The following is a 57,671-nucleotide window of genomic DNA, read 5'->3' on the forward strand; positions in this document are numbered from 1 at the left end:
GATGCGATGAAAGAGATTCGGGCGCATATCATTGCCACCCAGGCGAAAGGGTACACGCTCGATGAAATCGTCCAGGAAGCCGGGCGCAACGGGCTCGATGTCAGCATTGGCGCTGTCAAGTATGCGCTGTATCGTCCAGAACCTTCCGGTGCGGCCTCCAGATCGGCCAATCCGCAAGGGAAGAACGAGGCGGGGCCGTTGTCCCGTCAGAAGCGGACTGTAAAACGAAAAGACACGCGCGCGGGTGACCGGCATGACGATGCACGACAACAAAGGGGAAGGGAAGTAAGCGAGCCGGGATCAATGGAGATTCAGGACAGGTTCTCGTTCGAGATCCGGCCTGATATCGAAAACCTTTAGGAGGTCGGTCATGGATAGAACTCATCCCATTTATCTGGTCGGTGGCAGTAAGGGCGGTGTTGGGAAAAGCATGGTAACGCTCGCGCTGGCTCATTACCTGCAGCGGCAGGACATTCACGCTGTTCTGGTCGAAACCGATACGTCGAATCCCGACGTCATGAAAGCGCTTAGAGACGAGATCACATGCGCGGCTTATGACCTTGATGATGCGGACGGCTGGATTGGATTCGTCAACTTCTGCGATATGCATCGGGGTGCGGCAGTGATTGTCAATACCGCGGCACGTAATCAGACGGGCGTGACACGATATGGCAGCACACTCGCACGGACACTGGATGAACTGGGGCGACAGCTTGTCGTGCTATGGGTGATCAACCGGCAGCGCGACAGCCTGGAGTTGCTGCATATTTTCGGGCAGACGTTTCCGGATACCGTGACGCATGTCGTTCGCAACGGCTACTTCGGTGCACCCGACAAATTCGCTTTGTATCAGGAGTCTCAGCTTCGCAAAACGATCGAGACGAAGGGCCGCTCACTCGATTTTCCTGATCTGGCGGATCGCGTTGCGGACGAACTACGCAGTCAACGTGTCTCGATCCGCAGGGCGACAGAAACCATGCACATTGGACAGCGGGCGGAGTTGTTTCGCTGGCGGGAGTTGTGCGACGCCATGTTCTCAAAAGTCATCAGCAGCGAGAGGACGCCCCATGACCAATAGGCGGTCGAAATCGGTCGATCCGATCATTCACCTGTTTCGCGAGGTGTCCGGCGACGTCCCGGACGGAGCCAGTCTCGCCCGCATGCACCGGGTCTCGAATGCATTGAACCTGCATGACAATGACGCGCTATGGTCGATCATTGCGGTGCTCGAATACTACGCGCGCCTGTATGAGGCCATGCCGGAGCGAATCCGGTGGGCGAGCGAGGGTAGCCTCGAAGCCGCGCGTCGCGAGGTCGGCGGCGCGGCCGATGCACTGATGCAGCAGCATCGGGACGCGCTTGAGCGATGCAAGGCGACGATCCAGTTGGCGGAAAACCTGATGCGGGAGCATGAGGAACGGTGTACCGGGCAGCACTGGCAGCCCTCAATGAGACTGCGATGATGGCGTTGACCGAGCGTATGGCAAATCAGGTCGCGCGAACAGCGGGTAACCGGCTGATCGGTGCGGCGGCGCTTTCGACGCGGGAGCAGCGCCAGCGGCTGGAAAGCACAATCCACACGTTCGTTCGGGCGGTTGAAGCAGCGACGGAGCGAGTAGAGGCGATGGCTACAAGGGTGGAAAGGCGTTTCGCGCGCTCGATGTATCGCCTGCTGCTGGTGGGCGGTGCCGTCCTCTGCCTTCTGCTCGCCGCAGGCGGTCTGGTTGGCCGGCGGACGGGATGCCAACCGTCGGCCACGGACTGTCGCGCAGTTCAGTTCCGGTCGGCAGACGGCAGGCCCTGAATGGACTGTGCCGTCTGCCTTGCCTGGTTACCGGACGAGGGCTGGAGCTTACGCTGCCCGCGAGTCAGGTTGCGCGGGGTCAATGCATGTAATCAGTCGGGAAAGGCCACGGCGGCTGATTACTGTCGGTGGCGGGAGGTACTTGCGCGTCCCGCGGCGCTGCTGGTGTACTCGCCGCCGCTCTCCGCATCAGGACCATTGCTGGCGTCTTCGCCGTCCCGTGTATCACCGGTGTTGCCTACAGCATCCGGGTCGCCTTCGTCCTCGTCCTCGTGGACAGCCCAGGAGGGCGTGGCCGGGACTTCGCGATCGGTGAGTATTTCCAGCCATGCAGACCTCGCAAGTCGCAGTTCGGCTGCCGCTGCGGCGTCGACCTTCTTCATCTTACTGAGGTCGGAGGCAACCTTGGGCGACAGGGCAGTGGTCACCACTTCGGCGATGCGCGCTTTGCTGACATGATCGAAATACGAAGCGCGCGTGGGCGTCCAGTATCGCGTCATATCGAGTTGCAGCGCGGTGCTGATGGCGTACCGGCACAGGATAGTCGGCGGTGATATGGCCGTTCGCGTACAGCAGGTCGAGCGCCGCATGACGGCGCTGACCCGCGCGTACGCCGTGTCTGCGCGCCTTGCCACGTGACCCCTTCATTTCGTGTACAACAAGGTTCTGTAACAGGCCCTTCGCGTGGATGTTGTCCGCGAGCGCTGGAATGACCGACAGGGGTTTGGTCCGGGCGTTATGGGGTGAGGGACACAGACTCGAATAGGGCACGGTCGCGACCGGTTGCTCGTTACCGAAATTCGTTTCGAGCAAGGATACGGCAGTGGCTTCCGCTGTTGCTCCATCGGAAGGCGTTGTACTGGTTTGTGCGATGACTTCGGATTTGCATGATCGACTCCAGAATGATTGACAGAGATCGTCCGGGTCACGGTGTTACGGATCACGTCAGGACTGGACCCGGTTAGGTATCCAGATCGCCAATCTGCTGGGAGGGCGGCGATGCACGGTCGCCCCTCCGGTCCTTACGCCTTCATCTGGCGCATTGCATCGGCAAGCATCCAGAGCGCGCGGTTCAGCTTCACGTTCTGATCGATGCCGACGACTGGGCGCGTGGACATGGCCCGACCAGTGCGCGAGCGGCCGTGCAGACCTCCCTTGGTCATGTTTTCCTGAACGCGGTTGAAGACGGTCCAGAGGTCATCACGGTGATCTTCGAAGCGGCGCACGTTGAGCAACTGGCTCCCGGTGATCGGAGCCGGTGTGTTGGCGTCAGTCGGGTCGTAGCGCAGGGCGAGGGCGGAGCGGGCAAACGCGTGCTGTTCGTCACGGGTGAGTTTGGCGGCGCGCATGCCGTCCTTCTGCTCGCGGATCAGGTCGAAGCCGTCGAGCACGTCGAATGCACCATTGATGACGTTCTGCACGATGTCGCCCTTGTGCGGCACGCGCACCTCACCCACTGTGTCGCCCGCGACCATGCCGTTTTGACAGACGAACCTGAACGCGCCAGCGAGCATCTGATAGCTGCTGGTGCCATCGTGCGAGTTGAGGAGGATGATCTCGTTGGCTTCCTCGCCAGTAATTTCGTCGGCGTGGCGCATGCGGATCATGTGTTTCGTGAATTCGCGTTTGTCCTGATCGCGCACACGTGTCTGGCACACCATGAAGGGCTGGAAGCCTTCGTTGCGCAGGCCCTTCAGTACATCGATGGTCGGAATGTAGGTGTAGCGTTCCGAGCGGCTTTGATGCTTGCCTTCGGCGAAGATGGACGGCGCGATGCGACGGATCTGGTCATCGGAGAGCGGCGAGTCGGAACGAAGCATCGGGGAGCCGTAGCGGAAAGAGGAAGCGAGTTGCATGGCAATCTCCACATCAAGAAGTTGATCGGTGTTGCGCTGACCGGGCTCCAAGATTCCGCCCCGTCGTAGGGGTTGGTTTCATCCTGGTCGAAGCTGGAGGTTGGCTTTGCTGCCGCCAGTCTCCTGAGTTCGCGCCCGTGCGACTCAAGGAGCCGGCGCCGGGCGGCCGTCAAGGAAAGAAGTGAGGGGTGGGTGCGGGACGGAGCGAAGCGCAGGACACGGCCCCGAACGCCTTGACGGCCGTCTGGTGTCGGCTACGGTCGCGGATTAGGGCGGGAACGGTGGAGACTGGTGGCGGCGAAACTGCGCAGTTGAGCGGGATGAAACGCCGCGCGGCGAGCGCGAATGTGGAGGCCGCGTGCGGCCTTCACCTGACTAGTCTTTGAGGGGTAGGGCTCTTTCGGGGATTGACGCTCTGCAGAGTCGAGACGCCCGATGAGGCTTAACGGATGCGCGAAAGCCGATCCAACGGCGCAGGGATATGCCTGGGAGACTCCTTGCAATCCGAATCGTGATAGACAGCGCTCATCGTGGTCGTCAGTCCGGATCCTGCTCGCGGGAGAAAGGGATACTTCGGAAGCAAGGAAAGGGAACGCCGGAACCTGCGCCGAGCGGATCGATCGGCGCAGGAGCGCAGATGTTTCATTGGTTCCCGAGCTTTTGGCGGCGTTGTGCGACCGTCTCAAAGTCGGGGCGGATTCAACCGGTGGATGCAATAGTTTGCTGGAATCGTTCGACGAGCTTTCGGACGGCTTTCGTGAATGCGTACGGTCGGCCAATTGCCGCCGTTCACCCTCGCTGTGATAGCGGCATCTAGCCGACCGCTTTGCCCCCGAAAGCGGCCAATGCTTGTAGAAAGCTGACTTCGCACTTCGGCTTTGCGAGGAGAGGTCTAGGGTTGACCGCTCAAACAGTTGCGAAGTAGCCTGGTCACGCCCCCGTGAAGGCTTGGGATGTAGATTCCTCCGTATCATTACCGTCCAGACGGAACTGCTCGATGATCCGTTGGTTGTGGTCGTCAAGGTAGGCTTGCAACTCACGGCGCCCTATCAGCCGCACTGATGCAGCGTTGGCGAGTTCGGTGGCTGATCGTGTGAAATATGAGTTTGTGACGACCATGGCGTCATCGCAACCATAAAAGCTCTTCGCAGAGATGGCTTCCTGGACCGCCGAGTTACCAACGTTTCCTGAATAATTTTTCGCCTGAATCACCATCTTTTTGCCGAACTTGCTTACGAACAGGTCTGCGCCTTGGTCACCGCTTAATTTGGTTGCCTCGACATCGTAGCCCGCTGTCTGGAAGATCTGGGCGAGAAATTTCTCAAATTCGTATCCATTCATGGCGTCCACGTGGTACATCGTGACGAACTGATTGGGATCGAAGAACTCCAGTTTCGTTGCCAGCCTCTCGACAAGGATGTCGAAGTTGATCTGTTCGCAGACGTCAAGCCAGGTTTTCACGGTCTGCCAGGGCAAGAGCGGCGTGCCGAATGCCGAGGACGCCTGATCCGCGTACTGTATCTCCGGGTGCCGGATGTTGTTATCCCAGAGGAAATAGAACAACAGGCTGAGATCATCGCGATAGCTCACCCCTGCTTCCGCTATCCAAGACCGGAGAATCTCACGCAGTGAACCCTTGATGTGTCTCGATATCTCGGTGGAGAAACCAAGGTATGCCGAGTTGAACCCGGTCGTCAGCAAAAGTTTGTCCAACAGATGCGGGAGCTCTTCCAGTTCGGTAAAGCCCTTGCGGATCAGAACTTCGCGAAAAAGTTCCCGGTTAGAATATGTTCCATTTTCTCGTGCGCTAGGCGTCTCGGCGTCACTGGGCTCGACGCCCACGTTTCGAACTGTGTGAAAGAAGTTGGCAAAGTAAGGCTTTTTGAGCTCGGAATATTTTCTGAGCACCGCGCGAAGAAGGTCGTTAAGCTGCGCCTGCTCCTTTTTCTTGCCGAGCAGATCTTTCAGAAACCCCTTCGTCTGATACTGGAATTCCGGGTAGAAGGAAGGGTCAAGCGGGACCTGGAGCGCCGCAGGCGCGGGCTGGCCCGATGCTTGGACCGGAGCATTCGTACACCATGGACACTTAGTTTCGAATGATTTGCGTCTGCACGAAGTACATTGGTAGATCACGAATTCTCTCCAGACTGTAAATCTGTTGTTTGGTAGCCATCATCTTGCCAATTAAATCTACACTGCAAACCCTGCAATGTTAGAAAGACGTCTTGCATTAATTGCGTTGCGACCACCTAAGCCCGCATTCGATCCACGCCGAAGCATAACCGCCCGCCCACTTCGCTTCAATCGCAAAGCCGATTTGAAAATCGACAACACACACGGGCTGCTTCGGGGTCGGACGTCGCCGGCCGCGTCGGGCGACGTCCGGCCATTAAGAGTCGCTCAGTCACTTTGAAACCTGCAGTTCGAATGGCGGCTCTCCTCCCGAGACACGAGGTAACAACGAGGGATTGTTCCTTATATCCACAGGACCGGCTGTAGGTGCCGCGCGCGCCGTACGCGTGATGCAGGCATATGGCATCACGACGCGCTAGGTAGAGAAGGAACGACGCCCGTATCTCGGCTAATCCGATAAAATCGACATGCGCCGGAGACTAGGCCTTAAGCGATTCTGTAGAGTGATCCGAGGACGACTCGAAATGGAAAAGGGACCGTTAGATAAAGCGAAGGGACCGGGCGCGGGGCCGATGCCGGAGATGGAGCGGCTCGGACTGGATCCTTCGATAATGCAGTCCGTCAAAGGAATTGATGCAATGCAGACCGCGAGCTGGGCCCAGCAACTTAAAGTGATCGACGCCCTTAGACGGTGTTAGGAACTTCTAAGTACTGGGATTGCATGGACAAGCATAAGCATGGCGAAGACGACAAAATGCAGACCTGCGAGTGTTTCGGGCAAGCGTTCGTAGTCACGTGCGAGGCGTCGAAAGCGGTTGAGCCGTCCGAAGCTGCGCTCGACTACCCATCGACGTGGCAACAGCACGAAACCCTTTTTCGCTTCATCGAGCTTGACCACCTGGAGATCAATTCCCTGAGCGCGCGCGGCCTGCGCAGGAGCTTCGCCCGTGTAACCCTGATCGGCAAAGGCCACTTTCACGGTTTCTCCCGTTGCCTGCTGCACCTGGCGCGCCAGTTCTGCCACCTGTGCGCGCTCCTGCTCGTTGGCCGGCGTCACGTGTACGGCGAGCAACTGACCCAGCGTGTCGACCGCCATATGCACCTTGCTGCCACGCTTGCGCTTGTAGCCGTCATAGCCTGCGCCTGGACCGCTGTCACATGTCGATTGCATCGTACGGCCGTCAAGGATCACCGCGCTGGGCTGCCCCTGCCGCCCCTGCGCGACATGGATGATCGAACGAAGATCACTCACCATGCACTCGAAACAGCCGGCCGCCAGTCATCGTTGCGTCTGCTGGTACACGAGTTCCCGCGGCGGAAAGTTGGTCGGCAGCATTCGCCACGCAGCCCAGCGCGAGCCATCCAGTGCAACGCATTGAACATCTCGCGCAACTCGTATTTACGCTGTGGTGCACTCTCATCCATCAACGTCAGATACGCTGCTACGAAGCTCCATTCTTCGTCTGACACGTCTGTCGGGTAGGCTTTACGTTTCTCTCTTGTCATCCCTCCAGGGTGATATGACTTCTCGTGTCAATATGATCGGTTCTGTGTTTTCGATGTTTGAATTTCCTGAGGGCGACGTAGCAGTAAGTCTCGACGGTGGATCAAGCTGATATCCGCGGATTGGCTACCGCATTACAGATGTCCGCCCAATGAGCCTTCCGCTACCTACCACCGCAATTCGGATGAGATCCGTTGCCTACCCTGGTCGCGGGTTACTCGTGTGCCGGGCTACGCTGCCTTCAGGAAACTCCTGCACGTGTCGTTACGGTGGATGCAGACGCAGGGCATTGCTGTACATCACGGCATCTGTGTCTCGCGCGGTATGGCCAGCGACAAGGAGAGCCGGCAGATGTCCCAGATGAATCCGCTGAGTTCACGGGCAACTGCGACTACGGCGATATTCTTCTGCTTGCCGCGCGCGACGAGTTTGCGATAGCGTCGGCACAAGCGCACCTGTGCGTCCCAGGCTCGATCTACAATCGGTTTAGGCAGACCTTCGTGACGACGCTGAATATCGGGGCTCACACGCGCAGGGTGGCGATAGCTCCAGGCAGCTTCAACTAGCAGCTTTCTTGCATAACTGTTGCCGCTTTTAGTGATGCTGCCCTGACGACGCTTGCCGCCCGATGAGTGCTCGGACGGCGTCACCCCGAGCCACGCCATCAACTGGCGTGGGTGCACGAAGCGTGAGAGATCGCCCAGCTCGGCGAGCATGCCCACTGCCGTGGTGAACTGGACACCGCGCATTGCCTGCAGGCCCAGGACGGCGGGATAGAAGCGCCAGTTGACGACTGCCTCACGCAGCGCGGACTCCAGCCGGTCACATTGGGCGAGCCGGTCTTCGATCGCGCGACGTAGCTCTTCAAACGCAAACTGCTGCCACGCACTGTCGAAGCTGTATGCGCTCAGCCAGCGTCGGTGCGCCGGCCCCCAGTCGGCAGAGCCGGTGTAGCGCACGCCGTGCGACAGCAGAAAGGCTTTTACCCGTTGCCGTGCACGCTTGAGGTCGTCCTTGGCAATCACCCATGCGCGGGCCAGATCCCGGAATGCTTCATCGTCGATGCTGGGGACGTATACGGCCGACAGGTCGCCGGCACGCAGCGATCGGACGAGCTTGACGGCATCACGTCTGTCAGTCTTGATGTGCTCACCTGGCTTGCGGGGAATCAGCGAGGGCGCGCAGACCATGCACTGGAATTCTTTCTGGACAAGCTGCCGGTAAAGCCCATATCCGCACGGACCGGCTTCGTAGACGATGCTGACGCATCGCGCTTTAGATTGCAGTCTCTTGCACAACCGTTCCACGTCGGCCTGCGTAGTACCGATCTTGCCGAGCAGTTCAACCTCGCCCGAACCAATGGCATAGGCGACCGTGATCGAATCCTTATGAACATCAAGACCCACGTAAAGAGTGCTATCGTGCTCCATGCTGGCCTCCGCGTCGGAAATCGCCGGGTGCGGCACGTCCGCACCGTGCGGCTCTGACAGCAATGCTAACCCGCGTTTGATTCCGTTGCGGCAGGCCAGCCTCTGTCCCGCAGGAAGTCATACTGCCTACCAGGTTTTGGCCGGAAGTTCCTAACACCGTCTAAGCTCGAACCCTCGATGACATCTTCCTTCAAGGCGATGGAGGCGCTGAAAGCCGACACCGGCTTACTACAGCAGATCAAGTCGCTCCAGGCTTCCTTCGACAACGGGTTGGGACAGCAGATCAGAGCGCTCCAGGCTTCCTTCGACAACGGATTGGGACAGCAGATCAGAGCGCTCCAAGCTTCCTTCGACAACGGATTGGGACAGCAAATCAGGACGCTTCAGGCTTCCTTCGATACCGGGCGGGAACAGCAGATCAGAGCGATTCAGGACACTTTGGTCACTGGATGGGCTAAGCACCATAAGGCGATTGAGGCTGCTCTCAATCCTGCTTGGGCGCGGCAGCTTAGCGCAATCGACGCGTTCAGATTGGAACCTTCGTTCGTGGCTTCGGCGAAGGCGTTCGAATCCGCTTATGCCGATATGCACGTGAACAAGTGGCTGCAAGATTTGCAGACTGACAAGTTCACCGACTTACTGAGGACATGGAAGGCCGCCAATCCCATCACGGAACTCAGTGAAGTGGTCGAGGCGATGAGGTCGAATGGGCTCGTCGAATCGGCGACCCGTCTGATTGCGACGAATCCCCCGGCACCCGTATCGATGACAGCTGGGGACATCGCTGATGTGCAAGCAATCGTTGACAGGGCCATCGATCGCGCCGCACAGCAGGCAGAAGCCAGGATGGCGCCGTTCGTGAAGACGATTGTTGACGAAATCCAGTCGATGAAGGACTCACGCCTTAAGGCCTTTGTGGTGCTCTTTATCGTCCCAGTTCTAATCAGCGCGATTTACATGATCCTGAATCCCGTCGCCGATTTCTATATAAAACGGGCGCTTGAGGAACACTCCCGCACCGCCTCGCCGCGCGAGGTCAAACAGAACGTCCGCAAGAAAGCCGTGATCTATGCCGCAGATCGGGAACAACTTCAGTCGTTCCGGTTCGTCTTGAAAGAAGAACTGGAAGTACACACCCACCCGTCGAGCAAGTCTCCGGCTGTCGGGAATCTCGCGCTCGGGCAGGTGGTTATGCTGCTCGAGAGGCAGAAAGCGTGGTCTTCCGTCGCGTGGACTGCCGATGACGAGTCACCCGCAGTCCACGGGTGGGTGTACTCGCGCTATGTGAGCAAGATCGTCTAGAGTTATGCGCAAGTCGCGTCGCTGATAGCAGCAACCACTGCATCGCGCTCGTCGCTCTCGCGCAGGTTTTCCCTTTTGAGCGCATTCAACCCGGCGCGGAGCACGACGGTCGGGAAACCATGCCAAGTAGAGTCCGAAGTTCCCGAAAAGGCTGTTCATGCGCCTCGACAACTTCGGGACATACGGCGGGCAGTTGTATCCCCAAGAACAGTCATTGGTGTTGCGCCAATCTGAAGGCCTGTTCGGGGTCGCTTGCCGCCGATCGTCATCGGGCGGATTAGGAAAACGTTCCGGCAATTCCAGAGTACAAGCCCAAGCCTACCGTAATGGCGATCACCGTTCCGGCCAACATCCCGTAACTTCCCCTTAGTCGATACGGCTCGGGCAGGCGCCGGGCGAGCAGGTACAGGAAGCCGAGCACGATCGGCAACAGCAGCGCGTTCATCACCTGCACGCCGACGCCCAGCGAGACCAGGTTCGCGCCGGAGCCCGCGATGAACGCGGCGATGATCAACACCGTGGTATAGGTCGCGTAAAACCACGGCGCTTCGCGCGGCGTATGCTCAAGCGCATGCCGGTAGCCCAGTATCTCGCCAAGCGCGCGAGCCGCAGTCAGCGTCACTACGATGGCGGCCACGAGCGCCGCGCCAACCATTCCCATGCCGAACAGTAGCTTGCCGGTCTGCGCGCCAAGGAACGGGGTAAGGGCATCACCGATTTGCTGCACTGTGTCTAGCGGTTTATGCAGGCCGGAACGCGCCAAGGTCGCTGCTGTGACCACCAGCACGGCCGCCATAATCAACTGGGTCAATACTGCGCCGACCGCTGTATCCCAGCGAGCGGCGCGCAGGTCTTCGAGATCGAGCTCTTTCTCCACCACGGCCGATTGCTGATAGAACACCATCCACGGCATGATCACAGCCCCAATGTTGGCTGACAGCAGGAACAGGTAGTCGTGGTTGCCGAGCGGCATGCTGGCAAGCTCGGCGTGTATGCTCGCAGCATCCGGATGGGCGCGCCAGGCCACCAGCACGAACACCAATTCGAAGGCGCCAAGCAGAATCGCGATCCGTTCCACCGACAGGTACGACCCTGTGTACGCCATCCAGGATAGCCCGACGACCGTTAGCGTCAACGTAAGCCACGATGGAATGCCATACATCAGGCCAACTCCGGCCAACCCGCTCATCTCCGATAACAAGGCACCCAGGCAGGCCAGCATCAAGGTGCCTACCGACAGCCATGCCCAACGGGGGCCAAAATGCTGCTTGATCAAATCGCCGTGCCCCTTGCCCGTGACCATGCCGAGGCGAACGGTCAACTCCTGAACGATGAACAAGACCGGAATCAATAGCAGTTGCAGCAGCAATAACCGGTATCCCCATTGGGCGCCACTTTGCGCCGCGGTAATGACGCTACCCGCGTCCGTGTCGGCCAGCATCACGACCAATCCCGGTCCGGCGATGGCGAAAACTCGGATCCACCAGCGCGATTGCGAGGCGAGTGTGGGTGAACTCATCGATTTATTGAGAATGCGATTCATTACTAGAAACGAGATGATCGCGTGCAATAGACGTGGTGTGAATGCGACCGTAAGCCGCAGGGCCGGGGTGCCAAAAGTTGGTTTCTTCCGTGCCGTCGGCCACGGGGCGAAAGCTGTCGCTTGGTTCATGAGGCGTCCACCGGCCGAAGTGAGCCGCGTGCCGCCGATCGCCGTCAGGCAGAGGTCGGCCACAAACTGCCGGTCACATGCGCCGCCGGAAGACCGCTCAGGCGTCGGCTCTGCTTCGCAACCGGCCATCTGATTGTCGCAAGGCGAGCGCTCGTTCAGCGGCCAGAAGGGACATCAATCTGGCCGGCCAAAGACGCCCTGTTCCACCGAGCGGAGGCATCTCCCCTGTTAATCCCTGTCAGCTTGCCGGATTTCGTGCCATGACGACCCATGCCGCGCCGTTGATCATCACCGACCCCTCGCCGGGGAGGCTCGCGAAGGCGGCACGAACTGCGGCGGAGGCACGGGCGCGGATGTCGTCGGGCTGACCAGCGAGCGCACGCGACAGCGGGCCGACCTCAAGCGTCATCCTCACTGCGTCGTCGATCGCCGCGTCCCGCGTTTCGCCCTCGCCGAATGGGACGGCCGCGTCGAAGGGCGAGATAACGATTTCGGTGAAACCGGCCGCCGTCAGGATGCGCGCCACGTGCTCCCGGTCGCCGAACGAAAACGGGCCGGGCGCTTCGGGATCGGGGAGCGCGCTCGGCGGGACGATGTCCTTGAGCGCGCCCACCGGCAGTCGCATCCAATCGTTCTCGGCCGCACCGCGCCAGCAGACGAAAGCGACCCGGCCGCCCGGCCGGAGCGCGCGTCGCATATGGGCGAACGCCGCTGTCGGATCGGGGAAAAACATCACGCCGAAACGCGAGAACAGAATGTCGAACGCGCCTTCGGGCAGCTCTGCGCTGCTGGCGTCGGCCACCTGAAACAGGGCCGGCGTATCGTGGCGCGCAAGCGCGCGCGCTCGATCGATCAGCGGTTCGGATATGTCCACGCCCAGCACTTGGCCCCCGGCGCCGACGCGAGCGGCCAGAGCCAGACTTGACGCACCCGCGCCGCAGCCGATGTCCAGCACGCGCTCACCCGTCGCGGGCGCGGCGGCTTCGATCGCGGCCTGGCCGAACACCGCCACCAGAGCGTCGAGCCGGGCCTGGTTGGCGACCCAGCGCTCCCCGCTTTGACCATTCCAGTCACCCACCTGATCAGCACTTTGCTTTGCCATGTCATCTCCTTGACTCGACGATCCGCCTTTCGCCGCGTCGATTTACGCCAACCTTTTCGAAGGCGACGACGCAACAAGGATCTGTGCTCTCAAACCACCATCGACTGCTGGGCGAAGATACCCGCCATCGCGCCCTGCGATGAAGCCTGGGTGACGGAGGGCAAGAAGGGTGTGGCGAGGTCGCCAGCGGCGTAGATGCCGGGCATGCTGGTTTGGCGGCGCTCGTCGACTTTGAGGACGATGCCGGTGGGCGTATCGACCGTGGCGAGGCCCAGTGATTCATGCAGGCGTGCGGACGGCTTGTTGCGCGGATGGGCGAACAGGACGTCGACCGCGACATTGCGGCGGGTATCGAGATTGACGGTGTTGATATGGCCCTTGTGATGGGCGATCTCGACGATCCGGCCATCGACGACAGGTATGTTGCGACGCGCCAGATCGACTTGGATATCGGGCGCAATGTCATGACCATCGGCGAAGACAGTCAGCTTGTCCGTCCAATCGCGGAACAGCCTGGCAGACTGGTGCGACTGCGGGCTGGACCAGACGAGGCCCCAATGCTGGCCGGCGACTTCAAAGCCGTCGCAATAGGGGCAGGGCACGATGGACGTGCCCCAGCTTTCGGCAAAGCCCGGAACATCAGGCATCTGGTCGGCGACGCCATAGCTCAGGATCAGGCGGTGCGCCCTCAGGCTTTCGTTATCGTCAGTGACGACGCAGAAATCGTCGATGGCGCCAGACACGCTCTCGGCCCGGGCATTGACCAGCCTGATCGTTGGATAGCGCGTCAACTGCTGCCGCGCCTCGACCAGGATGTCCAGCGGTGGCTTGTGATCGTGGCCGAGCAAGCCATGCGAGTGGCCTGCAAAGCGGTTGCGCGGCCGGCCGGTATCGAGAACCGTGACCTTGCGGCGGGCACGGCCGAGCTGCAGGGCGGCGGCGAGGCCGGCAAAGCTGCCGCCGATGATGATGACGTCATCCATGGTGATGGGCTCCGTGTTGTGATTGGAGGGGTGGGCTGGGCGTGGTGTGCAATATCGTCCAGCGATACGCGCTTGAGACGGTCAGCGAGTAGGGCTTCGGCATTGGGGAGAAAGTTGCTGATGGCTGTATTGATCGGCCCCACAATCCCGCATTCGATATCGCCAGGCGCCCCGGGGAAACCCGGTTTGGGCAACTGGTTGAAACCTATCCTTGGCTTGCACATTTAAGATACTGCGTGGTATCGTAGTGCAAGAATTTGAATACTGTCAAGTACTGGAATTGTTGTGACCGAAAACAGCCAGAGCCGGCGCGGCCGGCCCGCCAACGAGGCGCTTCGCCAAACGATCGTCGACGCCGCCTGCGAACTCTTTGTGGAATTGGGTTTTCAAGCGACGACCATGGACAAGGTCGCGCAGCGGGCGAAGATATCCAAGCTCAGCATCTATCGGCACTTCGAGAACAAGGAGGCGCTGTTCAGCGCGGCCATGGTGGCCCGCTGCGATCAGTTTGCACCGCAGGCCCTTTCTGAAGGCGTCGACGGTTCGGCCGAAGATCAGCTCATGGCGGTGGGATCATCCCTGCTTCGCACGCTGTTGAACCCGGACGTCCGCAGTGTCGAAGCCATGGTTTTGGCCGACAAGACGAATCAAAAGTCGTTGAGCAAGCTCCATTACGAAGCCGGGCCCGCCCATGTCATCGCCCAGATCGAGGCCGTGTTGCGTCAGTTGCACGCGAAAGCGATTCTGAACGTACCCCATGCTCTCCGATCCGCCGCGCTTGTTTGCCGCGCTTTTCAAAGGATCCGATCTCCTGCTTGTCGCACGCTTCGATGAGGCGAGAGCACAGGACGACAACGAAATCGAATCCTATTGCCGGTCGGCCGTCGCCATGTTCATCGCCGCGCACGGTGGCATCTAAAGGTGCACTATCGCGGCTTGATGAAGAACACGCAGAGTTGCACACGCTGTTCGCTCTAAGCAATCTTTGGATGACGCGCGAACGACTGATGCGCGAGGCCGCTGCATGAGCGCAAAAGCCGCCCGCGCGGGCAGGCAATCGGCGCCTTCCTTATGCCGAACGTAGCGCTGCATTCGAGCCAGGTGCCGCACCGCTTCCACCGCATCGGCCCTATGTGGATGGCTCAGTGCGGCAAAACGAGTTCTGAACACCATCCCTAACCTTGCGGGCGCTTCCTTTCGATCTGGTGAACGACAAGCTGATTGCTTATAGAGAAATCAAACTTAAGTTCGAGAGCAATCGAGGGTCGAGCAAGACGTCATCCTTGCACGGCGTAAGCCGCCTCACCAACTCACGGGTCTAAGCGTCCGCAGAGGCCGATGACTTGCCCCCCAGGCGACGGCACGGAATGACCGTTCCACTCCGATACCTACCCTTAGAACCGAGACTGCTCGACCGGCTGCAACGGGTCGAGAAGACTCACTCGTTAGTAACGGGAGCTGACATTCGCCGGCACCCGTTTGCGAATGTCAGCAAGGCGACGGGCAGCCGCCGCACGCCGTCCGATCAGCGATCGTCGGCTTTGGCCGAACTCCAGTCTCCCTGTGCGAGTAGACGAATGGCCGTTGTACCTTGAAAGCCGACGTGGAGCGCGCCGGGACGACGGCCCGCCATGGAGGCGAACTCCGACTCAGCCCGACGCGTGCTAGCGTGTCCTGATCGGCTCTGAGAATCGCGCGGGCTCCCCGATGCGGGGTTTCGCGATACGCACAATTGCCCTTGACATGAGTTTGATCGCGCCTGCTGAAGATTGAGACGACTTGCCAGTCGTGGTTGCGCAGCATCTTCCGGTCGAGCGGCCGCTCCGCTCGCCGGGGTTGCAGCACGGTTTGCATCGTTTCCGGTCGGTAACATGGCCGCAGTTGGGATCATGGCTTCTTCAAGCTTTGCCAGGATCGCGCTGGAAAGTGCCTGACGGTATCGAAGACGGTATTCCTGAAGAAGTCGGCATTCGGATGCCCTGTGTTCGCGATGTTTGAACGAAAGTGCGCGTGGATTCTCTGTTGCGGTCTGTCCAGAGCTGAAAACTGCCGACTGGATTTTTCGGTATGGCTGACGGTATCGTCACTCCCGACCGGCCGGAGAAGCCGTATACACAAGGGTCCCCGTCACCGATTGACGATCGAGTGGGTATTGGAGTGGGACCGAACGCGCTTACGCAGTGATTGCTTGTGCGGTCCTGCAGCGGCGAGTCCCCCTTTCTTTCCTCTGTTGCCGAAACGCGACATTAATTTGCCAAAGATTTACGGTTTGATCCGGCGTAGGGTTTGGCGTAGGTCGGTCGCCGGAGGCCCGCCCGCCAAGGCCTCTTCAATACTTCGACGAAAACGAGTAAACCGGCTCGATAAGCGGGTCGGTGGCGGCTTGCGGCGCGGTGCTTGCCACCACGGGGGCACCTTCAGCGCCGCTTGACCCGCCCGCGGCTCATGACTGAGAAGCTAGAACACGCCGAAATCGTCATTGCTGTCGGGAATCGCGGCGAGCAGGTTCGCAAGCGCGCGCCAGCCCATGAAGCTCGATAGCGTTATCGCTACGCGCAGCCAGCGCTCGGCGCGTGAGCTCGGCTGCGTTGGCGGTGTTGACGCTACATCGATGCGCGACGCAACGGGCAGGTCTGCATGCTGTCTCTCCAGTGTCGAACGCCTTCGACGCTGTTCGTGCCGCGCCACGCCGTCCGTTTGCCGGACATCCACGCGGATCACCGCGCCGTCGCGGCCGCACCGGCCACGCGCGATAGCAGCGCCCCCAATACCTGTCGCAACGTCGTGGCGCCGAAGTGTCGCTCGCTGATATTCGCCTCGACGTCGATGCGTCCAGCGTTGTGCGCGTCGTACAGATCGACGATCAGTTGGGCGTGCCGCTCGCCGAGCCCGGCGCCGCGCAGCGCGGCACTCCATTCGTCGCGCGGCACCCGGTCGGCGATAACCGGCCGCCCGGACAGTTCCGCCAAGGTACGCGCGACATCGAGCGCGCTTACCCGCTCTTTCCCTTCGATACTGACCACCCGTGGCGTCGCGCGCGAAGGCCCTTCGTCGAGCAGCAACTGCGCGGCAAGCTCGCCGACGTCCTGCGCCGCGACGGTCGGAAACAGCTTGTCGAGCGGATGATGCAGACTCGGCAGCGCGCCCCGGCCGAGCGCGACCGGCAGCACGCGTGCCCAATTCTGCATGTGCTCGGCGGCGCGCAGCAAGATCAGCGACGACGCGACGGTGCGCAACTGCGTTTCGAGGTAGTGGAACAGCGTCGTGATGCCGGTGCGATCCGCGTGCTCGGCGCCATAGTCGGATAGCGCGAGGAGCCGCGGTGGCGCGCTGATGCGCAATGCCGCGACGCCCGCGTCGATGATGCGCCGCATGGCGGCCGCGGGATCGTCGTGCGCTCGCGGCACCGGACAGAGCCATTGCACTGCCTGCGCGCCGTCGATCGCGCGCGCGACCAGCTGTGGGTCGTTCAGGTCGGCGATCGCGATCTCGCAGCCGATTGCCGCGAGCGCTTCGGCTTGCGTTGCGTCGCGCACCACCGCGCGTACCTGGTGGCCCGCGCGACGCAAGGCGGTTGCGCTCGCGTGTCCCACCTGACCGGTCGCTCCGAAAATGACGAACACGTTGTGCTCCTTTTGAGGATCGCTATGACGTGATGGTAGCGACGCGGTACTCGCGAGGCGCTCAGATCTGGATGACTTTGCGCAGATATGGATGATTTTTTACGCCGATGCCGCGCAGGTCGCGCGAATCGCGTTGGCTGTTCGCGAGCTACGAGATTCCGTCACGCCGGCGAACCTGCCAAAAACGCCGCACAATGCAGGCATCTCGCCGTCATTCAGCACACTCAGGAGACCAGCGATGAACGCCGTCACCCCGATTCCCGCGCCTGCGCCGCACAGCGGCTCGCGCATCGCCGTGCGCACGAGCAGGGCGCTTGGCTGGCAAGGCTTCGGTGCGGAGCTGGTCAACGTGTCGGCCGGTTTGCATCGGATGCCCGCGTTTCGCCATCATCGCGTGGGCGTGCACGTTGGTGCGCCGGTGACCGCGCGCTGTGTGTGCGATGCGCGCCGCCACACGCGGATTCAGGCGCACGGCGACGCCGACGTGATCCCCGCGGGGCTCGAAGGTCAGTGGAACGATGACGCCGCCTGCACGATTTTCAGCGTCTGGTTTGCCGAGGACTTCGCGCGACGGACCGTCGAGCAGCTCGCGTTGAACTCGGCCGACGCGCAGCTGCGTCCGCGCTTCCAGATACGCGATCCGCGCTTTCAGCATCTCGCCTGGGCGCTGCTCGCGGAGCTCGAAGCGGACGATGCGTCCGATCCGCTCTACGCCGAAAGTCTGTGTACGGCGATGCTGGTGCGTCTGATCGGCGTCGAACCTATGCCGGGCAACCGGCGGCGTACGCTCGCGCCGCGCACGGCCGCACGGGTGATCGAGTTTATCGACGCGCATCTCGATCAGCGTCTGACGCTCGACGAGCTCGCCGTGCAGGCGCAACTGAGCGTGCCGCATTTCAAGGCGCTGTTTCGCGACACGCTCGGTGTGCCCGTGCATCAGTACGTGGTACAGCGCAGGGTCGAGCGCGCGCGAACGCTGCTGCTGCAAGGACGCCTCAGCGCAAGCCAGATCGCGCTCGAAACGGGCTTTGCGCATCAGAGCCATATGGCGCACTGGATGTCGCGTTTGCTCGGTGCAACGCCGCGTGAGCTGCGCGGCGCCGCGCGCGATGACGCGGCCATGTCGGGGCAGGAGAAGACACGACGTTGATGCGCGAACCGCGCGGCGCGGAACGCATCCGCTTCAACCGGGCGCGGCCCCCGTCAACTGCGCATAGACATCATGCGCGAGCTGCAGCAGCTCCTTGCGATCGATCCCACCCGACACCGCATAGCCAAAATCGCCGTCGACCCAATAGAACACGTTGACGGGCCCCGCCTGATACAGCTTGAACGCGGTCGTATTCGCGTTCTCGCGACGATGCGAGATGCACAGCGTGACGCGCTCGCCGTTCGGTCCGCGATACATGAACTGGGCCGTCGGACCGTCGTCGCCGGGCAGCAGGCGGCCGCCCGACAGCATGAATCCGCTCCTGGACAGCATCGGCGGATGGACCTCGGTGCCGAGCCGGTTCGCGAGCCATTGCACGAAGTCCTGCTCGTGAGCGGCGCTCATGTCGCTCGGCCGATCGATCGCCGGCATGTAGACGACGTGCGCGAGCGCCGCCTGGCGCGCGAAGCTCTCGGCGCTGTCCGCGCTGACCGGACGATTTCCGGCTTGCGTTTCGGTCCCTTGGTCGGTTCGATCGATCGCAACCGGCGGAATCAGATCGTTCCTGTGCATGCCGATGCCCACGCCGAGCACGAGCGCCGCGGCCATGCCCGCGAACTGCGCGGCAAAACGCGGCCAGTTCGCGGCCGCTCGCGCGCGGCGCGGCGCACCGGTCTGCAGGCGCTTCGGCACGGGCTCGCTGAGCACGCGGTCGTAGCGCTCGTGAAGCAGACCATTGAGCGAAAAGTAATCGCTAACGCGCGCGGCCAGCTCCGGATTCTGTTCGAGCGCGCGCTCCACCTCGTCACGCCGCTCCCCGGACAGCGTGCCGTCCACGTACGCGTGCAAGTCTTCTTCGCCGATCGGTATTTGCGGCTCGCTCATCGCACCACCTGTAATTTCGCGCCGGGCTGGGCGCCCGCCATCAAGGCCCGCAGCCGTTCGCGTCCGCGCGAGAGCCGCGACATCACCGTGCCGATCGGAACGTTCAGCGCGAGCGCGACATCGGCATAGCTCATCTCCTCGAGACCGACCAGCAGCACCACCTCGCGCTGTTCGACCGGCAGCCGCTGCAACGCGTAGTCGAGGTCGCGCATTTCGAGCGAACGCGTCTGGCCCGACGGCACCGCGAGCTCGCTTTCGGCGATGCTGTCGTCGTCGACCGCGACGTGGACCGCGCGCGCCGATGCCTTGCGCGCCTGATTCGCGAACACGTTGTGCATGATCGTGAACAGCCACGCGCGCAGATCGGTGCCCGGCTGGAACAATCGGGTGCGGCCGAGCGCGCGCTCGAGCGTGTCCTGCACGAGGTCGTCGGCGAGCTCCCGATTGTTGATCAGCGCTCGCGCATAGCGCCGCAGACGCGGTACGTGCTCGATCAGCTCGTCACGGACATCCATGGTTGATCCCGGTCAAGGGGCGTAGGGGTGGCATCGGCTTTACTCGCGTCAGTATCGATACGCGCCGGGCTGCTCGCGCAGGCTTCCGTCGCACGATGCGTTCGAACTGCAAACACCTGTCAGCGCATTTTATTCCGCGAGGGCCGCGCGCACCGGCGTCAGCGGGCGCTCATCACGTCGGCGGCGCGCATCAGGCCGTGGGTGCGCGCAGTGCCCGCGACGACGAAACGCTGCCGATGCGCGGTCCACGTCAACAGCCGCAGCTCGCCGATGCGGCGCGCAGCCCACTGCGGCTCTTCCCGCGCAAACGGCGCCGCGGCCGACAGCACGACCACCGGTTGCTGATCGCCGTTCAGATAGACGAGTTCGTCCGCGCGCTGCAATGGCCCGAGCCGCAGCACGCGTTGCTCGACGAGGCGCAGGCCGATCGCGCCGAGATCCGGCGCGACCGGATCGACGCGCGTCGGCGATGCCGAGGAAAAGGGCCGTGCGGTGGCTTCGGCGAGCGCCGTCACGGCGGCATTATCGAGCGCTCGTGCCGACACCTGAGTCGCCATGAGCCAGCCGCTGATGGCGCTCAGCATCAGCGCGAGCGCGACGAGCGCGACAAGCGTTCGGCGTGCGCGACCACCCGGTTGCGGACGCATGTGCAGCGGGCGCGATCCGCCGAGGTGCCCAGGCGCGGGCTCCTCGGCGGTCTGAAACGTGGCCTGGATCTGTGCGTTCAAGCGGTCGTAAAAGGCGACACGCCGTGCTTCCGCCGGATGCTTGCCGAGATAGTCGCGCAGCGACGCGGCGCGCTCGGGCGTCAGCGTGCCGTCCGCATAGGCCTGGATGTCGTCTTCGGAGGGCGGAGCGCCGGAGGGGCGGTGAGTCGAGGAGGTCATGATGATGCGCGGTCTTGATTGCTGCTATCGGACGGCTAACACGGCGGCGGGGACATTTATTCCCCGCGCCGGCGATGTTTTTTTCACGCCGCGAATACAGGAATAAACGCTGCCCATCCGTGGTTCTCCCTGGTGCGAACCCGCACAACTCTCCAAGGAGTCGATCATGAAAAAGCTTTCGTTCGTTGCTATGTCGTTCGTCGTTCTCGCCGCTTCGTCGAGCGCGTTTGCGCAGGGCAAGACACGTGCTCAGGTGTACCAGGAACTGATCGAGGCGCAGCAGAACGGTCTCGACTACATCACGGACGCGTCGTATCCCGATGTCAGTCCCGTGTTTGCACGTCAGGTCGAGCAGCGCAAGCAGGCGCTCGCCGCGCAAGCGGCGCTCGCCGCGAGCCACGTCGCGAACTCGGGAGCGCCGGCCGTTGGCGCCCATTGAAGCAGCATCGGCCACTGGCGCGCGAATGGGTTTGAATGTGCGCGCCGGGGCCGGATGGAATAGACCGTAGCGAGGCGTGTTCGCCCGTACGTTGGTCGATTCGTCGATCGAATCATCGATCCATCCGGCAAGGAGTTTCCGTGACACCACCGTTCGTACCCAAACCCAAGCCCGCCGGCACCGACCCGAGGCCGATCTGCGTGCCATGCCGGCTCGCCGCGATCGGCGCGGTCGTGCTCGCGCTCGCGGGCGGCTTCGCCTACACCGCGGGGTGGCTCACGCCCGCGCGTCTGACCGCCCCGCGCATCATCGATACGTTCGAGGCGGTCGCGGGCCCGCATCCCGGCTATCGACGCAATCACGCCAAGGGCCTGTGCGTCGACGGCTATTTCGACAGCAACGGCAATGGCGCGGCGCTGTCGCACGCGGCAGTGTTCGCGCTGGGCCGCACGCCGGTGTCGGGTCGCTTCGCGGTGCCCGGCGGCAATCCGTCCGCGCCCGATACGAGCTCGCCGGTGCGCAGTCTCGCGCTGCAGTTCCGGCTTCACGATGGTGAACAATGGCGTACCGGCATGAACTCGACGCCGGTGTTCGCGGTGCATACGCCAGCGCAGTTCTATCAGCAATTGCTGGCCACGAAGCCCGACCCTGCGACCGGCAAACCGGACCCCGCGAAGCTGAAGGCGTTCTACGCGGCCAATCCCGAGACGCAGCCGTTCCAGCGCTGGGTCAAGTCGCACGCGCCGTCGTCGAGCCTCGCGAACGCCGCGTACTACGGCATCGACGCGTTTCTGTTTACCGATGCGCACGGCACGACGCGCGCCGTGCGCTGGGCCGTCGTGCCCGACACGCCTTACGCGCCCATCACCGCGGCGCAGCAGGCCGAAAAGGACTTCCTCGCCGCCGATCTCGACGAGCGTCTGCAACACGGACCGTTGCGCTGGCATCTGCTGTTGACCGTCGCGCAACCGGGCGACCCGATCGGCGACGCGACGCTGCAGTGGCCCGACGACCGTCGGCGCGTCGACGCGGGGACGCTTGTGATCGAACGCACGACGTCGCAGGAAGACGGCGCCTGCCGCGACATCAACTTCGATCCGACGCTCGTGCCCGCCGGCATCGCGCCATCGGACGATCCGCTGCTCGCCGCGCGCTCGGCGGCCTACGCACAGTCGTTCCAACGCCGCACGCGCGAGGAGGCGCTGCATCCCGAGATCCATCGAACCCAGCCAAACGGAGAGCATTCATGACGCGCACCAGCACTCACTTCAGTCCGCTCGCGCGGCTGCTGCACTGGACGATGGCGCCGCTGATCGTCGCGATGCTGTTTATCGGCGTGGGCATGGTGGCGACGGTATCGCGTGCCCATGATGCGTTGGTCGCGCTGCATCGGCCGCTCGGCATCGCGTTGCTGCTGCTCGTGCTGGTGCGGCTCGCGGTGCGCGTGATGCGCGGCAGTCCGCCATTGCCCGCGCGCATGTCGAAGCCGCAACGAATCGCGGCGCATGCGTCGCACGTCGTGCTGTACGGGCTGATGCTCGCGATGCCGCTGATCGGCTGGGCGATGCTATCGGCGGCCGGCTATCCGGTCACGCTGTTCGGTCCGCTGCATCTGCCGCCGATCGCACCGCATGACGTCGCGCTGTTCGCGCTGCTGCGCGCGCTGCATACGTGGCTCGCGTTGGCGTTGTTCGCGACGGTGCTGCTGCATCTGGCTGCGGCGTTGTTGCATGGGCTGATCCTGCGCGACCGGGTGTGGGGCAGCATGGCCCGCGGCGGACGCTAATATGGGTCGAGCCGCGGCTTGACCGGGCTGCTCCCGAACTGTCCAGATCGCCCGCCCCGGCGATTTTCGTCCAACGCGTAAAATGGCCGGTTATCACTGGCAAATCGCAGCTGGACAGAATCGGCCGGGCGTCGCGCGGCGCCCCGTCATGGTCCATGCGCGCTTGCCTTCGCCGGTTTGAACAGGAATGCACGCGGATGTCATCAGTTTTCTTCGATCGGGAAAGGATTGCGGAATGGCTCGGTGAGCGCACCGTCGCCAAGGCGCGCTCGGTGGGCGCGGTCAGCAACGTCAAATGGCAGGGAGACACGCTGTCGGGCGACGTGCAGGGCTCGCAGCCGCAGCCGTACCTGACGCGGGTTCGCTTTCGTACCGATGGCGGGTCGCCGTCGGCCGAAGGCAAATGCACGTGCCCGGTCGGCCGCAATTGCAAGCACGTCGCGGCGCTGCTGCTCGCGGAACTCGACTACCACGACGAGATGGATCACATCACGCAGGTCGAGGACGACAGTGACCCGGCGACGTCGGAGGCGTTCATCGCGCGGCGGATTACGGTGCCGGGCGCGCCGCCGGCGCCATCACCGTCTCCATCTTCATCTTCATCTCAAGGTGTGCGACCCGAACTGGTCAGCTGGCTCGAGCGTTTTCGCGCGCGCGCCCGCGCGGCCGACGCCGCCGCCGAAAAAGAAGCCGCCCGGAAGGTCGACGCCACGCGCAAGGAAACGCTCGTCTATCGGCTCAACTGGTCGCGTTTTCATATGCGCCACGAAGTCGTGCTGCATCGCGCGCGTTGCGACGCGGACGGCGTGATCGTCGAAGTCGGCGACAGTTGGGGCGACGTCGAAGGCGCGCTGCTCAGGCAGCCGCGCTTCGTGTCCGACGAAGACCTGTCGATCCTCCGCGGCCTATGGCTCGGTCGCTCGCGCGAGGACCTGGGCCAGTTCGTACTGCGAGGCACGAGTGGCGCGGAAACGCTGCGCAAGCTGATCGCGACCGGGCGCCTGTTCTTCGACTTCGGGATCGCGCCGGGCGAGGCCGGACCGACGCCGCTCGCGCGCGCCGCCGACCGTCTCGGGCGCATCGAATGGGAGCCGCTCGCCGACGAGCGCCTGCGTCCGGTACTGCGCACCGAACCGCGCGCGAGCATGGTGCTGCCGACCGAACCGGTCTGGTACGTGGACGGCGTCGCCAACGAGGCGGGCGTCGTGCCACTGTCGCTGCCGTTCCAGCAACTGCCCGACTACCTCGCGATGCCGCCGATCTCGCTCGCCGAGGCGCCGCTCGTCGCGTCGGTGCTGCGCGAGATCGCGCCCGAGCTGCCGCTGCCGCCGACCCACGACGCGCCCGCGATTCGCGCGATCGACGTCGAACCGGTGCCGGTGCTGACGCTGAACAGCCATGCGCTGCCGGGCGCGGGGAAGGGCATCAAAACGGCGAAAACCGCGAAGGCCGCGAAGGCCGCGGAGCGCCAGTCCGCCGCGGTAGAACTGGCCGCCGCGAGCTTCGACTACGACGGTGTCAGTATCAACGCCGACAGCAGCGTGACGCTGGTGCCGCTGCCGGGCGGCGACGTGATTCACATTCGCCGGCGCTACGACGCCGAGAAAAAGCGTCTGCTGGAATTGCGCAAGACCGGTCTGCAAAAGGTGCCGACGCGCAACCTGCATGCATCGCGTCTGTTGCCCGACACGATGCTCGGTCTGCCCGACACCGACGCGTGGTCCGAGTTCGTTAACGACGCGGTGCCGGATCTGGTCGCGAAGGGCTGGCGCGTGGCGATGGCGCCCGAGTTCCGCTACAACGTGATCGAGATCGACGCGATCGACGGCACCGCGCAGCAGGCCGGCGACGGCTGGTTCGATCTGGAGATGGGCATCCGCGTCGGCGAGCGCAACGTGCGGCTCGAACCGCTGCTGGCCGATCTGTTCCGGCGCGACCGGCGCTGGCTCTCTGGCGCGCTGGAGAGTATTCGAGACGACGAGCCGATCGAGCTGAAGACCGAGGAAAACAAGCGCCTGCGGTTGCGCGCCGATCGTCTGAAGCCGGTGATGCGCGTGCTGGTCGATCTGTTCGATTCGCTCGGCGGCGCACTTGCCGAAGGCGCGCCGCTGCGCGTGCCCGCGGTCGATGCGGGTCGCCTCGATGCGCTGCACGACACCGGCCGCTGGCAGTTCAGCGGCGACGATTCGATCCGCGAGCTCGCACGCCGTCTGCAAGCCGGTCCGGGTCTGCGCGAAGTGCCGGTGCCGCGGGGGCTGAAGGCCGAGCTGCGCGCTTACCAGCACCAGGGCCTGAACTGGATGCAGTTCCTGCGCGAACAGGATCTGGCAGGCGTGCTTGCCGATGACATGGGCCTCGGCAAAACCGTGCAGACGCTCGCGCATGTTCTCGCCGAGAAGGAAGCGGGGCGGCTCAAGCATCCCGCGCTGATCGTCGTGCCGACCACGCTCGTGCACAACTGGCGCGAGGAAGCGCGCCGCTTCGCACCTGAGCTGAAAGTGCTGGTGCTGAACGGGCCGCAGAGGAAAGAGCGCTTCGAGCAGATCGGCGAACACGAGCTGATCCTGACCACTTATGCGCTGCTGTGGCGCGATCAGAAGGTGCTCGCCGAGCACGACTATCATCTGCTGATTCTGGATGAGGCGCAGTACGTGAAGAACGCGACCACCAAAGCCGCCCAGGCGATTCGCGGCTTGCGGGCGCGGCATCGGCTGTGTCTGACGGGCACGCCGCTCGAGAATCATCTCGGCGAGCTGTGGTCGCAGTTCGATTTTCTGCTGCCGGGCTTTCTCGGTAGCCAGAAGGACTTCACGCGACGCTGGCGCAATCCGATCGAAAAGAACGGCGACGACGTGCGCCGCGCGTTGCTCGCGCGCCGCATCCGGCCGTTCATGCTGCGCCGTCGCAAGGACGAGGTCGCGAAGGAGCTGCCGCCGAAGACGACGATCGTGTGTCCGGTCGATCTGGAAGGCGCGCAGCGCGACCTTTACGAAACCGTGCGCACGGCGATGCAGCAGAAGGTGCGCGCGGCGGTCAGCGCGCAGGGGCTCGCACGCAGCCACATCATCGTGCTCGATGCGTTGCTGAAGCTGCGCCAGGTGTGCTGCGATCCACGGCTCGTGCGCACCGCCAGCGGTATCGCGGACGGCGCTGCCACGGGCGGCGGCGAGCGCGCGATGCGCTCGGCCAAGCTCGATCTGCTGCTGTCGATGCTGCCCGAGCTGATCGAGGAGGGACGCCGCGTGCTGCTGTTCTCGCAGTTCACCGGCATGCTCGCGCTGATCGCCGAGGCGCTCGACGAAGCCGCGATCCCGTACGTCATGCTGACGGGCGACACGACCGATCGCGTGACCCCGGTCGAGCGGTTCCAGCAGGGCGAGGTGCCGCTGTTCCTGATCAGCCTGAAGGCCGGCGGCGTGGGGCTGAACCTGACCGCCGCCGACACGGTGATCCACTACGATCCGTGGTGGAACCCGGCCGCCGAGAACCAGGCGACCGACCGCGCGCATCGGCTGGGACAGGACAAGCCGGTATTCGTGTACAAGTTGATCGCGGCCGGCAGCATCGAGGAAAAGATCGTCGCGTTGCAGGAGCACAAGGCCGGGCTCGCCGACAGCATTCTCACGGAAGATGCGGCCGGCGCCGCGAAGTTTTCGGACGACGACCTCTACGCGCTGTTCGCGCCGATGCCGGACATCGAAGGCGCGCGTTGACCGCGCGAGCAAGCGACCGAACGAGGCAACGCAGACGGGCCACGCAGGCACGCAGGTGGGAAATCTGACGCGCCGCAGCAACGCCAATGGGGCCATGCTGTAACCAAACATCTGTGTATGTAAATTACCGTCGATTGGGGCTTCAACTCATACCAATTTCGAACTCGCGCTGTGTAAGACTTCCGCGTCGCGCGCGCTGGTACGGCGCGTAATAACTACTTCGCCAGCGGTTACAAAGGAAGTTCTTTCATCTTGAGCAGAGCTTTTCTCCGGGCTAAATTGACGTTACTCGTGCGGTTAGACCCCGGCGAGCGTGTGTAGTGTTTGGTGAGCGGCGTTGCTTCGACAGGGGCAGCGCCGCATTTTTTTTGCCGGCGGCCCTAACGCTGCGCATCACCCGCTGACGGTCCGTCTCGTCTCGCGGCGCGTCATCGCTCGGCCAACAATGTAAAGCAGTGTCGAATGCCTCATATAAAACGAGGGCTTTGAGTCGCACTCCGGACCAAGGCGATTGCCTCGAATGACAACTCGCCCGAGACGAAATCTAACAATGTTTAAACGATTTCTTTTGAGATTATTCTTATACTGAACACGCAATTGTTAAATAAGAGTACCTGAAGGGAATCTTAAGGCCGATAAAGGGGCCGGTCAAAAAGCCGCTCCAGCAAGGATTTGCCGTCCGCAGTGTCACTTCCTCCTTGGGCCGGCCAGTGCTGGCAGACCCCAGAAACCTGAAAAGCGCGTCAGCCGTTTTCGATTAGGGTTTTTCGCGACGGATTGCCGGTGCCGGCAAGCGGGAAGAAAGAGGGTTTTCGATTATCATGATCTGCCCTGCATAATCGCTATGGAAATTAGATTCATGCGCTGATTTCAGTTTCATGAAAGCAGCGTCATGGCGGGGTACGGTGAGGGACCATTAATCAGAAAGTAGCAGCCGGAATTTTTTGGGTAGCCGGATCGGCGGTGCTGCGCCGTCATCCCGGTCGTCAGCCGGTATACCGGCCGTCAGCCATGAAGGCGCTGTTGCGTTGTGGGGTGTTATGAGAATTGCAGTCCTCGATGATGATTCGGCTCAGGCCGACCTTGTGTGTCAAACGCTGTCCGCCGCTGGACACGTCTGTCACGCGTATGGCGCAGGGCGCGAACTCGTGCGCCAGTTGCGTCGTCAGACGTTCGATCTGCTCGTGCTCGACTGGAACGTTCCCGACATGTCCGGCGAAGAAGTGCTTCGCTGGGTGCGCGAAAGCCTGTCCGAGCGCCTGCCGGTGCTGTTCATGACGAGCCGCAGCCGCGAAGCCGACATCACTTCGATTCTGAATACAGGTGCGGACGACTATCTCGTCAAGCCCGTGTCGGGCGCCGTGCTGCTCGCGCGGGTCGGCTCGCTGCTGCGGCGCGCGTATTACCTGAAGCCGCCGGCAACCAGGGAAGTGTTCGGCGACTTCGAGTTCGACCTGAGCGTCAAGCACGTCGTGGTCCGCGGCACCCCGGTCTCCGTCACGCAGAAAGAGTTCGAACTCGCGCTGCTGCTGTTCCAGCATATGAGCCGGCCGTTGTCGCGCGCGCACATTCTCGACGTGATCTGGAAGCAGGCCACGGACATCCCGTCGCGCACGATGGACACTCATGTGTCGATGTTGCGCAGCAAGCTCGGTCTGCGCCCCGAGCACGGTTATCGGCTCACGCCGATCTACGGCTATGGCTACCGCCTCGAGCGGATCGAAACCGACACCCCACCGGCCGCCGACGACGAACCCACAGAAGAAGCGGGGAAAGCGTGACGGTCTGCGTGGATGGGGCGGCATCGGGCAGCGCCGCCATGCCCGGCCGCCGCGCCGCCGCGTGGCTTGCCGCGGCCTGTCTGATTGCAACGGGCGCGACCGGCTGGAGCGCGCTCGCGCACGCGCAGCCCGCGCGCGGCAAGACCGGAGCGAAGGCGGCGCCGGCCTACGCTTCGTACACGACACGCGAGGGCGACACGCTGTATGACATCGCCGCCCGCTACATGGCCGATCCGACCGACTGGGCGCTGTTGAGCAGCCTCAATCACGTGCCCGCGCCGCGCCGCATGGCGGCCGGCATCGTGCTGCGTTTGCCGTCCCGAAGGCTGCGCCAGGATCCGGACACGGCTCGCGTGGTCGCGACCAGCGGTCCGGTCGAGCGCGCGTTCGACTCGAGCCCCTATCTGCCGCTGAAAACCGGTAAAACGCTTGCCGAAGGCGATCGCTTGCGCACCGGCGCGAACGGGTTCGCGACGCTCGAGCTGCCCGACGGCTCATACGTGACGGTCGCGCAGAACGGCGAACTCAATATCGAGAGACTGCGGCACGTCACGCTGACCGGCGTGGCCGATCGCATCTTTCGGCTGCGCGCCGGCGAGGTCGAGAGCCAGGTCACGCATGCGACGCGACGCAACGATCGCTTCCAGATCCGTTCGCCTTCGGTGGTCGCCGGGGTGCGCGGCACGCGTTTCCGCGTCGATTACGACCGCGACACGCAAACCACCGCGGTGGCGGTGCTAGACGGCGCGGTCGGCGTCGATCCGGCCACCCAGCATGGCCAGAGCGCCGCGCCGGCGCCAGGCAGGCCGTTGCCGGCGTCCGAGCAGCTGATTAACGCAAGCTTCGGCAACGTCACGCACTCGGGCGGCGCGGTCGGCAGTCCGGTCCAACTGTTGCCCGCACCCGCGCTCGCGCGGCCGGCGCGCGTGCAGGACGGCAAGAGCGTCGCGTTCGACGTCGACCCGGCCGAGCACGCGGTCGGCTATCGGCTGCAGATTTCGCACGACGCCGATCAACTGGACCTGGTGCGAGACCTGCGCGTGAGCGCGCCGCATGCCGACTTCGGCGATCTGCCCGACGGCACGTACTTCGTGCGCGTCGCGTCGACCGATAGCAACGGTCTCGACGGCCTGCCGAACGTGTACGCGTTCGAGCGCCGCCAGCTGGGGCTGGACGTTTCGGCCGCGCAGCGCGCGGGTAGCCGCGACTACGAGTTCCGCTGGTTCGTCAGCCACAGCAACGTGCCGACCCGTTTCCGCTTTCTGCTCGCGAACACGGCCGAACTGAGCCATCCGGTAATCGATCGCCCCGATCTGCCGGGCGGCGAACTCGTGATCAGCGATCTGCCTCCGGGCATCTACTACTGGACGATCGTCGCCGAGCAGTTCGACAACGGCCGCTTCTACGAAAAGAGCAGTCCGGTCCACTCCTTTACGCTTGCGCGCTGACCCTGATAGATTCTCGGGGCCGGCCTGCTGGCCGGTCCGTCCTCCCGTTCCCGACTACATCGTCCCTTGCCCGCCACTTCTACGCGACTGAGCCTCGATCCGCGCGCCCGTCTCGGCCGGCGCGCCGGTCGGCGCTTTCTGATCGAGTGGGTCAGCGTGGCCTGTCTCGGCTTCGTGGTGATCCTGCTGACGTCGTTCGGGCGCGTCGGCGCCGGCATCGATCAGCTGGTGTACGACGAGTTTCTGAAGCTGCGCGAGCAGCCGCTGCTGTCCGACCTCGTCGTCGTCGAGATCGACAACGCGAGCATCGACGCGCTCGGCCGCTGGCCGTGGCCGCGCGGCGTGCATGCGCGGCTGCTCGAACAGATCGCCGCGGCCAAACCCGCCGCGGTGATCTACGACGTGCTGTTCACGGAGCCCAACGCCGACGACGCCCAGCTCGCCCACGCAATCGCGCTGAGCCCGACCTATCTGCCCGTGCTGCTGACGCCGCCCGACGCGAGCGGCGCGCGCACCGTCGATGAACCCGTCGCGCCGCTCGCGCAGGCTGCGGCCGGGCTCGGTCACATCAATTTCGAAGTGGACAGCGACGGCATCGTGCGCAGCGTCGCGCGCTTCCAGGACGACGAGCGCTCGCGCTGGCCGCAACTGACGGTGCTCGTCGCCGAAGCGGTCGAACAAGGCAAGCTGCATCTGCGCGGCGGCCTGCCGCCGCGCCCCTCGAACGAGCCCGCGCGCGGCAGCGACGACGGCGGCGAAGAGCGCTTCCTGATTCCGTTCGGCCCGAACGCCGCGAACTACCCGAAGCTCAGTTTCGCCGACGTGCTCGCCGGCAAGGTGCCGACCGATCAGTTGCGCGGACGCATCGTCGTGATCGGCGTGACGGCGTCGGGTCTGTACGACCGCTTCGCGACACCGGTATCGGGCGAGCTCGGTCCGCTGCCCGGCGTCTACATCCACGCGAACGTGCTCGACACGCTGCTGAGCGGCCGCGAGATCCAGCCGGTCGCGCTGTGGGTCGTGTTCGCGGCGGCGCTCGGGCCGCTCGCCGCGCTGCTCGCCGGCTTCCTCGTGCTGTCGCCGCGCCGCTCGTTGTTGCTGACCGGCGCGCTGGTGCTGCTCGCCGCGACCGGCAGCGCGCTGCTGCTGTACGGCGGCAGGCTGTGGATCTCGCCGGTGCCGGCGATCCTCGGCGTCGTGATCGTCTATCCGATCTGGAACTGGCGACGCCTCGAAATGACGATGGCGTATCTGCGCGGCGAACTGCAGCGTCTCGCCGACGAGCCGCATCTGCTGCCCGAGACGCCGAAGCGCCGCCGCGAGTTCGGCGGCGACGTGCTCGCGCAACACATGGCGCTGATGGCTCAGGCCGCGCAACGGGTGCAGGACATGAAGCGCTTCGTGTGGGACAGCCTCGATAGCGTGCCGGAGCCGATTCTCGTCAGCGACGTGGCCGGCGTCGTGCTGATCGCGAATCACGTGGCGAAAGCGCATTTCGCTCGGCTAGGCGCGCCGATGCCCGAGGGCCAGCCGATGCAGAGCGTGCTCGGCGGTCTCACGCTCGTGAAGACGATCGACACCGGCGCGGCCACGGACAACGAGCGCAATCTGTCCGCGCACGCGCACTGGCCGGCGCTCCTCGATCCGACGCGCGGCGAGTTCGCGGCGCTGATGGCGCAGGGCGTCGAGGTGCGCGACGCGAACGAGCGCGACCATCTGCTGCGCTATGCGACCTGCACCGACGCGCAGGGCGAGACGACCGGCTGGATCGCCGGTCTCGTCGACGTGTCGGCGCTGCATGCGGCCGAGCGTCAGCGCGAAGACGCGCTGCGGCTGCTGTCGCACGACATGCGCTCGCCGCAGGCGTCGATCGTTGCGCTGGTCGAGATCGAGCGCGCGCGGACCGAGCCTGCGCTCGCGCGCAGTGTGCTGGAGCGCATCGAACGCTACGCGCAACGCGCGCTTACGCTCGCCGACGACTTCGTGCAACTGGCGCGCGCCGAATCGCAGGCCTATGTGCTCGAGCCGCTGAGTCTGACCGAACTCGTCATCGATGCGAGCGACGAGGTCTGGCCGCAGGCGCATGCGAAGCGCATCGCGCTGCATACGGAATCCGGCGACGACGCCGACGACGATCCCTGGATCTGCGCCGACCGCTCGCTGATGACACGCGCGCTCGTCAATATCCTGAACAATGCGGTCAAGTACAGTCCGCCCGACACGCGCATCGTATGCAGCTTCGCTGGCCAGCCGGCGGCGAAGCGCGCGGGCAGCGAGGCGCCGCGCGTGTCGTGCACGATCCGCGACCAGGGCTATGGCATTCCTGAGGAGCAGCAAGCGGGATTGTTCGAGCGCTTTCGCCGTTTTCACGAGGCGGAGCGGCCGGAAGTGGGCGGGGCGGGACTCGGCATGGCGTTCGTCAAAACCGTCGTCACGCGCCACGGTGGCAGCGTCGAAGTCGTCAGCGCGCCCGGCGAGGGGACGGCCTTCACGATCTGGCTGCCCGCGCTCGACGACGCGCCCCTCGACGAATCGATCGCACCGCGCGCCTGATGCGCCTTTGATGTATTCGATGTACTAGAGAGAAAACAAAAAATGGCAAAGATCGCTCACCTCTGTGCCGCGCTGGCCGCGGCGAGCCTCACCGCTTGCGCGGGCCTGAGCGCCGACGTGCACACCGTCTCCGCTAACGGCGCCGACCGCGCCGTTGCGCTGCAAGGCGAGCAGACCTATTCGCTCGCGCGCACGCAGTCGCAGGACGACAGCGCCGACCATCCGCAAGTCGAAAAGCTGTTGCGCGACGAGCTGGCGAAACACGGGTTCGTCGATACGGCGGGCAAGCCCGCGCATTATCTGCTGTCGATGGCGTATGGCACGCGGCCGGCGTCGATCGGCATCGGCGGTGAGGATTGCGCGCCCGCCGATTGCGGCGCGGGCAGCGACGGTCCAGGCGCGCTGCTGTTTGGGCGCAAGTATCAGCACGCGCTGACGCTGCGCTTTTTCGACTATGCGAGCGGCACCGAGCGCTACAAGGTCGGCGCGGTGTTCATGGATCGCGATGCGGACCCGTTGCATGCACTGCCGTTGCTCGTGAAAACCGCGCTCGCGAAGCTGCCGTTCGATGCGCCGGCCGACTGGCGTGTGAAGCTCAGCATCGACAAGACGAGCGGTGTGCCGAACGTCGACTCGACGGAGCCGCTGCAGCGTTAAAACGCAGCCTCGGGTCGCCGGGGCCGCGAGTATCAGTTACTCCTGCGCCGGCTCGTCTCGCGGCCAGCGGTTTTCGAACACGCAATCGGCGAGCGGCAGACGGCTCGCCCAGCGCTCCGTTTCGAGCATCGGCTCGCTATAGAACGCAGCGACGTGGCCGAGGCACAGAATCGCGACCGGCCGCGCGCCTTCCGGCATCGCCAGTAGCTGGTGCACCGCGTCGACATCGAATAGCGACACCCAACCAAGCCCGAGTCCTTCCGCGCGCGCGGCGAGCCACATGTTCTGGATCGCGCATGCGACCGACGCGAGATCCATCTCCGGCAGCGTGCGGCGGCCGAAGACGTGTCGCTCGCGCCCGTCCATCAACGCGATCACCAGCAGCTCCGCGCATTCGCGCATGCCTTCCACCTTCAGCTTCATGAACTCGTCGCGGCGCTTGCCGAGCGCGTCGGCGGTGGCGAGCCGTTCGCGCTCGACGATGTCGCGCAAGCCCGTGCGCAGCGCCGCGTCGGTGATGCGCACGATGCGCCACGGCTGCATGTAGCCGACGCTCGGTGCGTGATGCGCCGCGTCGAGCAGACGCCGCAGCACCGCCGGATCGACCGGATCGGGCAGGAAGTGGCGCATGTCGCGGCGTTCGTAAATCGCGCGATAGACCGCATCGCGCTCGGAGTCGTCAAAAGGCTTCGCCATGAAAGAGGGCGGCCGTGAAAGCCGGGTTGGAGGGCCAGTAAGCGTGCATATAGGTTGCCACAATCGGGCCCACGCGGAACACCGCTTCGCCGGGCGTGTCGCTGTGCGCGTGCGTGGCGAAGCGCTGCGGCGCGAGCGGCGTCGCGAGCTTCGAGTAGTGGAACGTGTGGCCGGTCAGCGTGCCGTGGACGCCATCGATCTGCTGCATGCCGAGCGACGTGAAGCGCGTTTGCATCGTCGCGTGACCGGGCAGCAGGCCCAGCATCGGCGTGCTGGTGCCTTGCGCGTCGGTCAGCGTGTCGAGCAGATAGAGCATGCCGCCGCATTCGGCGACCACCGGGTTGTCCGCCTCGACGTGCGCGCGGATCGATGCCGCGCTGGTCAAGTTGCCCGCGAGCGTCGCCAGATGCAGCTCGGGATACCCGCCCGGCAGATAAAGCGCGTGCGTGCCGGCGGGCAACGCTTCGTCGGCAAGCGGCGAGAAATAGCTGAGCCGCGCGCCGAGCGCTTCGAGCAGCGCGACGTTGGCCGGATAGATGAACGAGAACGCGGCGTCGCGCGCGATGGCGATGTGCTTGCCTTCGAGCAGACGCGGCAGCACTTGGGGCGAGGGCACGCCGAAATCGACCGGCGGCGGCAGTTCGGCGAGCGCGGTCGACGCGAGCGTATCCGCCGCGCGTTCGAGGCGCGCTTCGAGATCGTCGATTTCATCGGCCTGGTGTAGGCCGAGGTGGCGGTCGGGCAGCGTGATCTCGTCGCTCGCGGCGAGGTGGCCGCACCAGCGCAACCCGGGCGGCAGTGCTTCTTGCAACATCTGCGCATGCCGGGCGGAGCCGACGCGATTCGCGAGCACGCCATGAAACGGCAGTTGCGGCCTGAAGCGCGCAAGGCCGAACGCGAGCGCGCCGAAGGTCTGCGCCATCGCCTGCGCGGAAATCACCGCGAGCACCGGCACGCCGAACGTGGCCGCCAGATCGGCGCTGCTCGGCGTGCCGTCGAACAGGCCCATCACGCCTTCGATCAGGATCAGATCGGCTTCTTGCGCCGCCCGCGCGAGCAGGTTGCGGCATGCGCTTTCGCCGACCATCCACAGATCGAGCGACAGCACCGGGGCGCCGCTCGCGCGCGCGAGAATCATCGGATCGAGAAAATCCGGTCCGGTCTTAAACACGCGCACGCGACGTCCGAGCCGCCGGTGATAGCGCGCGAGACCGGCTGTGATCGTGGTTTTGCCTTGTCCCGACGCGGGCGCGCTGATGAACAGCGCGGGGCACGCCCCGACGGAAGTCCCCTGGGGGGACGCCCCGAAGGAAGTCCCCCTGGGGGGCGCCCCGGACGAAGCCCCGTTGTAGGACGCCGACATCGCTCAGAACTCCACGCCGCGCTGCGCCTTCACACCTTGCTCGCGATACGGATGCTTGATTGCGCGCATTTCGGTGACGAGGTCGGCGGCTTCGATCAGCGCGTCCGGCGCATGGCGTCCGGTCACGACGACGTGCAACATCGGCGCACGCGCGTTGATCACCGCGAGTACTTCGTCGAGCGGCAGGTATTCGTACTTCAGCACGGTGTTCAGCTCGTCGAGGATCACCATCTGGTAGTCGCCGCTTTCGATCATCCGCCGCGCTTCGTTCCAGCCCTTGCGCGCGGTCGCCATGTCCGCCTCGCGGTTCTGCGTGTTCCACGTGTAGCCGTCGCCCATCGTGACGAAATCGCATTGCGCGATCGCGCCGAGGAAATCGCGCTCCGACGTATGCAGCGCGCCCTTGATGAACTGCACGACGCCGAGCCGCATGCCGTGGCCGAGCACCCGCACGGCCATGCCGAACGCGGCCGTGCTCTTGCCCTTGCCGGTGCCGGTGTTGACGATCAGCAGGCCTTTTTCGACGGTCGCGCTGGCCTGCTTCTTTTCGTGGCCTTCGCGGCGGCGTTCGGTCATGCGTTGATGCGATTCCGGATCGGTTTTCATCGAGGGTCCTGGTCTTGAGGGGCGGGATGGGATGGGGGCGCGTCGCCAAGGGCAGCGTTGTTCGCCGCTGCGATCGCCACCGTGATGCCGGCGTGCGCGGTCTTGCGTACGATTAGACGCGCGTTTTGCGCGGTTGTGGTGGAGGCCGGCGCCGTTGCCGCCAGCAGCGCGCACGGCTCGCACACACCATCGACGCCGAGCTGCGCGTGTGCCGCCGCCGACGGCGACGCGACCGGTACCGCGGCGATCTGCTCGCGGCTGAACAATTGCAGCGGCAGTTGATGGCGCGAGCAGAATTCGAGCAGGCCTGCTTCGTTGGCTTTGGTGTCGATCGTCGCGATGGCGTGGATCTGCTCGAAGGCATTCGATCCGAGCGCTGCGCGCACCGCGGCTTCGATCTCAGCGGCTTCGCTGTGCAAGCGGCAACCGATGCCGACGCTCAGCGTTTTAATCGCGCGTCCGAGTCCGTGTCGTGTCGCGCTCGCTGCCAGTTCGTGAGCAAAGCCGGCGTCGCGTTTGGCCGCATCACGCGCCAGTGCGAGCGACGCCACAGCGCCGATCACGACGATCGCCGGCGAGCCGAGCCCCGCGCGCGCCACCGCCTCGGCGAACTCGCGAAGCGGCGCGAGCACATGACGCTGCTCAGGCCGCGTCGCCGACTCGATCGCCGCGCACGGCGTGTCGGCGGACATGCCGGCCGCGAGAAATGCGCGGGCGATCTCGCCGAGCCGGCGCATGCCCATGTAGATCACCAGCGTCATGCGCGTCGCGGCGAGCGCGGCCCAGTCCGGTTCGCCACTGCCGGCGCCGTGGCCGGTGACGAACACGACGCCCTGCGCGTGATCACGATGCGTGACCGCGATACCGAGCGCCGCGGGCGCCGCGATGCCGGCCGTGATGCCGTTGATCACGTCGACTTCGATACCCGCGGCCTGCAGCGCCCGCAACTCTTCGCCGCCGCGGCCGAACACGAACGGATCGCCGCCCTTGAGCCGCGCGACGCTGCGCCCCGCGCGCAGATGCCCGAGCATTTGCGCGACGATGTCGGCTTGCGGCGTCGACGGATGGCCGCCGCGTTTGCCGACGTACACGACTTGCGCGTCGGCGCGTGCGAACTGCAGCACGTCGGGATTTACCAGATCGTCGACGAGCACGACATCGGCCTGCGCGAGCGCACGGGTTGCCTTCAGCGTGATCAGTTCGACGTCGCCGGGACCGGCGCCGATCAGCCAGGCGCGCGTCATCGCAGCGTGCATGGCGCGCGCCATGCGGTGATGGAAGAAGAGAAGCGGCGTGCGACAGCGCGCGCGGCGGTGAATATAGAGGTCATGCGGAACTGCGAATCCGGGCACGCGCGATGTCGCGCTGCTACGCCTTCACATCCGTTCCCCGCGGATTCCGGCGGCCGGCGGCGCCACGTGATGCACGGATGCAATGCGGCACCGCCTCCGCGTTTGGCCGGTATCCGGGCTGGCGGCCTCATGCGCTTCGCCTTCCCGTCCCGGTTTGTGGATTCGCGGGACAGTGGCATCAAAAAACGCATGCGCGGCACGTCGGAATCGAAGGCGAATCGAATCGCGCGCCGCAGGTCGCTTACCGTTGCGGGGACAGCACAGGTTGAACGCGCGAGGCGCTGCCTGTTTCCCGTTTAACTGCACACGCGAGCGCATGTGCGGGCACCAAACGCGCGCATACGATAGCACATGGCGCCTTGCCGGATAAGCCGCGGCGGCGCTTTCCGGCTTTGTACGTTGCTTGACTGCGCAAGTCCGCGGGCCTACACTCGCACGCACTTTGGGTGCTCGCGTGCGCGCTCGTGCGCATGCAGTTAAACGGGAAACAGGGAGCCAGCTGCTCTGGAGCGGCTAACCTGTGCTGTCCCCGCAACGGTAAGCGAAAGCGGTTCCGGCTTGATAGCCGGGCACCGCAGTGCCGGCTTCGATGTCCTCGCGCAAGGTCGCATGGACATTTCACCACTGGCCGAGAAACCACTCGGCCGGGAAGGGGAAGCGGCGCTTTCGCCAGCCCGGATACCGGCCCAAAGAAGCAGAACGACCGCCGCGGGGATGCGGTGGCGCGTTCATGACCTCAGTTCCGCTTTCTGTATTTCCGTTGTCGCGGCAATGCCGTCGTTCGTCCCCGTGTCTGGTGATCGCTGGTACTGCTGCGCGTGCTTCATTCGCTCCATTCGCCAGCCGACGCGGACCCACGCGCGGACTTTCCGGCATACCGATCAACGCCAAGGGATGGACCTCACGATGCAAACTCAATTGCGCAAGATCCCCGTCACGATCGTCACGGGCTTTCTCGGCAGCGGCAAAACCACGCTGCTGCGGCACATTCTTCAGCATGCGGGCGGCAAGCGCATCGCGGTGATCGTCAACGAGTTCGGCGAGCTCGGCATCGACGGCGAAATCCTCAAGGGCTGCGGCATCGGTTGCGATGAAAACGGCGTCGAGACCGAAGGGCAATTGTATGAACTCGCGAACGGTTGTTTGTGCTGCACCGTGCAGGAAGAGTTTTTCCCGGTGATGGAGAAGCTCGCGGAACGCCGCGACGAAGTCGATCACGTGCTGATCGAAACGTCGGGCCTGGCGTTGCCGAAGCCGCTCGTGCAGGCGTTCAACTGGCCGCAAATCCGCAACGGCTTCACGGTCGACGCGGTGGTGACGGTGGTGGACGGCCCGGCCGCCGCGAGCGGCCAGTTCGCCGATAACCCGCTCGCTGTCGACGCGCAGCGCAAGGCCGATCCGAATTTCGATCACGAGTCGCCGCTACACGAGCTGTTCGAAGACCAGTTGTCGGCGGCCGATCTGGTGATTCTGAACAAGACCGATCTGCTCGACGACGCGCGGCAGCACGAGGTCGAAGCCGCGATCCGCGCGGAGATTGCGCCGCAGGTGAAGATCGTGCGCGCGCAGCGGGGACAGCTCGACCTGCATACGCTGCTGGGCCTCGAAGCGGCCTCGGAAGAGACGATCCACCTGCGTCACGACCACCACGGTTCCGCCGACGACCCCGATCATCACCACGATGAATTCGATTCGGTCGTCGTGCAGGCATCCGTACCGTCGCGCGACGCGGCGCTCGCCGCCTTGCAGGCGCTCGTCGAAACCCACACGATTTACCGTGTCAAAGGCTTCGCGGCACTGCAGGGCGCGGCGATGCGTCTCGTGATCCAGTGCGTGGGCCGGCGCTTCGACAGCTACTTCGACCGGCGCTGGCAAGCGGGTGAAAATGGCGACGGCGCGTTGAGCCGCTTCGTACTGATCGGCGCAGACCTCGACCAACACGCGCTGCAACAGGCGTTCGACGCGTCGCTCGGCGCGACGTCGAACGCGACGGCATAAACGGGCGCACTAGCATGCATCTGCTGCGCACGACGCCGGGCGGCTTCGTCGACGATACGCAGGGCGTGATCCGCATCGATCAGCAGCCCGCCGATATCGTCGTGCTCAGTTCCGCCGACACCACGCTGTCGCTGCTCGCGAGCGTGGTGCCGCGTCTCGGCGACGGCTTTCCGAGCGTGCGGCTCGCGAACGTTACGTATCTGCGTCAGCCTGCTTCGGTCGATTTTTATCTTGACGACGTGTTGCAGCATGCGCGCGTGGTCGTCGTCGATCATCTCGGCGGCGAAACGTATTGGCCGTACGGCATCGAGCAGGTGGTCGCGCTCGCGCAGCGCAAACAGCAAACGCTCGCGATGTTTTCCGGCGATCTGCAGGAAGACCCGAACCTGCTCGCGCGCAGCACCGCGAGCGCCGAGCTGTGTCAGCAGCTGTGGCGCTATCTGCGCGAGGGCGGTCCGCAGAACGCCGAGGCGTTTTTGCGCTGCATCGCGTATCGCGCGCTCGATTGGGGGCGCGAACCCGATCCGCCGCGCGCGTTGCCGGCCGCTTCGCTGTATCACCCCGAGCGCGATACCCCCATCGTCGCCGACTGGCAGGCGCGTTGGCGGCAAGGCGCGCCGGTCGTCGCGGTTCTGTTCTACAAGGCGCATCTGCAGGCCGCCAATACCGCCGTTTTCGATGCGCTGATCGACGCGCTCGAAGCGCAAGGGCTCAATCCGCTGCCGCTCGCGATCACGTCGTTGAAAGATGCGGTGAGCCGCGATGTCGTGCAGTCGCTGTGCGCGCAACATGGTGTCGCGCTGGGGTTGAACACCACAGCGTTCGCCGCGTCCGCGATCGACGACCCGGAGCCGCTCGCGCTCGCCGGCGACGCGCCGGTGTTTCAGGTGATCCTGAGCGGCGGCAATCGCGAAGACTGGCTGAAGGACAACCACGGCCTCAATTCGCGCGACATCGCGATGCATATCGCGCTGCCCGAAGTGGACGGGCGCATCATCACGCGCGCGATCAGCTTCAAGGGGCTCGCGTATCGCTGTGCGCATACGCAGGTCGACGTGGTCCGCTATCAGCCCGACCTCGAACGGGTGCGCTTTCTCGCCGAGCTGAGCCGGCGCTGGTGCCGTTTGCGTTCGCTCGATAACGCCGACAAGAAAGTCGCGTTGATTCTCGCCAACTATCCGATGAGCGAAGGGCGCATCGGCAATGGCGTCGGGCTCGATACACCGGCGTCGGTGGTCGGCATTCTGTCGATGCTGCGCGATGAAGGCTATCGTGTCGGCGAATTGCCCGAAAACGGCGACGCGTTGTTGAACAGCCTGACCGAAGGCGTGACCAACGATCCGGTCGTACGCGATCTGCGTCCGGCCCTGCAAAGCCTCGCACTCGACGACTATCTCGCGCATTTCAACGCGTTGCCGGCGAGCGTGCGCGACGCGTTGAACGCGCGCTGGGGCAAGCCCGAGCAGGACCCCACGCTGCGGCGCGGCCGCTTCATGATCGCCGGCTGGTGTTGCGGCCAGGTGTTCGTCGGCATTCAGCCTTCGCGTTCGCGCGAGCACGGCGACTACGCGAGCTATCACGATGCGGAGCTCGTACCGCCGCACGCATACCTCGCGTTCTATTTCTGGCTGCGCCATCAGTTCGGCATCGACGCGGTCGTGCACGTCGGCAAGCACGGCAACCTGGAATGGCTGCCGGGCAAAAGCGTCGCCTTGAGCGACGCGTGCTGGCCCGATCTGATTCTCGGACCGATGCCGCATCTGTATCCGTTCATCGTCAACGATCCGGGCGAGGGCAGCCAGGCGAAGCGGCGCGCGCAGGCGGTGATCATCGATCATCTGATGCCACCGCTTACACGCGCCGAAAACTATGGGCCGCTGCAGGACCTCGAACGCCAGGTCGACGAATACTATGAAGCATTGATGGTCGATTCGCGTCGCGCGAAGCTCTTACGTCGCACGATTCTGACGACGATCGTCGAGCATCGGCTGCACGAAGAGCTGAGTCTCGCGGCGCCGAACGCACAGGACGATGAAGACGCGCTGCTCACACGCGTCGATGCGTGGCTGTGCGAGCTGAAGGAAGCGCAGATTCGCGATGGCCTGCATACGTTCGGGCAGTCGCCGCGCGGCGTGCAGCGGCGCGACACGCTGCTCGCGCTCGGGCGCTTTCCGGTCGGCGATGGGCGGGCCGGCAAGGCGGGGCTCGTCGACGCGCTGGCGCGCGATCTGCGCATCGATCATCGGTTCGACCCGTTGACGGTGGATTGGGCCGCCGCATGGGACGGCCCGCGACCCGAGGTATTGCAGCGGGTCAGCGATGCACCGTGGCGACATTACGGCGATACGCGCGAGCGGTTGGAATTGCTCGCGGGCGAGCTGTTGCGCGGTGTCTGCGATGTCGATTGCGATGATGCGGATCGTTCGCAGGCCGTCCTCGTAGCCGACGAAAGTCTGCCGCAAGCGGCACAGGTGATCGCACGCCTGCGCGACGACGTGCTGCCGCGTCTAGACGCCTGCGGCCCGCAGGAAATGACGCAGCTGAAGCGCGGCCTCGCAGGACGTTTCGTGCCGCCAGGTCCGAGCGGTTCGCCGTCACGCGGTCGGCCCGACGTGCTGCCAACCGGCCGCAACTTCTATTCGGTCGACACGCGCGCGGTGCCGACGCAAGCCGCGTGGGCACTCGGCCTGAAATCGGCGCAGCAACTGATCGAGCGACATCTGCAGGAGCACGGCGACTATCCCCGCGCGATCGGCCTGTCGGTCTGGGGTACCGCGACGATGCGCACCGGCGGCGACGATATCGCGCAGGCGCTCGCGCTGCTCGGCGTGCGCCCGAAATGGGCGCCGGGCAGCCACCGTGTGACGGACTTCGAGATCATGCCGATCGACGCGTTCGACCGGCCGCGTATCGACGTCACGTTGCGCGTATCCGGTTTCTTTCGCGATGCGTTCGCTAACGTGATGCATCTGTTCGATGCGGCCGTGCAAGCGGTGGCCGAACTCGACGAGCCCGCGGAGCTGAATCCGATTCGCGCGCGCGTGCAGCGCGAACGCGATGCGTTGATCGCGCGCGGCATGGACCCGGTCGAAGCGCGCAAGCGCGCCGGCTGGCGCGTGTTCAGCGCGCGGCCGGGCACGTACGGCGCGGGTCTGCAGCAGTTGATCGACTCGCGCCAATGGCAGACCGACGCCGATCTCGCGAACGCGTATCAGGCGTGGGGCGGATATGCGTACGCGCAGAAGAGCGCGGGCGAGGAAGCGCATCAAGCGTTTGGCGCGCGCCTCGCAGCGATGGACCTCGTGCTGCAGAACCAGGACAACCGCGAGCACGACGTGCTCGATTCGAACGACTACTACCAGTTTCAGGGCGGCATGGTCGCGGCGGTGCGGCATCTGGCAGGTCAGCAGCCGCGCGTCTATCACGCGGATCACAGCAATCCGGCCGCGCCGCGCGTGCGGACGTTGCACGAGGAGATCGCGCGCGTGATCCGCTCGCGCGTGGTCAATCCGAAATGGCTCGACGGCGTGAAGCGCCACGGCTACAAGGGCGCGGCCGAGATCGCCGCGACCGTCGATTATCTGTATGGCTACGATGCGACCGCGCGTGTGATTGCGGATCATCAATACGCGCTCGTCGCCGATGCTTATCTGAATGACGCCGATACGCGCGCGTTCATGCAACGGCACAATCCGCATGCGCTGCATTCGATCTGCGAGCGTTTGCTCGAGGCGATGCAGCGAGGGCTGTGGCAGCAGCCGGGTGACTATCGCGCGCAGGTGGAAACGCATCTGCTGGCGAGCGAACAGCAGATCGAAGGAAGACAAAGATGAATGGAGCGATGCGAGGAGCGGACGACGCAGGTTGCTCAGCCGGTGCGTCAGGTACGGCGGCGGCGCGGCCCGTTTTTCCGTTTGCGGCGCTGATCGGCCAGGCCTCGTTGCAGCAGGCGCTGGTGCTCGCGGCGATCGACCCGGGCTTGGGCGGCGTATTGATCAGCGGACCGCGTGGCACTGCGAAGTCGACTGCCGCGCGCGCGCTTGCCGAACTGCTGCCGGAGGGAGAGCTCGTGAATCTGCCGCTTGGCGCGAGCGAGGATCGTCTGATCGGCACGCTCGATATCGAAACCGTGTTGCGCGACGGCTCGGTGCGCTTCTCGCCGGGGCTGCTCGCGAAGGCGCATCGCGGCGTGCTGTACGTCGACGAAGTCAATCTGCTGCCCGATGCGCTCGTCGATGCGTTGCTCGATGCGGCGGCGAGCGGCGTGAATACCGTCGAACGCGATGGCGTGTCGCATAGTCATGACGCGAGCTTCGTGCTGGTCGGCACGATGAACCCCGAAGAGGGCGAGTTGCGGCCGCAATTGATCGACCGCTTCGGTCTGATGGTGGAGTTGCAGAACGCGTTCGAGCCGCAGGTGCGGCAGGCGATCGTCAAAGCGCGGTTCGCGTTCGATCTCGATCCCGCTGGGTTTCGTATCGTTTACGCGGAGCAGCAGGCTTCATACGTGTACCGAATTCGCTCGGCGCGCGCGGCGCTGCCACTGCTGTCGTTCGATGACGCCGTCCATGCGCGCGTGAGCGCGCTATGCATCGACGCGGCCGTCGACGGCCTGCGCGCCGACCTCGTGATGCTGCGCGCGGCGCGCGCGCTGGCCGCATTCGAACGGGCAGATGCGGTGACGGTGCGACATGTGGAGCGCGTTGCCGATTCGGTGCTGCTTCATCGGCGGCGTCAGCATGATTCGCCACATGCGAATCAGCGCCGGCCAGAAAGCGCGGCGCCGGCACGGGACGTCGGTGAGGGTGCGTCTGGCGATACGGCTGCATCCATGACACCTTCCGCCAACTCCGACTGGGGCTACCTGCCGCCCGAGCCGGCCGCGGCTTTGCCTGTCAAAGGCGTCATTGCGCTTGACGCAAAAAAACGCTGAGCCATCGGAAAGGCGCCGCCGCTGACTCGCGCAGCGGTTTTCGATGGCGACAAGGCGTGGGGGTGGATTCGCGCGACACGTCGCGCGGCGAACCGGGCAGGCGCATTGCATGGCCACCGACGCTCGCCGCGATGCGCGAGCACACGCTGCGTCGTGAGCATCTGCGCTTCGTACGGGAAGTGCCGCGTGGCGGTGTGCTGCATTGCTTCGTGCTCGATTGCTCCGGGTCGATGCTGGCGGGCCAACGCCTCGCGTTGGCGAAGGGTCTACTGACTGCCTTGTTCGACCGTGCGAGTGCGATGCGCGCCGAGGCTGCGCTGATCTGCTTCGGCGGTACGGGCGCGGATGTGCGCTTCGGCCCCGCCGTGCCGCGCTGGTGGAACGAGCGATGGCTCGCGCCCGTGGGTGGGGGCGGCGGTTCGCCGCTCGCGTCGGGCGTGCGCAGCGCCGCGCAACTGCTCGAACGCTGCGCGCGGCGACGGCCGGCCCAGCAGCGCTGGTTATGGATTCTGACCGACGGCCGCACGAGCGACGAACCCGCGCGGCCGGCCGACGTCGATGAAGTCGTCTTCGTCGATTTCGAGCGTGGTGCGATACGGCTCGGTCGTTGCGAGGTGCTCGCCAATACCTGGGGAGCGCGGCGGTTGACGCCGGAAGAGTTGCTCGGCTGATCGATGTGTGCGCAGGTCGGCGCTGCTGTGTCCCCACGCGCGTTGCTTTTGTGGCCGTACCGCTTATTTCAGTCCGTTGGACCAGTGCTGCACATCTTCCTGACGATCGAACACGAACACCTTCATCGCCATCTGTTGAACGGAATCGAGGTGATCCAGTTCGAGCCCATGCATGGACGGCTCGCCAGGCGTTTTGCCCTTCTGTACGTTGCGGATCACCGCCGTTGTCTCAATCTGTGAATCGTATTCGGCCGACTTCAGCCGGAACGCGATGCGCAGTCGCTCGCCGACTTCGCCCAGTGTCCATGACGCACTCAACGACATGCCGAGCGCGCTGATGCCCTTGGCTAGTCCAAGGCCTTCGTAAGTGTCAGCGCTCCCGCCGATGCCGAACCGCACGGGCAGGTGCGCATGGACGCGGATCGATTTGCGCTCACGGAGCCGGCGGACCACGCCGGGCCTCGACAACACGGCATAGTCGAACGGCACGCGGCAGACCGCTTCGACCGTGCAGACGAAACGGAACACGGCCTGACTCGCGATCGCGACGATCGCGACGTTCTCACCGGGCGTGAGCGGCCGCGGTTGGCCCTGCTGCATCGGCGGCGTGACGAACAGCGCATTATTCGGCGCGAAACCGATGATGCTGCAAGGTTGCATCGGCGCGCCGCTGCCGAGTTGCGAACGCATGCCGATCAATGCGCCGATCTCGAGGTGCATGTCCTTCGGCGTCAACTCACCGGCGTGGTCAGGCTGGGCGGTTGGCGCCGGCGGTTGTTGTGCGCCGAGGTCGAACAGGTCGCCGCGTTGCGGGCGGAAGTGTTGAAACAGAAAGGCGCGGTCGTCGGTGGTCGCGAGCGTCGTCGCGCTTGCGAAGAGCAGCGTGCCGTCGGCATCGACGATCGGCCATGGGAGCGGCGTGCCTACCGGCACAGTATCAGGCTCGAGCATCGGGGATGCCGCGGCGGGCTGGGTGTTCCTCGACGTGTGCGTCGACGAGATTGTCCATAGTCGGCAGCTAATTTAAGTGGCGGGGTGATCTGATTGACGGCGGGGAAGGGTAGAACTTTAATTTGGGGAGCGGTGGTGAGTTCGAGCCGTGCTCGGACTACTTTGTTTTGTCGGTATTAGGACTTCGGCGGGGTTGAATCGGATGGCTAACTATTTTCGCTGATTTTTTGGTCTGGCCAGAGTTGACTCTTTTCAGGGCTGGCGGCAATGCGATGGAAATGGCAGTCTTTGCTCCCAAAATAAATTGTGAGAAGGGTATTGACGCGTTGTCGAGCGCTCTCCATAATCCCGTTTCTCTGCTGCAGACGCAGCGACGCAAACGAAGCAGTGCCGGGCAGGAGTGGTTCAGGCGCGGCGGGTTTGGCGGACCGATCTTTAAAAACTAACAGCCGATAAGTGTGGGCGCTTGATGCGGAATGCGGCGGCGGATTCTCCGGAGTCTGCTGCCAGGCAGAAGTATCAGCAGCCTCACACAGTATTAGAGGAAGGTTTGTCTGTCGGAAGACGGACTGATCATCGTCAGTACGTTGAGTGAGCGACCGGGTTCGAGAGAGCCCGAAAACAGTAACAGGTTTGAACTGAAGAGTTTGATCCTGGCTCAGATTGAACGCTGGCGGCATGCCTTACACATGCAAGTCGAACGGCAGCACGGACTCCGGTCTGGTGGCGAGTGGCGAACGGGTGAGTAATACATCGGAACGTGTCCTGGAGTGGGGGATAGCCCGGCGAAAGCCGGATTAATACCGCATACGCTCGGGAGAGGAAAGCGGGGGATCTTTCGGGACCTCGCGCTCAAGGGGCGGCCGATGGCAGATTAGGTAGTTGGTGGGGTAAAGGCCTACCAAGCCGACGATCTGTAGCTGGTCTGAGAGGACGACCAGCCACACTGGGACTGAGACACGGCCCAGACTCCTACGGGAGGCAGCAGTGGGGAATTTTGGACAATGGGCGCAAGCCTGATCCAGCAATGCCGCGTGTGTGAAGAAGGCCTTCGGGTTGTAAAGCACTTTTGTCCGGAAAGAAAACCTCGTGGCTAATATCCGTGAGGGATGACGGTACCGGAAGAATAAGCACCGGCTAACTACGTGCCAGCAGCCGCGGTAATACGTAGGGTGCGAGCGTTAATCGGAATTACTGGGCGTAAAGCGTGCGCAGGCGGTGCTGTAAGACCGATGTGAAATCCCCGGGCTTAACCTGGGAACTGCATTGGTGACTGCAGCGCTGGAGTATGGCAGAGGGGGGTGGAATTCCACGTGTAGCAGTGAAATGCGTAGAGATGTGGAGGAACACCGATGGCGAAGGCAGCCCCCTGGGCCAATACTGACGCTCATGCACGAAAGCGTGGGGAGCAAACAGGATTAGATACCCTGGTAGTCCACGCCCTAAACGATGTCAACTGGTTGTCGGGCCTTCATTGGCTTGGTAACGTAGCTAACGCGTGAAGTTGACCGCCTGGGGAGTACGGTCGCAAGATTAAAACTCAAAGGAATTGACGGGGACCCGCACAAGCGGTGGATGATGTGGATTAATTCGATGCAACGCGAAAAACCTTACCTACCCTTGACATGTATGGAATCCTGCCGAGAGGCGGGAGTGCCCGAAAGGGAGCCATAACACAGGTGCTGCATGGCTGTCGTCAGCTCGTGTCGTGAGATGTTGGGTTAAGTCCCGCAACGAGCGCAACCCTTGTCCCTAGTTGCTACGCAAGAGCACTCCAGGGAGACTGCCGGTGACAAACCGGAGGAAGGTGGGGATGACGTCAAGTCCTCATGGCCCTTATGGGTAGGGCTTCACACGTCATACAATGGTCGGAACAGAGGGTTGCCAAGCCGCGAGGTGGAGCCAATCCCAGAAAACCGATCGTAGTCCGGATCGCACTCTGCAACTCGGGTGCGTGAAGCTGGAATCGCTAGTAATCGCGGATCAGCATGCCGCGGTGAATACGTTCCCGGGTCTTGTACACACCGCCCGTCACACCATGGGAGTGGGTTTTACCAGAAGTGGCTAGTCTAACCGCAAGGAGGACGGTCACCACGGTAGGATTCATGACTGGGGTGAAGTCGTAACAAGGTAGCCGTATCGGAAGGTGCGGCTGGATCACCTCCTTTCCAGAGCTATGCATTCATTGCACTCAAGTGCTCACGCTTATCGGCTGTGGTTAATGGCAGCAACGCAGACAGACAGCAGGGGTCTGTAGCTCAGCCGGTTAGAGCACCGTCTTGATAAGGCGGGGGTCGATGGTTCGAATCCATCCAGACCCACCAGTGTCGTGTCGGGTGAGCTGAAGGGCTGGGGCCGCTGGAATGGCTGTGGGACTGGGGGATTAGCTCAGCTGGGAGAGCACCTGCTTTGCAAGCAGGGGGTCGTCGGTTCGATCCCGTCATCCTCCACCAATCCTCAATGCGCAGTGTTCTGCCTGCAGGCAGAGCGTTGCGCATTGGCGATTGAGCCAGTCAGGGCGGTATGAGGCAGAGGCTTCATACCGGCTGTCGTTCTTTAACAATCAGGAAGAAGTAGTAAAGAGATTCACGAAAGCATGCCTGGAGATGGGTGTGTGAGTAGGTGAATCAGGGTTGTGATTGTATCGATGTATTTTAAAGGTGATCGAGAGATCGCTTTGGAATACGGCGCAACACGAATACTCAACCTGTAGCGAGTGCGTCTGTCCCCTCCGGGGATGGGACCCACGTAAGCGCTAAAGCGCTCACGTGGGTCGACCCAGAGACACACCCGTTATAGGGTCAAGCGAACAAGTGCATGTGGTGGATGCCTTGGCGATCACAGGCGATGAAGGACGCGGTAGCCTGCGAAAAGCTCCGGGGAGCTGGCAAACGAGCATTGATCCGGAGATGTCCGAATGGGGAAACCCACTCCTAATGGAGTATCCGCAGCTGAATCCATAGGCTGCGTGAGGCGAACGCGGTGAACTGAAACATCTAAGTAACCGCAGGAAAAGAAATCAACCGAGATTCCCAGAGTAGTGGCGAGCGAAATGGGATCAGCCGGTACACGTTATCTGTATTGTTAGTCGAACGCTCTGGAAAGTGCGGCCATAGCAGGTGATAGCCCTGTAGACGAAAACAGCATGGAAGAACTGGGTGTACGAGAAGTAGGGCGGGACACGTGAAATCCTGTCTGAAGATGGGGGGACCATCCTCCAAGGCTAAATACTCGTGATCGACCGATAGTGAACCAGTACCGTGAGGGAAAGGCGAAAAGAACCCCGGGAGGGGAGTGAAACAGATCCTGAAACCGCATGCATACAAACAGTCGGAGCCTCTGCGAAGGGGTGACGGCGTACCTTTTGTATAATGGGTCAGCGACTTACATTCAGTGGCGAGCTTAACCGATTAGGGCAGGCGTAGCGAAAGCGAGTCCGAACAGGGCGTCCAGTCGCTGGGTGTAGACCCGAAACCAGGTGATCTATCCATGGCCAGGTTGAAGGCACGGTAACACGTGCTGGAGGACCGAACCCACTAACGTTGAAAAGTTAGGGGATGAGCTGTGGATAGGGGTGAAAGGCTAAACAAACCTGGAAATAGCTGGTTCTCTCCGAAAACTATTTAGGTAGTGCCTCGTGTATCACCTTCGGGGGTAGAGCACTGTCATGGTTGTGGGGTCCATTGCGGATTACTACGCCATAGCAAACTCCGAATACCGAAGAGTGCAATCACGGGAGACAGACATCGGGTGCTAACGTCCGGTGTCAAGAGGGAAACAACCCAGACCGCCAGCTAAGGTCCCCAAATATGGCTAAGTGGGAAACGAAGTGGGAAGGCTAAAACAGTCAGGAGGTTGGCTTAGAAGCAGCCATCCTTTAAAGAAAGCGTAATAGCTCACTGATCGAGTCGTCCTGCGCGGAAGATGTAACGGGGCTAAGCCATATACCGAAGCTGCGGATGCACAGTAATGTGCATGGTAGGAGAGCGTTCCGTAAGCCTGCGAAGGTGCACTGGAAAGTGTGCTGGAGGTATCGGAAGTGCGAATGCTGACATGAGTAGCGATAAAGGGGGTGAAAGGCCCCCTCGCCGTAAGCCCAAGGTTTCCTACGCAACGTTCATCGGCGTAGGGTGAGTCGGCCCCTAAGGCGAGGCAGAAATGCGTAGCTGATGGGAAGCAGATTAATATTTCTGCACCATTGTGAAATGCGATGGGGGGACGGATCGCGGAAGGTTGTCCGGGTGTTGGAAGTCCCGGTCCTTGCATTGGAGAAGGCGCTTTGGCAAATCCGGGCGCGTAATTCAAGGGTGCGAGGCGAGCCACTTCGGTGGCGAAGCAACTGGAAGGGGTTCCAGGAAAAGCCTCTAAGCTTCAGTTTCACAGTGACCGTACCGCAAACCGACACAGGTGGGCGAGATGAGTATTCTAAGGCGCTTGAGAGAACTCGGGAGAAGGAACTCGGCAAATTGGTACCGTAACTTCGGGATAAGGTACGCCCTGGTAGCCTGACTGGCCTGCGCCAGAAGGGTGAAGGGGTTGCAATAAACTGGTGGCTGCGACTGTTTAATAAAAACACAGCACTCTGCAAACACGAAAGTGGACGTATAGGGTGTGACGCCTGCCCGGTGCCGGAAGATTAAATGATGGGGTGCAAGCTCCTGATTGAAGTCCCGGTAAACGGCGGCCGTAACTATAACGGTCCTAAGGTAGCGAAATTCCTTGTCGGGTAAGTTCCGACCTGCACGAATGGCGTAACGATGGCCACACTGTCTCCTCCCGAGACTCAGCGAAGTTGAAGTGTTTGTGATGATGCAATCTCCCCGCGGCTAGACGGAAAGACCCCATGAACCTTTACTGTAGCTTTGCATTGGACTTTGAACCGGTCTGTGTAGGATAGGTGGGAGGCTATGAAGCGTGGACGCCAGTCTGCGTGGAGCCGTCCTTGAAATACCACCCTGATCTGTTTGAGGTTCTAACCTTGGTCCGTGATCCGGATCGGGGACCGTGCATGGTAGGCAGTTTGACTGGGGCGGTCTCCTCCCAAAGTGTAACGGAGGAGTACGAAGGTACGCTAGGTACGGTCGGAAATCGTGCTGATAGTGCAATGGCATAAGCGTGCTTGACTGTGAGACTGACAAGTCGAACAGGTGCGAAAGCAGGTCATAGTGATCCGGTGGTTCTGTATGGAAGGGCCATCGCTCAACGGATAAAAGGTACTCTGGGGATAACAGGCTGATACCGCCCAAGAGTTCATATCGACGGCGGTGTTTGGCACCTCGATGTCGGCTCATCTCATCCTGGGGCTGTAGCCGGTCCCAAGGGTATGGCTGTTCGCCATTTAAAGAGGTACGTGAGCTGGGTTTAAAACGTCGTGAGACAGTTTGGTCCCTATCTGCCGTGGGCGCTGGATATTTGAAGGGGGCTGCTCCTAGTACGAGAGGACCGGAGTGGACGAACCTCTGGTGTACCGGTTGTCACGCCAGTGGCATCGCCGGGTAGCTATGTTCGGAAGAGATAACCGCTGAAAGCATCTAAGCGGGAAACTCGCCTTAAGATGAGATATCCCCGGGGCTTCGAGCCCCTTGAAGGGTCGTTCAAGACCAGGACGTTGATAGGTCAGGTGTGCACGTACAGTAATGTACTGAGCTAACTGATACTAATTGCCCGTAAGGCTTGATCCTATAACAGGTGTGTCTCGACCCGCGTTAGTGCTTCAGCACTTGCGCGGGTCCGATCCCCGAAGGGGATTGGTGTGAACTCCCGCGGGAGCTAACAGAAACGCACGGTTGGGATTCAGTGTTGTGCCAGAAACAACACAACCCCCACACGAATCCTTTACGCTTCTTCCCGATTGGCTGTGGCGCAACCGGTTGACTCCAACCCCTGCGACGCAGCAACCCGTCATGCCTGATGACCATAGCGAGTCGGTCCCACCCCTTCCCATCCCGAACAGGACCGTGAAACGACTCCACGCCGATGATAGTGCGGATTGCCCGTGTGAAAGTAGGTAATCGTCAGGCTCCCCCCCAGGTCAGAAACCCCACCCGCCGCGGTGGGGTTTTTGCGTTTACGCGGCCGTCTTTGCGCGCTTCACTACTTTCCGATCCGCAACGCATCCGCGTAACCCGTCAGTTCCAGATAGGCTCGCCCTACATCCGCATTCTGTTGACTCACCCGTACCGCGCCTTCCCAATACACGGCACCGGTCGACTGTCGTGAGTCGAGTTCCTGATCGTCCATCAGCGGATCGAGTTGCCATGTCAGCGTTCCCGCTCTAACCGTCATCGAGACCGGATACAAGGTATTCGTGTGCGGCGAGCGCCACATGCGACGCGGCGTGAAGTCGACTTCACCGGGGTCGAAATTCGTTACCTGACCATCGGGTCTGCGAAGCGTCGCGTGGGCCCATATTGCATGTCCGTCGCGGCTATGGATCTTGAATGCCATTAGCGCCGAGCCGTCCGTCAAATTGGCGCCGAGCCAATCCCATCCGACCGCATTGGCGTCGAGCAACGTGCTCGACCACTCGTGATCGAGCCATGCGGTCCCCGTCACTGCTGCATCGCGCGTCGTGTCGTTTCCACCTCCGGCTGGGCGCACCACAGTGCCCGTCACGCGGAGTTGCGGTTCGCTGTAGTAAAAGCTCGCCTGTTCGGGCCGCGGTCCTTTGCGCGAGTAACCGCGCTCGCCCTGAATCAGCGGAGGCTGCGTTGGCGCGAGTTGGAGGTGTAGCGAGAATCCGCTTGCATCGGCGGTGACGTCGTAGTGGCCATCCGCGGCGCGAATCATTTTCCAGGCGTCGAGTTTGACGTCGGTGTTGACGGTCTTCGCGTAGGCGAGCCCGAGACCCTGCCGAGCGATGCGTTGATCGTGAACGAGGTGTCCGATGGCCGGATCGCTCAGCGCAGCGTGCGCGATGATCAGTTGCGACGGGGCGAAATCGCTGGGATCGGCGGCATCGTGACCGGTCGCCGAACGGAAGAACGTGATCTGGAATCCGAGCGGTCGGTTGTCGGGCGTCGTGAGCCAGCCTGTCGCGTACCACCATTCGGTGCGGAAAGCCGGATGAGCACCGCTGTCCCGCGGAAACGAGATCGGATGGTCTGGCGTGACTGCCGCGAAGGCGACCGGGGTGGATCCAGTGGAGTCGCTATTAGCGGCGAAAGAGGGCGACACAGCGGCTATGCCGATCGAAAGTAGCCCTCGGAAAAAAAGCTGAAGGCGCCGCGGCGGCGACCCGCCGTGTCGCCGCGCGATCCACGTCGCGCAGCCATCAAGCGCAGAGCGAACCTCGCGAATGGCCGCGCTATCCCGGATCAACCGCATTTCCCACGCACGCCGCGCAGCTGGCATCACCAGTCCTCCTTCACCGCGCGCACTGCATCCACCGACACCGCGCCGCGTCCCGCGACCACCGCCGTCGTACACGACAGCACCAGCATTACCAACGCGACTGTGCCCAGCACGAACCACGGTACATGCAGCGACATGCTCCAGTGAAACGACTGTGGATTGACGACGAACACGAGAATCAGGCTGATCGCGAAACCAAGCGCGAAACCGAGCGCAATGCCGCATGCGGTGAGCAGACCGCCCTCCGAAGCGAGGATCGCGAGAATCTGCGCGCGCGTCACGCCGACGTGGCGCAACATCCCGAACTCGCGGGCGCGCGCGAGCGTCTGCGCGGAAAACGTCGCTGCGACGCCGAACAATCCGATCACGATCGCCACCGCCTCGAGCAGATACGTGACCGCGAAACTGCGATCGAAGATCACCAGCGTGCGCGCACGGATCTCGCCAGGTTGGGACAACTCGAGCGAAGCGCCGAACGGCAACGCCTTCAATCTTGCGACGACGCGTTCGACACTCACGCCCGGCTCGACGGTCACGGCGACATCGGTTGCGGTGGAGTCGCCGGTCAGCCGCCGATAATCGGCAAGCCGTATCTGGATCGCGCCGCTCTGCCGCGCGTAGTCGCGCCAGACGCCGGCTACGACGAACGTCTGGCCATGTTCGCCGAGCGACAACCGCACACGTTGACCTAGCTCATACCCATACAGATCGATCATTGCTTCGGAAACCCAAATAGGTATCGCGCCGGCGCGAAGCGCGGACGGCGGCAGCACCGCGCCGGTCATCTGCAGAGTCGCGCCCGGATCGGTCGCGTCGATTTCGCGGGCGAGCAGCGCGACGTCCGGGCGCGCGGGATCGAGCGTCAGATGTGTGATGCGCGCGAACGCGGCGTTGCCGATGCCGGGCACCGTCGCGATGCGCGTCTGTTCGTCGGGCCGCAAGCCGCCACTGTCGCCGCTATTGCCGCCCGACGCTACGCGCACATACAGATCGGCGGACAGCAGATGCGTGATCCAGTCGTCGACAGACACGCGGAAGCTGGCCACCATGATCGCCATCGCAACGATCAGCGCGAAGCTCGACAGCACGCCGCCCATCGCGATCGACGCCTGCCCCGGCGCATTCGCGAGACGCGCAATCGCGAGCGTGCCGGTCGCGCCCGCGCGGCGTCGCGTGCCGCGCGCGCGGCCTGCCGCGCCGAATATCAGCGCGGTCACGCGCGGCATCAGCGCAATGCCGCCGACGAGCAGCAACGCGACCGCCAGATAACCGGCGATCGGCGCATCGAACCACGGCGGCACGCGCGTCAGCGCGGCGGCCGCCAGCAAACAGCCGAACGCGGGCCACGGCGTCGCGAGCCGCGCCAATGCGCTTTCCTCGGCACCGGCCTTGAGTGCTGGGGCAGGCCGTGCGCGCGCCGCGTCGATGGCGGGCGCGACGCTGCCCAACACCGACACCGCGACCCCGAGCGCGAGAAACACCGCGCTCGCGAGCGGCTCGAAACCGACTCGCGGTTGCACGCCGGGAAAATAGCCGCCGCCGAGATCGCTGCCGAAGAAGCGCAGCGCACCGCTGGCCATCGCGTAGCCGAGCGCAAGTCCGCACAACGAGCCGAGCAACCCGAGCAGCGCGCCTTCAAGCAGGATCTGCCGCAATAGCTGAGCTCGCGTGAGCCCGAGCACGCGCAGCATCGCGAATTGCGATCGGCGTCGCACGACACCGAGTGCCTGAGTCGAAAACACGAGGAACGCGCCCGTGAACAGCGCGACCAGCGCGAGCACGTTCATGTTGATCCGGTAAGCACGCGACAGGCGATCGGTGCGGCTCTCAGTGTCGCGTGTCTCGGCGACTACCCATGTGCTGCCGAGCTGCTGTTGCAGATCGCGTTTGAAGCGTTTCCGATCGACGCCGCGTGCGAGTTGCACGTCAACGCGCGTCAGCTTGCCCACCTTGCCGAATCGCCATTGCGCGGCGGCGATGTCCATCACCGCGAGCCGTTGACCCGGCCGCGTGCGCACGAGCCCGCCCGCGACGCGCAGATGCAGGTCCGACGTACCGCTGCGTAGCGTGACGTGGTCGCCGGTCTTGACGTTCAGCCATTGCTGCGCGGCCGTCGACAGAAATATCGCATCGGAGGCGAGCGTGTCGAACGGGCGATCGGGCGAGGGCACGCCGATCAGATCGGGCGTGATCGACCTCGCCTTGAAGACGTCGATGCCGAGAACGGGCAGTGCACCGGTGCGGCCCGGCACCGCGACGTCGAGCGCGAGCACAGGACTCGCGAGCACCACGCCCGGTTCGTTGGCGAGTCGCGGATAGAGGGACTCGTCGACGAAAGGCTGCGCGCCGCGCACCTGCAGATCCGCTTCGCCCGACAGACTGCGCGCGGCCGCCGAGAATTCGTTGAAGGCGGCGCTGTTGATCAATTGCACCGCGTAGCCGAGCGCGACGCCTAGCGCGATCGTCGCGATGGCGACGAGTGCGCGTCCGCGATGACTGCGCCATTCCGCGACCATCAGCCAGCGCGCGAGAACACGATATCCCGGCGCGCGCGGCAGTGGACGAAGGTCAACGGCCATCGTGGGTCGAGCGGGCCGCGGCGTGCGCGACGTTCGCTGCCTTATCGCGCGCGCCATGCAAGTCGCCCTCGCTCAGGATCAACACGCGGTCGGCCACGGCGGCTGCGGCCTCGGAATGCGTGACCATGATCGTCGCCGCGCCGGTCGCCTTGCTTTGCGCGCGGAACAGGCCGAGCACGTCGCGCGCGGTGGCCGGGTCGAGGTTGCCGGTCGGTTCGTCGGCGAGAAGCAGCGTCGGACGATGCACGAGTGCGCGTGCAATGGCTACACGCTGCAACTCGCCGCCGGAGAGATCGCGCGGAAAGTCGTCGCCGCGTCCGCCGAGGCCGACCGCCGCGAGCATGTCGAGCGCGGCAGCCGTCGGTAGATCATTGAGCAGCAGTGGGAGCGCGACGTTCTGCGCGAGCGTCAGATGCGGCAGCACGTGAAACGCCTGGAACACGAAGCCGAGCTTCTGGCGCCGCAGTCGCGTCGCGGCGTTGTCGTCGAGTTGTTCGACCGGGCGTCCGTCGATTAGCACGCTGCCGCTATCGGCGCGGTCGAGCCCGGCGATCAGGTTGAGCAATGTCGACTTGCCGACGCCCGAGTCGCCCATGATCGCGACGAACTCGCCCGCTGCGAGTGTGAAGTCGAGCTGCGCGAGCACGATGCGGCCGGTGCCGTACCGCTTGCTGAGGCCGCGGCATTCGAGTGCGGGTACGACGTCGTCACGAAGCGCCATGCGAGGAGGTCCGGAAAAGGAGTCGGGCGAGGGGAGCCCGCTGCGCGAATTGAGTGTGCCTCGCCGCGCGAGTTTCTGCAGCAGTTCCCATGGAGCGGCGCTGGTCTGTGTAATGAAAATGGAAGATTCGCGCGCTTGGAGTGGAACAGTTTCAGCGCACCTTGATCGAGTGCGCGGCACCGCTAGCGACCTCCTCGCCGGTCCGATTAGACCGCCCGCGCAAAAAAATTTTTATCGCCGACGAGGCAAATTTGTGTTTGGTTGCTGCTCGTCCCAACCGTGGAAAAAGCACGCAGTCGCACGATCCGTTCCAGCCGGACCAGTCCCAATAACCAGCGAATGTCTAAAAGCGGCCAATCTCCGGGTAATTGCCAGCTTTTGCGGCCAAACTATCAAGGCCTGACGACGCCTTTGTAACTATGTGCAAGCGCACATTTCCATGCATTTTGCAAGCGCCCACCTCGCAACGATGTATTGTGGCGCGGATTTTGCCGCTGTTGCGATGCAAAATTATTCTTATCTTGGTAATCTCCCACCCTTGGTCAGTCGGCTGCGGGTAAACGTGTAGCGGGAAACCCCCTCCACGCGTCAACTTCAGGCGAACTACAACTTACATTTCCATTTCAAGGCCTGCTTGTTTCGGCGGGCGTTGACGCGGCGTTTTGTACTTCAAGTTTTGACAGAGCACATGCCATTGCCTCTCCTAAGTCTTCTCATCTGGATCCCCATCCTCGCCGGGTTCGTGGTTCTGCGCGCCGGGTCGGACGCGGCGCGTAATCGCACGCGCTGGCTCGCGCTGATCGGCGCGGTGGCGGGTTTCTTGCCGGTGATCCCGCTCGTGGCGGGTTTCCGTAACGACGTGAGCTCGATGCAGTTCGTCGAGAACGTCCGATGGTCGCCGACGTTCGATATCGCATGGCATGTGGGAATCGACGGGATTTCGCTGTGGCTCGTCGCGCTGACCGCGCTCACGACGATCATCATCGTGATCGCATCGTGGGAGTCGATCACGCAGCGCACCGCGCAGTACTTCGGCGCGTTCCTGATGCTGTCGGGCTTCATGCAGGGCGTGTTCACGTCCCTCGACGGCATGATGTTCTTCATTGCGTTCGAGGCGACGCTGATCCCGCTGTATCTGCTGATCGGCACCTACGGTCACAAGAACCGCACGTACGCGGCGGTGAAGTTCTTCTTCGTGTCGTTCCTCGGCTCGCTGATGATGCTG

39 protein-coding genes, 2 tRNA genes, 3 rRNA genes, 5 pseudogenes and 2 riboswitches (2 of these 51 cut by a window edge) are annotated in these 57,671 nt (G+C 63.4%); of the genes and pseudogenes, 26 read left to right on the forward strand and 23 right to left on the reverse strand.

Annotation, left to right across the window (positions count from 1 at the left end):
- The 4 genes in view from OKW45_RS05990 to OKW45_RS06005 are tightly spaced (at most 10 nt apart) and all read left to right on the forward strand, a layout consistent with a single transcriptional unit that may run on beyond the window.
- A protein-coding gene (locus OKW45_RS05990; protein ID WP_429466540.1) for a hypothetical protein crosses the window boundary here: on the forward strand, positions 1–360 show its 3' portion. Its footprint begins 105 nt before the window's first position; 360 of the gene's 465 nt are visible here — the last part of the coding sequence; its start codon lies beyond the left edge, outside the window; it ends in the stop codon at positions 358–360.
- A 10-nt stretch (positions 361–370) separates the two neighbouring features.
- Positions 371–1,078, forward strand: a complete 708-nt coding sequence (locus OKW45_RS05995) for a nucleotide-binding protein (RefSeq protein ID WP_429466541.1) — start codon at positions 371–373, stop codon at positions 1,076–1,078.
- Positions 1,068–1,463 carry a hypothetical protein gene (locus tag OKW45_RS06000; protein ID WP_429466543.1) on the forward strand — a complete coding sequence of 132 codons (396 nt, stop codon included), beginning with the start codon at positions 1,068–1,070 and terminating at the stop codon, positions 1,461–1,463. The genes OKW45_RS05995 and OKW45_RS06000 overlap by 11 nt, the downstream gene beginning before the upstream one ends.
- A complete protein-coding gene (locus tag OKW45_RS06005; RefSeq protein ID WP_429466545.1) occupies positions 1,460–1,804 on the forward strand; it encodes a hypothetical protein in 345 nt (114 codons plus the stop codon). Before OKW45_RS06000 ends, OKW45_RS06005 begins: the two co-directional genes overlap by 4 nt.
- Before the next feature lie 119 nt (positions 1,805–1,923).
- Here OKW45_RS06005 and OKW45_RS06010 read toward each other — a convergent pair whose 3' ends face one another.
- The 6 genes and pseudogenes from OKW45_RS06010 to OKW45_RS06035 form a co-directional block, all read right to left on the reverse strand.
- Complete coding sequence (locus tag OKW45_RS06010) at positions 1,924–2,304, reverse strand: hypothetical protein (protein WP_429466547.1); 381 nt, start codon at positions 2,302–2,304, stop codon at positions 1,924–1,926.
- Positions 2,305–2,329: 25 nt separating this feature from the next.
- A pseudogene (locus OKW45_RS06015) lies at positions 2,330–2,677 on the reverse strand (ParB/Srx family N-terminal domain-containing protein); the annotation flags it as partial.
- 149 nt (positions 2,678–2,826) lie between these two features.
- Positions 2,827–3,660, reverse strand: a complete 834-nt coding sequence (locus OKW45_RS06020; protein ID WP_429469273.1) for a DUF932 domain-containing protein — start codon at positions 3,658–3,660, stop codon at positions 2,827–2,829.
- Positions 3,661–4,590: 930 nt separating this feature from the next.
- Positions 4,591–5,793, reverse strand: a complete 1,203-nt coding sequence (locus OKW45_RS06025) for a restriction endonuclease (RefSeq protein WP_429466548.1) — start codon at positions 5,791–5,793, stop codon at positions 4,591–4,593.
- 694 nt (positions 5,794–6,487) lie between these two features.
- A pseudogene (locus tag OKW45_RS06030) lies at positions 6,488–7,299 on the reverse strand (IS5 family transposase).
- A gap of 297 nt (positions 7,300–7,596) precedes the next feature.
- Positions 7,597–8,727: an IS110 family RNA-guided transposase gene (locus OKW45_RS06035; protein ID WP_090812607.1), complete on the reverse strand. Its 1,131-nt coding sequence runs from the start codon at positions 8,725–8,727 to the stop codon at positions 7,597–7,599.
- Between the two features lie 177 nt (positions 8,728–8,904).
- Between OKW45_RS06035 and OKW45_RS06040 the strand changes: the two genes are divergently transcribed.
- Positions 8,905–10,029, forward strand: coding sequence for an SH3 domain-containing protein (locus OKW45_RS06040; protein WP_429466550.1), 1,125 nt, complete (start codon positions 8,905–8,907; stop codon positions 10,027–10,029).
- Positions 10,030–10,306: 277 nt separating this feature from the next.
- On the opposite strand, the gene OKW45_RS06045 is transcribed toward OKW45_RS06040, so the two are convergent.
- The 3 genes from OKW45_RS06045 to OKW45_RS06055 form a co-directional block, all read right to left on the reverse strand.
- On the reverse strand, positions 10,307–11,830 hold the full coding sequence (locus tag OKW45_RS06045; RefSeq protein ID WP_429466552.1) for an NRAMP family divalent metal transporter: 1,524 nt from the start codon (positions 11,828–11,830) through the stop codon (positions 10,307–10,309).
- A gap of 109 nt (positions 11,831–11,939) precedes the next feature.
- A complete protein-coding gene (locus tag OKW45_RS06050) occupies positions 11,940–12,803 on the reverse strand; it encodes a class I SAM-dependent methyltransferase (protein ID WP_026226061.1) in 864 nt (287 codons plus the stop codon).
- Positions 12,804–12,892: 89 nt separating this feature from the next.
- Complete coding sequence (locus OKW45_RS06055) at positions 12,893–13,786, reverse strand: NAD(P)/FAD-dependent oxidoreductase (protein ID WP_018421952.1); 894 nt, start codon at positions 13,784–13,786, stop codon at positions 12,893–12,895.
- A 285-nt stretch (positions 13,787–14,071) separates the two neighbouring features.
- On the opposite strand from OKW45_RS06055, the pseudogene OKW45_RS06060 reads away from it, so the two are divergent.
- Together OKW45_RS06060 and OKW45_RS06065 are read left to right on the forward strand one after the other, a co-directional pair.
- Positions 14,072–14,705: pseudogene (locus OKW45_RS06060) on the forward strand (TetR/AcrR family transcriptional regulator).
- Positions 14,693–14,814, forward strand: a pseudogene (locus tag OKW45_RS06065) (IS5/IS1182 family transposase); the annotation flags it as partial. The pseudogenes OKW45_RS06060 and OKW45_RS06065, both read left to right, overlap by 13 nt.
- A 1,429-nt stretch (positions 14,815–16,243) precedes the next feature.
- Here the strand turns inward: OKW45_RS06065 and OKW45_RS06070 are convergent.
- Together OKW45_RS06070 and OKW45_RS06075 are read right to left on the reverse strand one after the other, a co-directional pair.
- Entirely contained in the window at positions 16,244–16,498 is a 255-nt protein-coding gene (locus tag OKW45_RS06070; protein WP_429466554.1) for a hypothetical protein, read from the reverse strand.
- A 5-nt stretch (positions 16,499–16,503) separates the two neighbouring features.
- Positions 16,504–17,409, reverse strand: a complete 906-nt coding sequence (locus tag OKW45_RS06075; RefSeq protein ID WP_429466556.1) for an NmrA family NAD(P)-binding protein — start codon at positions 17,407–17,409, stop codon at positions 16,504–16,506.
- A 238-nt stretch (positions 17,410–17,647) separates the two neighbouring features.
- Here OKW45_RS06075 and OKW45_RS06080 point away from each other — a divergent pair, with 238 nt between their 5' ends.
- Positions 17,648–18,559, forward strand: coding sequence for an AraC family transcriptional regulator (locus tag OKW45_RS06080; RefSeq protein WP_429466558.1), 912 nt, complete (start codon positions 17,648–17,650; stop codon positions 18,557–18,559).
- A gap of 33 nt (positions 18,560–18,592) precedes the next feature.
- Here the strand turns inward: OKW45_RS06080 and OKW45_RS06085 are convergent, their stop codons facing one another.
- The 3 genes from OKW45_RS06085 to OKW45_RS06095 form a co-directional block, all read right to left on the reverse strand.
- On the reverse strand, positions 18,593–19,444 hold the full coding sequence (locus tag OKW45_RS06085; protein ID WP_429466560.1) for an anti-sigma factor family protein: 852 nt from the start codon (positions 19,442–19,444) through the stop codon (positions 18,593–18,595).
- Positions 19,441–19,959, reverse strand: a complete 519-nt coding sequence (locus OKW45_RS06090) for a sigma-70 family RNA polymerase sigma factor (protein WP_018421072.1) — start codon at positions 19,957–19,959, stop codon at positions 19,441–19,443. Before OKW45_RS06090 ends, OKW45_RS06085 begins: the two co-directional genes overlap by 4 nt.
- 158 nt (positions 19,960–20,117) lie before the next feature.
- Positions 20,118–20,846: an anti-sigma factor family protein gene (locus tag OKW45_RS06095; RefSeq protein WP_429466562.1), complete on the reverse strand. Its 729-nt coding sequence runs from the start codon at positions 20,844–20,846 to the stop codon at positions 20,118–20,120.
- A gap of 166 nt (positions 20,847–21,012) precedes the next feature.
- Between OKW45_RS06095 and OKW45_RS06100 the strand changes: the two genes are divergently transcribed.
- From OKW45_RS06100 to OKW45_RS06135, 8 genes are all read left to right on the forward strand, one after another.
- Positions 21,013–21,285, forward strand: coding sequence for a DUF4148 domain-containing protein (locus OKW45_RS06100; RefSeq protein ID WP_429466564.1), 273 nt, complete (start codon positions 21,013–21,015; stop codon positions 21,283–21,285).
- A 194-nt stretch (positions 21,286–21,479) separates the two neighbouring features.
- Positions 21,480–22,535, forward strand: a complete 1,056-nt coding sequence (locus OKW45_RS06105) for a catalase family peroxidase (RefSeq protein ID WP_429469275.1) — start codon at positions 21,480–21,482, stop codon at positions 22,533–22,535.
- Positions 22,532–23,071, forward strand: a complete 540-nt coding sequence (locus OKW45_RS06110; RefSeq protein ID WP_429466566.1) for a cytochrome b — start codon at positions 22,532–22,534, stop codon at positions 23,069–23,071. The genes OKW45_RS06105 and OKW45_RS06110 overlap by 4 nt, the downstream gene beginning before the upstream one ends.
- Positions 23,072–23,268: 197 nt before the next feature.
- On the forward strand, positions 23,269–26,784 hold the full coding sequence (locus OKW45_RS06115; protein WP_429466568.1) for a DEAD/DEAH box helicase: 3,516 nt from the start codon (positions 23,269–23,271) through the stop codon (positions 26,782–26,784).
- A gap of 1,040 nt (positions 26,785–27,824) precedes the next feature.
- A complete protein-coding gene (locus tag OKW45_RS06120) occupies positions 27,825–28,565 on the forward strand; it encodes a response regulator transcription factor (RefSeq protein WP_429466570.1) in 741 nt (246 codons plus the stop codon).
- On the forward strand, positions 28,562–30,013 hold the full coding sequence (locus OKW45_RS06125; protein ID WP_429466572.1) for a FecR family protein: 1,452 nt from the start codon (positions 28,562–28,564) through the stop codon (positions 30,011–30,013). The genes OKW45_RS06120 and OKW45_RS06125 overlap by 4 nt, the downstream gene beginning before the upstream one ends.
- 66 nt (positions 30,014–30,079) lie before the next feature.
- Positions 30,080–32,566 carry a CHASE2 domain-containing protein gene (locus OKW45_RS06130; protein ID WP_429466574.1) on the forward strand — a complete coding sequence of 829 codons (2,487 nt, stop codon included), beginning with the start codon at positions 30,080–30,082 and terminating at the stop codon, positions 32,564–32,566.
- Positions 32,567–32,608: 42 nt separating this feature from the next.
- Positions 32,609–33,223, forward strand: coding sequence for a DUF4136 domain-containing protein (locus OKW45_RS06135; protein ID WP_429466576.1), 615 nt, complete (start codon positions 32,609–32,611; stop codon positions 33,221–33,223).
- A gap of 36 nt (positions 33,224–33,259) precedes the next feature.
- Here the strand turns inward: OKW45_RS06135 and bluB are convergent, their stop codons facing one another.
- From bluB to cobA, 5 genes and pseudogenes are all read right to left on the reverse strand, one after another.
- Positions 33,260–33,919, reverse strand: a complete 660-nt coding sequence (gene bluB, locus OKW45_RS06140; RefSeq protein WP_429466578.1) for a 5,6-dimethylbenzimidazole synthase — start codon at positions 33,917–33,919, stop codon at positions 33,260–33,262.
- Positions 33,903–35,282, reverse strand: a complete 1,380-nt coding sequence (locus OKW45_RS06145) for a cobyrinic acid a,c-diamide synthase CobB (protein WP_429466580.1) — start codon at positions 35,280–35,282, stop codon at positions 33,903–33,905. Before OKW45_RS06145 ends, bluB begins: the two co-directional genes overlap by 17 nt.
- 3 nt (positions 35,283–35,285) lie before the next feature.
- Entirely contained in the window at positions 35,286–35,888 is a 603-nt protein-coding gene (gene cobO, locus OKW45_RS06150; RefSeq protein ID WP_018421084.1) for a cob(I)yrinic acid a,c-diamide adenosyltransferase, read from the reverse strand.
- Positions 35,885–36,379, reverse strand: a complete 495-nt coding sequence (locus tag OKW45_RS06155; RefSeq protein WP_429469278.1) for a cobalamin biosynthesis protein — start codon at positions 36,377–36,379, stop codon at positions 35,885–35,887. Before OKW45_RS06155 ends, cobO begins: the two co-directional genes overlap by 4 nt.
- A 15-nt stretch (positions 36,380–36,394) precedes the next feature.
- Positions 36,395–37,132 (reverse strand): annotated as a pseudogene (gene cobA, locus OKW45_RS06160) (uroporphyrinogen-III C-methyltransferase); the annotation flags it as partial.
- A 195-nt stretch (positions 37,133–37,327) separates the two neighbouring features.
- Positions 37,328–37,587: riboswitch (cobalamin riboswitch) on the reverse strand.
- A gap of 80 nt (positions 37,588–37,667) precedes the next feature.
- A riboswitch (cobalamin riboswitch) is annotated at positions 37,668–37,944 on the forward strand.
- A gap of 202 nt (positions 37,945–38,146) precedes the next feature.
- Between cobA and cobW the strand changes: the two are divergent.
- From cobW to OKW45_RS06180, 4 genes are read left to right on the forward strand one after another with little or no spacing between them, the layout of a single operon-like run.
- On the forward strand, positions 38,147–39,238 hold the full coding sequence (gene cobW, locus OKW45_RS06165; protein WP_429466582.1) for a cobalamin biosynthesis protein CobW: 1,092 nt from the start codon (positions 38,147–38,149) through the stop codon (positions 39,236–39,238).
- 14 nt (positions 39,239–39,252) lie between these two features.
- Entirely contained in the window at positions 39,253–43,071 is a 3,819-nt protein-coding gene (gene cobN / locus OKW45_RS06170; protein WP_429466584.1) for a cobaltochelatase subunit CobN, read from the forward strand.
- Positions 43,068–44,171, forward strand: a complete 1,104-nt coding sequence (locus tag OKW45_RS06175; protein ID WP_429466586.1) for a magnesium chelatase ATPase subunit I — start codon at positions 43,068–43,070, stop codon at positions 44,169–44,171. Before cobN ends, OKW45_RS06175 begins: the two co-directional genes overlap by 4 nt.
- A 56-nt stretch (positions 44,172–44,227) precedes the next feature.
- Entirely contained in the window at positions 44,228–44,842 is a 615-nt protein-coding gene (locus OKW45_RS06180; RefSeq protein ID WP_429466588.1) for a vWA domain-containing protein, read from the forward strand.
- 63 nt (positions 44,843–44,905) lie between these two features.
- Here the strand turns inward: OKW45_RS06180 and OKW45_RS06185 are convergent, their stop codons facing one another.
- Positions 44,906–45,793: a flagellar brake protein gene (locus tag OKW45_RS06185; protein ID WP_429466590.1), complete on the reverse strand. Its 888-nt coding sequence runs from the start codon at positions 45,791–45,793 to the stop codon at positions 44,906–44,908.
- Between the two features lie 635 nt (positions 45,794–46,428).
- Here OKW45_RS06185 and OKW45_RS06190 point away from each other — a divergent pair.
- From OKW45_RS06190 to rrf, 5 genes are all read left to right on the forward strand, one after another.
- Positions 46,429–47,961, forward strand: a 16S ribosomal RNA gene (locus OKW45_RS06190).
- 79 nt (positions 47,962–48,040) lie between these two features.
- Positions 48,041–48,117: transfer RNA gene (locus OKW45_RS06195), tRNA-Ile, on the forward strand.
- 53 nt (positions 48,118–48,170) lie between these two features.
- A tRNA-Ala gene (locus tag OKW45_RS06200) sits at positions 48,171–48,246 on the forward strand.
- A 346-nt stretch (positions 48,247–48,592) separates the two neighbouring features.
- Positions 48,593–51,474: ribosomal RNA gene (locus tag OKW45_RS06205) — 23S ribosomal RNA — on the forward strand.
- Positions 51,475–51,699: 225 nt separating this feature from the next.
- Positions 51,700–51,813 (forward strand): 5S ribosomal RNA (gene rrf / locus OKW45_RS06210).
- The 16S, 23S and 5S rRNA genes sit together here with 2 tRNA genes alongside, the layout of an rRNA operon.
- A 73-nt stretch (positions 51,814–51,886) precedes the next feature.
- Here the strand turns inward: rrf and OKW45_RS06215 are convergent.
- The 3 genes from OKW45_RS06215 to OKW45_RS06225 all read right to left on the reverse strand — a co-directional run bounded on the left by OKW45_RS06215 (position 51,887) and on the right by OKW45_RS06225 (position 56,446).
- On the reverse strand, positions 51,887–52,969 hold the full coding sequence (locus OKW45_RS06215) for a lipocalin-like domain-containing protein (protein ID WP_429466592.1): 1,083 nt from the start codon (positions 52,967–52,969) through the stop codon (positions 51,887–51,889).
- A 176-nt stretch (positions 52,970–53,145) separates the two neighbouring features.
- Entirely contained in the window at positions 53,146–55,725 is a 2,580-nt protein-coding gene (locus OKW45_RS06220) for an FtsX-like permease family protein (RefSeq protein WP_429466594.1), read from the reverse strand.
- The gene (locus OKW45_RS06225) at positions 55,715–56,446 is read right to left on the reverse strand and encodes an ABC transporter ATP-binding protein (RefSeq protein ID WP_429443361.1); all 732 of its coding nucleotides are present in this window, start codon (positions 56,444–56,446) and stop codon (positions 55,715–55,717) included. Before OKW45_RS06225 ends, OKW45_RS06220 begins: the two co-directional genes overlap by 11 nt.
- A 688-nt stretch (positions 56,447–57,134) precedes the next feature.
- Here OKW45_RS06225 and OKW45_RS06230 point away from each other — a divergent pair.
- Positions 57,135–57,671: the beginning of an NADH-quinone oxidoreductase subunit M gene (locus OKW45_RS06230; protein ID WP_429466596.1), read on the forward strand. 1,020 nt of this gene lie beyond the right edge of the window; 537 of the gene's 1,557 nt are visible here — the first part of the coding sequence; its start codon is at positions 57,135–57,137; the stop codon falls past the right edge of the window.

Origin of the sequence: Paraburkholderia lebeckiae (genome assembly GCF_050436225.1) — a bacterium.
GTDB classification, from domain to species: Bacteria; Pseudomonadota; Gammaproteobacteria; order Burkholderiales; family Burkholderiaceae; genus Paraburkholderia; species Paraburkholderia tuberum.

Coding starts and splice junctions, on each gene's coding strand:
- OKW45_RS06225 (WP_429443361.1), bottom strand. CDS start 56,446: ATGGCGCTTCGTGACGACGTCGTACCCGCACTCGAATGCCGCGGCCTC.
- OKW45_RS06045 (WP_429466552.1), bottom strand. CDS start 11,830: ATGGCCGGTTGCGAAGCAGAGCCGACGCCTGAGCGGTCTTCCGGCGGC.
- OKW45_RS05995 (WP_429466541.1), top strand. CDS start 371: ATGGATAGAACTCATCCCATTTATCTGGTCGGTGGCAGTAAGGGCGGT.
- OKW45_RS06145 (WP_429466580.1), bottom strand. CDS start 35,282: ATGTCGGCGTCCTACAACGGGGCTTCGTCCGGGGCGCCCCCCAGGGGG.
- OKW45_RS06110 (WP_429466566.1), top strand. CDS start 22,532: ATGACGCGCACCAGCACTCACTTCAGTCCGCTCGCGCGGCTGCTGCAC.
- OKW45_RS06085 (WP_429466560.1), bottom strand. CDS start 19,444: ATGAGCGAGCCGCAAATACCGATCGGCGAAGAAGACTTGCACGCGTAC.
- cobW (WP_429466582.1), top strand. CDS start 38,147: ATGCAAACTCAATTGCGCAAGATCCCCGTCACGATCGTCACGGGCTTT.
- OKW45_RS06120 (WP_429466570.1), top strand. CDS start 27,825: ATGAGAATTGCAGTCCTCGATGATGATTCGGCTCAGGCCGACCTTGTG.
- OKW45_RS06220 (WP_429466594.1), bottom strand. CDS start 55,725: ATGGCCGTTGACCTTCGTCCACTGCCGCGCGCGCCGGGATATCGTGTT.
- OKW45_RS06100 (WP_429466564.1), top strand. CDS start 21,013: ATGAAAAAGCTTTCGTTCGTTGCTATGTCGTTCGTCGTTCTCGCCGCT.
- cobN (WP_429466584.1), top strand. CDS start 39,253: ATGCATCTGCTGCGCACGACGCCGGGCGGCTTCGTCGACGATACGCAG.
- OKW45_RS06115 (WP_429466568.1), top strand. CDS start 23,269: ATGTCATCAGTTTTCTTCGATCGGGAAAGGATTGCGGAATGGCTCGGT.
- OKW45_RS06185 (WP_429466590.1), bottom strand. CDS start 45,793: ATGCTCGAGCCTGATACTGTGCCGGTAGGCACGCCGCTCCCATGGCCG.
- OKW45_RS06005 (WP_429466545.1), top strand. CDS start 1,460: ATGATGGCGTTGACCGAGCGTATGGCAAATCAGGTCGCGCGAACAGCG.
- OKW45_RS06095 (WP_429466562.1), bottom strand. CDS start 20,846: ATGACCTCCTCGACTCACCGCCCCTCCGGCGCTCCGCCCTCCGAAGAC.
- cobO (WP_018421084.1), bottom strand. CDS start 35,888: ATGAAAACCGATCCGGAATCGCATCAACGCATGACCGAACGCCGCCGC.
- OKW45_RS06055 (WP_018421952.1), bottom strand. CDS start 13,786: ATGGATGACGTCATCATCATCGGCGGCAGCTTTGCCGGCCTCGCCGCC.
- OKW45_RS06050 (WP_026226061.1), bottom strand. CDS start 12,803: ATGGCAAAGCAAAGTGCTGATCAGGTGGGTGACTGGAATGGTCAAAGC.
- OKW45_RS06135 (WP_429466576.1), top strand. CDS start 32,609: ATGGCAAAGATCGCTCACCTCTGTGCCGCGCTGGCCGCGGCGAGCCTC.
- OKW45_RS06020 (WP_429469273.1), bottom strand. CDS start 3,660: ATGCAACTCGCTTCCTCTTTCCGCTACGGCTCCCCGATGCTTCGTTCC.
- OKW45_RS06040 (WP_429466550.1), top strand. CDS start 8,905: ATGACATCTTCCTTCAAGGCGATGGAGGCGCTGAAAGCCGACACCGGC.
- OKW45_RS06000 (WP_429466543.1), top strand. CDS start 1,068: ATGACCAATAGGCGGTCGAAATCGGTCGATCCGATCATTCACCTGTTT.
- OKW45_RS06035 (WP_090812607.1), bottom strand. CDS start 8,727: ATGGAGCACGATAGCACTCTTTACGTGGGTCTTGATGTTCATAAGGAT.
- OKW45_RS06175 (WP_429466586.1), top strand. CDS start 43,068: ATGAATGGAGCGATGCGAGGAGCGGACGACGCAGGTTGCTCAGCCGGT.
- OKW45_RS06090 (WP_018421072.1), bottom strand. CDS start 19,959: ATGGATGTCCGTGACGAGCTGATCGAGCACGTACCGCGTCTGCGGCGC.
- bluB (WP_429466578.1), bottom strand. CDS start 33,919: ATGGCGAAGCCTTTTGACGACTCCGAGCGCGATGCGGTCTATCGCGCG.
- OKW45_RS06010 (WP_429466547.1), bottom strand. CDS start 2,304: ATGACGCGATACTGGACGCCCACGCGCGCTTCGTATTTCGATCATGTC.
- OKW45_RS06080 (WP_429466558.1), top strand. CDS start 17,648: ATGAACGCCGTCACCCCGATTCCCGCGCCTGCGCCGCACAGCGGCTCG.